Below are 55,295 nucleotides of genomic sequence, written 5' to 3'. Positions count from 1 at the left end.
CCACCTGTCCGTCCCCCGCCCGACCACCTGTCCGTCCCTTAGGGGACGCGCCCTCCTCCCTGGGGGGACGGGGTCCGTCCGGAGGTGTACGGAGGCGGTGCCCGGCCCGGCACTCCAGGCCGATGCGGTCTTTATGTCCGTGAATCCATCATGGAGATATGAGCGCAGCAACCATTCACTCAGCTCCAGTGGGCCCCCGTGGAGCGACCGCACTCCAGGGGAGCCACCGTCATCGACTCGGCGAAGCCCTGCGTGCGGTCAGGGTGTTCGCTGGTGCGGCCTTCGATGTGATCGTCCTAGGTGAGTACGGAGAGGAAGCGGGCGTTCGCCGCAAGTGACCGCTCGCCCCTCCGGAGTCACCGTGTGACCCGCCCCCGTCGCTATCCCTCGGCGAGGATGTCGTCGGCGTCCACGATCCGGTACGCGTAGCCCTGTTCCGCCAGGAAGCGCTGGCGGTGGGCGGCGAAGTCCTGGTCGATCGTGTCGCGGGCGACGACCGAGTAGAAGTGGGCCTTGTGGCCGTCGGCCTTGGGCCGCAGCACCCGCCCCAGCCGCTGTGCCTCCTCCTGGCGTGAGCCGAAGGTGCCCGAGACCTGGACGGCGACCGTGGCCTCCGGCAGGTCGATGGAGAAGTTCGCGACCTTGGACACGACGAGGACGCTGATCTCGCCCTCCCGGAAGGCGTCGAAGAGCTTCTCGCGCTGGGCGTTGGAGGTCTCGCCCTTGATCACGGGGGCGTTCAGATGCTCGCCCAGTTCGTCGAGCTGGTCGATGTACTGGCCGATGACCAGGATCTGCTGCCCGGCGAACTTGCGGACGATGGCCTCCGTGACCTTCCGCTTGGTGTCGGTCGTCGCGCAGAAGCGGTACTTCTCCTCCTGCTCGGCGGTGGCGTACGCGAGCCGCTCGGCGTCGGTGAGATTGACGCGGACCTCGACGCAGTCGGCGGGCGCGATGTACCCCTGCGCCTCGATCTCCTTCCAGGGAGCGTCGAACCGCTTCGGGCCGATGAGGGAGAAGACGTCCGACTCACGCCCGTCCTCCCGCACGAGCGTCGCCGTCAGCCCCAGCCGCCGCCGGGCCTGGAGATCGGCCGTGAACTTGAAGACCGGCGCCGGCAGCAGGTGCACCTCGTCGTAGACGATCAGGCCCCAGTCGCGGGAGTCGAAGAGCTCCAGGTGCGGGTATACGCCCTTCCGCCTGGTCGTCAGCACCTGGTACGTGGCGATGGTGACGGGGCGGATCTCCTTGCGCGTCCCGCTGTACTCGCCGATCTCGTCCTCGGTGAGCGACGTCCGCTTCACCAGCTCGTGCTTCCACTGGCGGGCCGAGACGGTGTTCGTGACGAGGATCAGGGTGGTCGACTTCGCCTGGGCCATGGCCCCGGCGCCGACCAGCGTCTTGCCGGCACCGCAGGGCAGCACGACGACTCCGCTGCCGCCGTGCCAGAAGTTCTCCACGGCCTGCTTCTGGTACGGCCGAAGCGCCCAGCCGTCCTCGGCCAGCTCGATCGGGTGCGCCTCGCCGTCGACGTACCCGGCGAGGTCCTCGGCCGGCCAGCCCAGCTTCAGCAGCGTCTGCTTGATCTGCCCGCGCTCGGAGGGGTGCACGGCGACGGTGTCCGGGTCGATGCGGTTGCCGACGAGCGGTGCGATCCGCTTCGAGCGCAGCACCTCCTCCAGCACCGGCCGGTCGGTGGTGGTGAGGACGAGCCCGTGCGCGGGGTCCTTGGAGAGCGTGAGGCGGCCGTACCGGTCCATCGTGTCGGCGATGTCGACCAGCAGGGCGTGCGGCACGGGGTAGCGGCTGTACGTCACCAGGGCGTCCACGACCTGCTCGGCGTCGTGCCCGGCCGCGCGCGCGTTCCACAGCCCGAGCGGCGTCACCCGGTAGGTGTGGATGTGCTCGGGCGCCCGCTCCAGCTCGGCGAACGCCGCGATCGCCCGACGGCACTCGTCGGCCCGCTCATGATCCACTTCCAGGAGCAGGGTCTTGTCCGACTGGACGATCAGTGGTCCGTTCACGTGCGTACGTCCTTCCGCTCGACCACCCGGCCAAACGTCCAGTGTGCCTGATCCTCCCCGGAGTCCTACAGGATGTCTTTTCATTCGTGTGAGTGGCGTGGTTTCACCTGTACGGCGGCGGCTGCGAAGAATGCCCAGCGTGCAGGCCATCGATCGTGATCCGTCCCCGCCGACCACCACCCTCGGGTACGCGTTGTTCGCCACCCGCTGGTTGCAGGCGCCGCTCTACTTCGGCCTCGTGGCCGCCCAGGGGGTGTACGTCTACAAGTTCTTCAACGAGCTCTGGGCCTTAATTCTCCGCTGTGTGACCGGGCAGGCCACCGAGACCTACGTCATGCTCGCCGTGCTCAAACTCGTCGACGTCGTCATGATCGCGAACCTGCTGATCATGGTGATCGTCGGCGGCTACGAGACCTTCGTCTCCCGCATCGGTCTCCAGGGCCACCGTGACCAGCCCGAATGGCTCTCGCACGTGAACTCCAACGTGCTGAAGGTCAAGCTCGCCACCGCCATCGTGGGCATCTCGTCCGTGCATCTGCTGCAGATGTTCGTGGACGTCCACCGCACCTCGCACCACTCGCTGCTGTGGGGCACGGTGATCCACATGGCGTTCATCGCCTCGGCGGCGATCCTGGCGTACATGTCGGGCCCGATGGCCGCGCAGGCCGAGCGGGCCCATCAGCAGGCGCACCCCGAGCACGCCCCCGCCGAGCCCGCCGCGAAGGTCTTCGTCCCGGCGCAGGCCGCCTCGCGCGAGGACGAGCCCAGCGCCGAGGAGCGGCTGCGTGCCGCCGGTTTCCCCGCCCGCAAGCTGCTGGAGGACTTCGACTCCGAGCACCCCCGCTCCTTCGACCGGGAAACCGTGGCCCGGCTCGGCAAGCTGGACTTCGTCACCGCCGGACGGAACGTGGTCTTCGTCGGGCCGCCCGGCACCGGCAAGACGCATCTCGCCGTCGGGCTGGGGGTGCGGGCCTGCCAGGCCGGGCACTCGGTGCTGTTCGCGAGCGCCGCCCAGTGGGCCGCCCGGCTGGCGGGAGCCCGGGACGCCGGGCGGCTCGCGCAGGAGCTGGCCGCGCTCGACGCACACCCCCTGCTGATCATCGACGAGGTCGGCTACACGCCCTTCGAACCGGAGGCCGCCGCGCTCTTCTACCAACTGGTCGCGCACCGCTACGAGCGGGCCTCGCTGATCGTGACCAGCGACCGTCCGCTCGGCCGCTGGGACGAGATCTTCGGCGGCCCCTCGGCCCTGGCGATGGCGGACCGGCTGGCCCACCACGCCGAGCTCGTGCGGATCGAGGGCGAGAGCTACCGGATGCGGCGGGCTACCTCAGCGTGGGCAGACTGACGTTGTTGATCAGCGGTCCCTCGATGGTGAGCCCCTCGGTGACCAGGGACTCCGAACCGGCCGCCGGGAGGGGCAGCGGCAGCGCGGAGGGGGCCGCCGCGGCGGCCGGCGCCAGGGCGGTGCCCAGGGCGACGGCGGAGGCGAGTGCGGCGACGCGGACGGCGATACGGGTGCGGGCGGAAGTCTTGGCAGGCATCGGGACTCAGGGCCTTTCACGGACGGGAGCGGGGGCCGGGAGGGCGGGCCGGCCTTGGTCGCCGGGCCGGCCCGATCGGTTGCGCTGCGGTCGCGTCAGATCTGCGGCGTCTCGATGACCAGCCCGGCCACGTCGACGCCGATCGCCGCGGCCTGGGTGGTGAGGGCACCACCGAGCATCAGGGCCGCGGCGGCCAGGACGGTGGCAAGGCGACGAGCAGTACGCATGGGACAACTACCTCTCTGTTGCGCTCACTTGAGCCGGTGAGCGTGATCAGGACAGAGGGTGGCTGCCCGGGGCCTCGCGGCGGAATGCGGAAAGATCCGGAAGGTCCCTCAAGAGTTGGAAAAGCCCGGCGTGGCGTGCATGGACCGCCGCGTACGCCCGAACGAGTGAGCCGCCGGGTCCGGTCTCAGAGCTGGTCGTCCGCGAGCTCGGCCACGCCGGTGATCCGGTGCAGCGGATACGTCCGCACCTCGTCCGCGGTGTGGTCGTACGCCGTCACGAACCCGCCCTCGACCCGCACCGGCGCGATCACCCGCTGACTCGCGGCGCCCTCGGCGTTGACGTACCCGATCCACAGCGCCCCGCCGGTCAGGACGGCGGCCTGCATGGTGGCGAGGGTCTCGGCGGAGGTCGTGCGGGGCAGGTCGCCGCCGGTCACGGGGGCCGTGTCCGCGCTCGGCTTGCGCGGGGTCGTGGAGGCGAGGTCGCCCGCCCGGATGGCGCGGATCGCGGCGGCCAGCAGTGTGGCGTCCGGCGTCGGCGGGCCGTCCGGGACCGGCTCGGGGGCCGTGCGCGGCGGGGTGCGGTGGGCGTCGGCGCGGGTGATCAGGACGTCGCCCTGCGCCGACTCGGCGGCCGGCGCGAAGCCCATCGCGCGCAGGCCCTCCAGCAGCGCGGCCGGGTCCGCCTGCGCGGCCAGCACGGTCGGCGCCAGGCGGCGCAGCCGCAGACCGGCGGCCCGCTTGTCGGCGAGGATCTCGTTCAGCACCGCGTCGTCGTCACAGCGGACGTACGCCGACGCCGCGCCCACCCGCAGATGGCCGTGCCTGCGGGCCACGTCGTCGATCAGATACGCCAGCGGCTGCGGCACCGGCGTACGCGAGTGCTCGGCGAGGAAGGCGTGCAGGTCGGAGGCGCTGCGCCCGGCGTCCAGCGCGCGGCGCACCGAGCCGGGCGTGAACCGGTACACCGTCGCCCCGCCCTTCGACTCGACGTCCGCGAGCACATCCAGCGTGTCGGCGAGCGGTCGCTGCAACGGCCCCGGCGCCACGGCCGTGAGGTCGGCCTGGAGCAGCACGTGGTCGAGCGGCTCGGGCAGCAGCGGGGCGAGGAGCCGGGCGGCGGCCGCGGAGGCGACGGCCTGCTCGGCGGCGGAGAGGGGCTCGGGGTGCGGGGTGTGACGGTGATGCACGGGGAGCTTGTCGCCGGGGCCGACCGGCTCCTCGGGGACGGGCTTGGGCCGTGGGGCGCCCAGCAGGGCCCGCCCGTGCGCCGACAGCGCACCCCGCCCCGTCACCCCCAGCAGCTCCGCCTCGTTCAGCGTCCACTGGGCGAGGCGGCTGCGCAGGTCGTCGTCGCGCTGGGGACCCCGCAGCGGGCGCTCCCAGCGCAGCCGTGCCAGGACCGACTCGGCCGACGGGGACGCGCCCTCCGGCAGCCCGGCGAGCAGGGTCAGCACCCGGTGCCGTACCTCCGGCGCGGCGGAGCGGTCCAGGCCCGGGCCCAGCGCCGACAGCGTTCGGTCCTTCGTGTCCCGTCCGCCGACCACGCCCGCCGTCCGCGTCGCCGTCAGCCACGCCTGGGCCAGCCGGGCCCAGCGCTGGGCGACGGGCTGCTCCAGCCACTCGTCGTGGGCGGGCGTCGCCGCGAACCGCTCGTCGGCCTCGCCGTCGGAGGCAAGCAGGCCCGCGGCGTAGGCGAGTTCGACCCAGAAGACGGCCACCGGCTCGGGCACGTCGAGGGCGACGGCGGTGCGCTTGAGGTCGCGCACGCTCAGACCGCCCGCGCGCAGCACCGACGGACCGCCCTCGTCCCAGTCCTTCAGCAGCTCCTCGACGGTCGCCAGCGCCGTGTACGCCTGCCCGGCCGCCGTCGTGTCCACAATCTGTGGACGGTGCGTCGCGGCCGGCTCGACGGGCGGCGCCAGCGGCTCGGTGGCGCGGTGCGCGCGGCCGGCCCGCAGGTGCAGGGCCACCTCGCGGGGCAGTACGACCGTGCCGGGCGCCGTAGGCAGCAGCAGGCCGCGGTCCAGGAGCCAGCGCAGGCGGGCCGCGGGGTCGGCGGTGACCTGGCCGTACGGCGGCCCCCACACCAGGCGCGCCAGGACCTCCAGGGACTCCTCCGGCGCGTCGGCGAGCAGGGCCGTCATCCGCGCACGGTCGGTGAACAGCGCGGTGAGCGCCGACACGGCGGACACCGCGTCGTGGGTCGAGGGCAGCCCGGCCGCCGTGACGATCTCCTGGATACGGCCCGGAGACATCCCGGCCGTCGCCTCCTGCACCGTCGGCCCCAGCCCCGTCGGCGACGGGTGCTGCTGCGAGGGAGCGAGGAGCTCGCGCGCCGTGCGCACGAGGCGCAGCCGGTCGTCGGCGCCCCACACCAGGGCCTGCTCGCGCAGGGTGCCGAGAGCGTGCGGCAGCGCGCCGGTCACCGCCGGGTCGCCCTCGTCGCCGGCCATCAGGGCGAGCAGCTCGCCGTACGTCGCCGGATCCGCCGCCACGGCCAGCGCCTCCGCCGTCTGTAGCGCGAACCGGTCCAGCCGCTCCAGGGCGCGCACGACGGAGGCCCGCGTACCGGCGCGGGTCGCCAGCTGCGTGAGGTCGGTCGGGACGGGGGTGATGAGATCGGGCCGGCTGCGCAGGAGCACGGTCAGCGCGGCGTCGTCCCGCACGCGAAGGTCCTCCGCGAGGGAACGGGGTGTGGCCGGGTCGCTCATCCTGCTCACGTTAGCGGGTTGCCTGCGGCCGTTGGGCCGACGAGGCCAGGCCCCCGACCCGCCCGGTCCGGTCCTCACGGGCAAACGGAACGTGTCACAGATGGCCCCCGGATGAACATCATCCGGAGGATTCCGGTGCCCCTGGCAACACCTCGTACCCACTGGTCACTCTGGGCTCTCGGTCAACTACTTCACAGCTCAAGGGAATTGGGGGTCCCAGCGGTGAGTGATCAGGTCGAGCAGTGGATCGCGATCCTGAGTCTCGCGTTTCCCGTCGCGGCGTTCCTCTGGGAGTTCGCCATCATCGGCCGCAAGCGGCTCGGCCACCGGGTGCAGATGGACACCCTGGCCGCGGACGCGGCCGGCAAGCCGTACGCAGGCGTACTGAGCGACATGCAGCACGACGGCCACCAGCTCAAGGACCCCTCGTTCGTCCTGCTGCGCATCGAGAACGCCGGATCGGCCAAGATCGTGTCCGAGGACTATCTGGCCGATCCCACCGATCCCTACGGCATCAAGGTCACCTTCCGGGCCCGCCAGGTCGCGGCGGTGGTGCTCACCGATCCGAGCCAGGGCGTGCTGCGCGACTTCTTCTTCAGGAGCGAGCGCTATCTGGCGGACGACGGCACCGAACGCACCCGCACCGTCGCCAAGGACGGCTTCAGCCGCGACAACATCCCGGAAGAGCGCACGGGCATCATCCGGCTGCCGAAGGTGACGCTGCTGCGCGGAGCCGAGTACAAGGTGCTCGTCGTGCTGGAGCGCTGGCCCGAGGACACCACCAAGGACCCCTTCCCCGATCCGGTCGTCGAGGGCGCCGAGGGGCCGAGCCGCTGGTACGACCCGCTGGTGCGGCTCCTGCGGCTGAAGGCGACCAGGACCGAGAGCCATGTCTTCGCCTCCCGGCCCGCCTGGTGGGTCATCTGGACCTTGATCGTCGCCGTCGCCGTCCAGGCCGGCTTCACGCTGCTCGTCAGCGACGAGCGCCGGCCCCCGATGGACTGCGTCGGCGGGACCCTGCACCTCAGCGGCTCCACGGCCTTCGGACCGGCGGTGCGAGCCGCCGCCGAGGACTACCTCAAGCGGTGCGAGGGCGCGGACGATCTGTCCATTCCGCTCGATGACAACCCCTTCAAGGGCAGCACCGACGGTGTCACCGATCTGGACCAGGCCGGCAAGGACGCCGCAACCCCGGTCGGCGACGGCCTGGGTGACCACATCACCTTCACCGACGGCGTCGCTTCCGACGGCCACCCCCGGCTGGTCCCCAAGCCCGTCGCCTTCTCCGTGTTCACCCTCGTCGTCAACAAGGACGCGGGCGTGGAGAACCTGAGCATGGCCCAGATCCGCGACGTCTTCGCCGGCCGGGTGAAGAACTGGACCGAGCTCGGCGGCAACAACGTCCCCGTCCACCTGATCAACCGCGACCCCGGCTCGGGCACCCGCAAAACCCTCGTCGCCAAGGTCCTGGCCGACCGGGAACCGCCCCAGTTCACCGTGACCGACTGCGCGGCCCTCAAGGCGAAGCAGTACGGCCGCTGCCAGGTCACCAGCACGGACACCATGCTGAACACGACCGCCACGACCCCCGGCGCCATCGGCTACAGCGAGGCCGCCGGAGTCGACGACCACAAGGCCGCCGACCAGCTCGTCAAGCTGAGGATCGACGGCCGGCAACCCACCGCCGAGGGCGTCGAGGACACCAACTACCCCTACTGGCAGACCGAGTACGCCTACACCTACGGCGAGGCCCCGGCCGACTCCGTCGCCGCGGCCTTCCTGAACTTCCTCACCCAGCAGATCGTCCGCGCCCTCGCACCGCTTGAGGTAGTCCTCGGCGGGGCTGCTGATCGGCGCGGGGATCGTCGCCATCGGCTGGCTGACCACCGTCAAGGGCCTGATCAGCTCGGCCCGGCACGGCGGCCACACGCACCCACGGGTGGCCTGACGGCCCCGGCCGCCCGGGTGACCTACGGCACGCCGCCCCCCACGTAGTCGGACCGTCACACGCGCCCGATAGCCTTCGCCCATGAACGAGCTGCGCGGCGAGATCGACCGGCGGCGCGCCAAGGCCCCGGTCGACAGCCCCGCCACGGTCCGCCGCATCATCGCCCGCCTCGGCACCCCGGACGAAGTCGTCGCGGCCGCCGGCGGCAGCGCCCCGGCCGCCCCGCAGGCGCCGGTCACCTCCGTGCCCGCACAGCCGGCGGGCCGGGACGCCGAGGCCGGCGAGAAGCGCCCCAAGGGCCTGCGCCGGATCGTGCCGCGCCCGCGCCCCGCCGAGCCCGCTCCGCGCGACGACGCACCCCCGCCGCCCCACCTCGCCAGTACCGCGGACCTCGGCGACAGCGCGACCCAGCCCGACTGGTGGCGGGTGGACAGCAGCTCCTTCGGCCCAGGCGAGGACGTCCCCGGCTTCGTCGGCGGCATCGAGATCCCGGAGATGCTCAGGCGCCCGCCGAAGAAGGAGGAGACCCCGCTCCGCAAGAAGGAGCCCGCGCCGGAACCGGACGACGAGGCCACCGAGGAAGAGGAGCCGGAAGCCCCCCGACGCCGTCGCCTGACCCTCCCCTCCGGCCGCTGGAGCAACCCCTTCCTCCTGCTCGCCGCCGCCCTCCTGGTCGTCGGCGCGATCCTCGGCAACCTCCTGCCCCTCCTCCTCGGCTGGCTCATCGCCTGGGGCTCGCGCCGCCTGACCGACGCCGAAACCAAGTGGGCGGTCGTGATCCTCCCCGCCCTCTCCCTCACGGCCGGAGTCACCTGGCTCTGGGGCCGAACCAACGGCCGCTGGGGAGCCCCCATCGCGCAGGGCCAGACGAACGCCGCAATCTCCGAGACCTGGCCGTGGGTGCTGCGCGGCGCGGCACTGGCATCGGCCCTCTTCATCGTCTGGCGCTCACAAAGACGCCCCTGAAGGGGCGCGGGGCCGGGCGGGCACAATGACCTATATGGCACTCACCGTCGGCTTCGACCTCGACATGACCCTCATCGACTCCCGCCCCGGCATCCACGCCTGCTACACGGCACTGGCCGAGCGGACCGGGACATACATCGACGCCGACCTGGCGATCACCCGCCTCGGGCCACCCCTGGAGGAGGAGCTGATCAACTGGTTCCCGGCGGAGCAACTCGCCGAGATCGCCGACCTGTACCGCGAGATGTACCCCACGATCGCCATCGCCGCGACCCCCGCCCTGCCCGGCGCCCGAGAGGCGATAACCGCCGTACGTCAGGCGGGCGGACGCGCGATCGTCGTGACCGCCAAGTACGAGCCGAACGCCAAGCTGCACCTGAAGCACCTCGGCATCGCCCCGGACGCCGTCATCGGCAACCTCTGGGCCGAACAGAAGGCCGAGGCCCTGCGCGAGTACGCGGCCGGCGTCTACGTCGGCGACCACCAGGGCGACATCCGCGCCGCCCGTGCCGCCGACGCCCTGTCGGTCACCGTGGCGACCGGGCCGTTCGGCGCCGACGAACTCGCCGCGCTCGGCGCGGACGTGGTCCTCGCGGACCTGACGCGGTTCCCGGACTGGCTCGCCGGCTACCTCGAAGCGCCGCGCGCCTGACGCCTTCCGGCCGCGATCGATCGGAGCACCCCCGCGCCGGCGACGAGGAATCCGACGCCCATCAACATGCTCAATCCGAACATGTACGTCGGAAATGGCGTCGTACCGAGCAGGAACGGGGCCACCGTGACCAAAGTGGCCACGGCACCGATGAAGAACAGGACCGCACCGGCACGGATCAGTCGGTCACCGGGAGCGCCGGAATTCGTTTGGGTTTTGTCACGCACCGGACCAGGGTAGTTCCCTGCGCGAGGGAACAACCGGGGGACGTCTTGTCACCCGCCCGAAGAGCATTAGCCTTGGTACCGGCGGGTCGAGGACGACCCGCCCAAGTGCTATCAAGAGCCGTTTTCCGAAGCAGTTTTCCGACGAGTACGAGGACGAGGACAGACGTGCCTACCGGCAAGGTCAAGTGGTTCAACAGCGAGAAGGGCTTCGGCTTTCTCTCCCGCGACGACGGCGGTGACGTCTTCGTCCATTCCTCGGTCCTCCCCGCCGGAGTAGACACACTCAAGCCGGGACAGCGGGTGGAGTTCGGCGTCGTCGCCGGTCAGCGCGGTGACCAGGCACTGTCGGTCGTCATTCTCGACCCGACCCCGTCCGTCGCGGCCGCCCAGCGCAAGAAGCCGGACGAGCTGGCCTCCATCGTCCAGGACCTGACGACCCTCCTGGAGAACATCACCCCGATGCTGGAGCGGGGCCGCTATCCCGAGAAGGCAGCCGGCGCGAAGATCGCCGGCCTGCTCCGCGCGGTCGCCGACCAGCTCGACGTATAGACCCTGAAGAACCTGGCGGATCCTCGGTATTCCTAGAGGAAATCCAGTGCACCCGGGCCGAGGGGCGGCACCAGCCCCTCGGCCGCCGCGCGGGTGAGCAGCCCGCGTACGGCCGCGTAGCCGTCCTCGCCCAGGTCGGCCGTGAACTCGTTGACGTACAGGCCGATGTGCTGGTCGGCGACGGCCGGGTCCATCTCCTGGGCGTGCTCCATGACGTAGGGGCGGGAGGCCTCGGGGTCGTCCCAGGCGGCGCGGACGGACCTGCGGATGGAGTCCGCGAGCCCGGTCAGCGTCCGCGCTCCCAGCGACCGCTTGGCGATGATCGCGCCCAGCGGGATCGGCAGCCCGGTGGTGTTCTCCCAGTGCTCGCCCATGTCGGCGAGCTTGTGCAGGCCGTAGTTCCGGTACGTGAAACGCGCCTCGTGGATGACGAGTCCCGCGTCGACCTTCCCGTCCCGTACGGCGGGCATGATCTCGTGGAACGGCATCACGACGATCTCGCCGACCCCGCCGGGCACTGTGTCGGCGGCCCACAGGCGGAACAGCAGATACGCCGTCGACCTCTCGCTCGGCACCGCGACCGTGCGGCCGGTGAGGTCCACGCCCTCCTCCCGCGTCAGCACCAGCGGCCCGCAGCCCCGGCCGAGCGCACCCCCGCACGGCAGCAGCGCGTACTCGTCGAGGACGTACGGCAGCACGGCGTACGACACCTTCAGCACGTCGAACTCGCCGCGCTCGGCCATGCCGTTGGTGATGTCGATGTCCGCGAACGTGACGTCGAGCGCGGGGGCGCCGGGGACCCGGCCGTGCGCGAGGGCGTCGAAGACGAAGGTGTCGTTCGGGCAGGGGGAGTACGCGATCTTCAGCGGCTCACCGGTCATGGGAGTCATGCGGGTCATGTGGGTTCCAACTCTCCAGTACGGGCGCGAGCTTCCCGAACCCCTCCGTCAGGGCGGCCAGCGCGTCGCCGATGCGCCAGGCGGCGCGGTCGCGGGGGCCCACCGGGTTGGAGATCGCGCGTAGCTCCAGCACCGGCGTGCGGTGCGCGGCCGCGGCCTCGGCGACGCCGAAGCCCTCCATGGCCTCGGCGAGGGCGGTGGGGTGGGACTCGCGCAGCCGCTCGGCTCGCACGGCGGTGCCGGTCACGGTGGAGACGGTGAGGACGGCGCCGGGCCGTGCGCCGGTGGCGGCCGCGACCTCTCGTACGAGTGCTTCCGGCGGACGGTGGGTGACGGTGCCGAAGCCCAGCTCGGTGACCGGCAGGAAGCCGTCGGGGGTCTCGGCGCCGAGGTCGGCGGCCGTGATCTCGTCGGCGACGACGAGGGAGGCGACGGGGGCGTGCGGGGCGAAGCCGCCCGCGATGCCGGCCGAGACGACCAGGTCGTAGGGGGCGCCTTCGAGGCGGGCCGTGGTGAGGGCCGTGGCCGTGGAGGCGGCGGCGAGCGCGGGTCCGACGCCGGCGGCGATCACGTCGACGCCGGGCAGCCCGTCCAGCGCCCGGACCACCGCGTCCCGCTCGGCGGGGACGGCGGTGGCCACGAGAACGCGTACCACGGACGTGGTCAGCTGTCCTTTTCCAGCTTGAAGGACCACAGGCCCGTCACGTTCTGCTCGCCCTCCTTGATGGACACCAGCGTGGAGTCACCGCTGGCGCCGTACTGGGCGTTGAAGAACACGCTGCCCGGGATGGTGCGGTAGGTCTTGGTGCTGGAGTCGGTGAGCGGCTGGCCGTTCATGAGGACGGTCCAGCCCTCGTCGGCGATGTCCGGGTCGACGCCGAAGCGCACGGTGTCGTCCGGGTCCACCTTGATGGACTTGATGTCCTTGTCCTTGATGCACGTCGCCAGGTCCTCGGTGTTCAGGGCATCGCCCTCGCCACCGCAGGTGGCCTCCGAGTGGACCGAGGCGGTGCCGACGGTGACCGTGGCCAGCGGCGTCGGCTTGTCGCAGGCCGACAGGACGAGCAGTCCGGCGGAAACGGCGCCGGCGGCGGCGAGCGCGCGGCGGCGTCGCACAACGGATTGCAGCGTGGTCATGGGCGAAGGCTATCGGGCGCGTGTGACGGTCCGACTACGTGGGGGGCGGCGTGCCGTAGGTCACCCGGGCGGCCGGGGCCGTCAGGCCACCCGTGGGTGCGTGTGGCCGCCGTGCCGGGCCGAGCTGATCAGGCCCTTGACGGTGGTCAGCCAGCCGATGGCGACGATCCCCGCGCCGATCAGCAGCCCCAGCGAGCCCTTCAGCGGCAGCACGATGCCGATCGCGCCGCCGAGCACCCACGACACCTGGAGCAGCGTCTCGGAGCGCGCGAACGCCGACGTACGGACCGTCTCCGGCACGTCCCGCTGGATCAGAGCGTCCAGCGACAGCTTGGCCAGCGCCTGCGCGAACCCGGCGACCGCCGCCAGGAAGGCCACCATGACGGCGCCGAAGAAGGCGGCGGCGGTCAGCGACACGGCCAGCACGAAGCCCACGACGGTCACGATGATGATCTCCGGCGCCCGGGATCTGAGCCACGCCCCGACGGCCGTCCCGAGCGCGTTGCCCGTGCCGGCCGCGACCGCGACTATGCCCAGGGACACGGCGGCGCTCTGGCCGGACATCGGGTGCTCGCGCAGCAGGAACGCGAGGAAGAAGATCAGGAAGCCGGACAGACAGCGCAGGGCGGCGTTGGCGCCGAGGGCGTGGGTGACGGCGATGCCGACCGTGCGCAGGCCGGGCCGCTTGACCGGCTGGCGGTGCGGCCCGTGCAGATGCTGTTCGTCGGCCGCCAGCAGCGCGCGGTCCTCGCCCTTGGCCGAGTCGACCTTGTGCGGGAGGGAGAAGGACAGGAACATGCCGGCGATGAAGATCACGAAGGCGCCGTAGAGCGGCCAGCGCGGTCCGATCGCCTGGAGCCCGGCGCCGATGGGCGCCGCGATGCCGGTGGCGAGGAGACCGCCGAGGGTGACCCGGGAGTTCGCCTTCACCAGGGAGAAGCGGGGTGGCAGCAGGCGGGGCACGACGGCGCTTCTGACGACGCCGTACGCCTTGGAGGCGACCAGCACCCCGAGAGCGGCCGGGTAGAGCTGCAGATCGCCGCTGACGACCGCGCTGGACAGGACCAGGGCGAGCAGCGCCCGGGCGAGCATCGCGCCCGCCATGGCCGCGCGGCGGCCGTGCGGGAGGCGGTCGAGGAGCGGGCCGATCACCGGGGCGAGGAGGGTGAAGGGCGCCATGGTGATGCCGAGGTAGAGCGCGACGCGCCCGCGGGCCTCGTCGGTCGGCACGGAGAAGAAGACGGTGGAGGCGAGGGCGACGGTGATCATCATGTCTCCGGCGCCGTTGACCCCGTGCAGTTCGATCAGCTTGCCGAGGCCGGACTCGCCGGCGCCCTGCGCGTGCGTGGCCTTGCGGATGCCGCGCGCGGGGCCGGTGAGCGGGAAGTGCAGGGCACGGCCGAGCGCACGGAAGGAGCCGCCGATCCGGCTCGTTCCGCCACCTCGACCCCGGCCGCCCTTGGACCCACCGACGCCGGTGGCACCTTGGGGCGGCCTCGCGGTTGCCACGACGCAATAGTGCCCCGAGATGGGGGTGGGTAGTGCGGTTACGGCGCGTATGGGGGGCAAGCTCTCGGACTCGGCGGGCGCCGCGGAGCGCCGAGAAGCAACGTCGGTGTAGGCCCAGCGCCCGCGAACAGGTAGCGTGCGTATCTCAGCCATCCCGCACAATGGATGACGTAGGTGCGCCCGAGCGCGATTCGGATGCGGACGTCGACGCGGCCCACAGGTCCGCTCCGTTCGCTCCGCCGCCTTTAGGCAACCGCACCCGAGAGACGGCGTAGGAGAGAAGCGATACCTGTGAGCGCAGCGACAACGCGAAGCCGCACCCCCGACCGTCTGTGCGCCGAGGCCCTCGACCTCGCCCGCAGCGCCGCCGAGGAGGCCGCCGCGCCCGGCGTCGTGGGCGAGCACGCGGGGCTGTCCTCAGAGGGCGACCGTGTCGTCACGCACTTCTTCGAGTGCAAGGAACTCGGTTACCGCGGCTGGCGCTGGGCGGTGACGGTGGCGCGGGCCTCACGCGCGAAGGTCGTCACGCTCGACGAAGTGGTCCTCCTGCCCGGCCCGGACGCGCTGTTGGCTCCCGAGTGGGTGCCCTGGAGCGAGCGCCTGCGCCCCGGCGACATGGGCCCGGGCGACCTGCTGCCCACCGACGCCGAGGACCTGCGCCTGGAGCCCGGCTACTCCGGCGAGGACGAGCCGGGGCCGAACTCACCCGTCTCGCACGAGATGGCGGAGCTGGTGGAGGCGGAGGACGCGGAGGTCACCTCCGGCGCCCCGGCGAGCCTGCCCGTCGCCCCCTCCCGGGGCTCGATCGCCTCGGTCGCCGAGGAACTGGGCATGCGCCGCGCCCGCGTCCTGTCCCGCTACGGCCTGCATGTCGCCGCGGACCGCTGGGAGGATTCGTTCGGCGCGAAGACCCCCATGGCCCAGGCGGCCCCCGCGACCTGCGTCTCCTGCGGCTTCCTGACCCCGATCGGCGGCTCCCTGGGCCAGGCCTTCGGTGTCTGCGCCAACGAGTTCTCCCCGGCGGACGGCCGGGTCGTCTCCCTGACCTACGGCTGCGGCGGCCACTCCGAGGCCGCGGTCATGCCCAAGCCCCCGCGCCCGGCTCCCCCGGTGATCGACGAGACCCGCGTGGACCCGTTCCCGCTGCGCCCGGCGCCGGACTCGGGCTCGGTGCCGGTGGGGGCGGACGAGGACTCGGCGGAGCTGGGTCACTCGTAGCGAGCTCTCTTCGGACACGGCGACCGGCGGCGCCCCACTTCGGGGCGCCGCCGGTCGCCTGCGTTTTTATCTCCTCACCTGAGCGTTGCCGGGGCCTCGTCCGGAGTGACGTGTTCGGGCCGGCTGATCTCGGCCCACACCGCGTCGAGGGAGAGGCCGAGGACGTCGGCGATCGCCGCGATGGTCGGGAAGGCGGGGGTGGCCACGCGGCCCGACTCGATCTTGCGGAGGGTCTCCGGCGAGACGCGGGCGAGGAGCGCGGTTTCGAGCATCGAGCGCTCTCCTCTGGCGCGACGCAGGAGGGCGCCGAGGCGCTGTCCACGTTCGATCTCCGCGGGAGTGAGCGGGAATCTGACCATGGCTCCGATTCTAATACCGGTATAGTTTGGCCGGTATAGTTATTGGTTCCGTGAGAGGGGCGCCGCATGATCGAGATCCTGAACCCCACCCTGCTGGCCCGAGCGAAGGACACGGGCGCCCTGGTCGCCGACATTCTGCAGACGCTGAAGAGTCGTAGCGCGATCGGCACGAACCTTCTCGACATCGACCGGTGGACCAAGGCCATGATCGCCGACGCGGGAGCGCAGTCCTGTTACGTCGACTACGCCCCCTCCTTCGGGCGCGGCCCCTTCGGCCACTACGTCTGCACGGCCGTCAATGACGCCGTGCTCCACGGGCGGCCGTACGACTACACGCTGGCCGACGGCGATCTGCTGACACTCGACCTCGCCGTCTCCAGGGGCGGAGTCGCCGCGGACGCCGCCATCAGCTTCATCGTGGGCGACGCGAAGCCCCCGGAGAGCGTCGCGATGATCGGTGCGACCGAGCGTGCGCTGGCCGCGGGGATCGCCGCCGCCGGGCCCGGGGCCCGCATCGGCGACATCTCCCATGCCATCGGCACCGTCCTCGGTGAGGCGGGATACCGGATCAACACCGAGTTCGGAGGTCATGGCATCGGGTCGACGATGCACCAGGACCCGCACGTCGCGAACACCGGACGGCCCGGCCGTGGATACAAACTGCGCCCCGGGCTGCTGCTTGCACTGGAGCCGTGGGTCATGGCGGACACGGCCCAACTCGTCACCGATGCCGACGGCTGGACGCTCCGCAGCGCGACGGGCTGCCGGACGGCGCACAGTGAGCACACGATCGCCATCACCGAGGACGGAGCCGAAATCCTCACCCTGCCGAAGTAGTTGGTGATGTTCACCCGGGTGAGTGAGATTGCGTCGCGACTTCGGCCCACACGGTCTTGCGCGGGGCGGGGCCGTCCGAGACTCCCCAGCGGTCGGCGAGCGCGTCCACGATGAGCAGGCCCCGGCCCGATTCGGCATCGGGAGTGGGGTGTTGGGGGTCGGGCAGCCGGTCACCGCATGTTCGTGACCTCGATACGGAGGGTTGCGCCGACCACGTAGAGGAGCAGCAGGAAGTCCCGGCCGGGGATCCGTCCGTGCGTGACGGCGTTGGCCCCCAGCTCGGCAACGAGGTGCGCCGCCGGGTCCAACGGCAGGCCCCAACTGCGGAGTTGTTCGGTAGCCAGGAGGCGGGCGAGGCGGGCGAGGCGGGCGAGGCGGGCGCCGCGGGGTGTCGGGGACAGCTGCACGCTGAAGTTGCGGACGGGGCCGTCGAGTTGGGCGAGTGGGGTCGCGGGGGAGGCGGTTTCCTGATTCACGTCACTCAGCGTGGTCGGGCATGCCTACCGTGACCAGTGACTCAGCGGGTGCGTACGGTGACTGTCCGGTCGTGTCCGGGCTGTCGGAGCGTTGAGTTCGGGTAGGGCGCTGCTGGTACCGCAACCACGTGTCGTCCGCGACGTGTTCGGTGAGCGGCACTGCGGGTGTGGTCGCGATCAGCGAGGAGCGACGCATGAGGGGGTGACGGGGGCGCGCCGTAAACCGGCCAAGTGGAGGCTCAAGCGCGCCGGGCGCGGCGGATCAGCCAGGACGCCGTGAGATACAGCGTGGTGACTGCCGCCCAGGCCGCCAAGAACTGGATCGCGAGCCGCTTGTCGCCCCCGCTCCAGACGATGGCGGTCACCCCGGGACCGCCGATCCACCAGACGAACACGACGATCGCCAGGAGGCCCCAGACCAGTTCGCCGAGTGTCTCCTTGGCCAGGTTCAGCATTGTTCGGCCCTCCCGGGTAGGCAAGATCGCCGCGTGATCAACTGATCAAGCGCAGCTCAGGCTCTCACGCCCGACAGCCCCCGATCACGGCCGTGATCGTGATCGTGATCGGGGGCCGGTTCGCGGGGTTCTAGCGGCTGAGTTCCTCCAGGCCCGGGATCGGGCTGCCGGACGGTGACTTCGTGGGGTGCCGCAGCAGTTCCACGATGCGGCGTTCCACGGCCTCGCTCATCACGTGCTCCCAGCGGCACGCCTCGGCGGGGACGTGTTCCCGGGCCAGGCCGATCAGGTCGACCAGGAGGCACTGGGCGAGCCGGTGCTTGCGTAGCACGCGGGTCGCCAACCGGCGGCCGTCCTCCGTCAGTTCCAGGTGACGGTCGTCGGCGACATGCAGCAGATCGCGGCGCTCCATGCGGGCGACGGTCTGGCTGACCGTGGGCCCGCTCTGGTTCAGGCGCTCGGCGATGCGGGCGCGCAGCGGGACCACGCCTTCCTCTTCGAGCTCCAGGATCGTGCGGAGATACATCTGCGTGGTGTCGATGAGGTGGGACATGCCGTCGGTCAGGCGGAGGCTTCGGCGGGGGTTTCGGCCGTGGCGGTCAGGACCGCGCGGCCCAGGATGTGGCCGGCCATCGTGAAGCCGAGGACGGCCGGGGTGGCGTCGGCCGCGACGCCGATGGACTCGACGTCGAGGGCGTGGACCACGACGAAGTAGCGGTGCGGGCCGTGCCCGGCCGGCGGCGCGGCGCCGATGAAACGGGCGGCACGTGCGTCGTTGGGTATCTGGAAGGCACCCTCCGGCAGGCCCGAGCCGGTGTCGTCGCCGGCGCCCTCGGGCAACTCGGTGACCGTGGCGGGGATGTCGGCGACCGCCCAGTGCCAGAACCCGGACCCGGTGGGGGCGTCGGGGTCGTAGACGGTGACGGCGTAGCTCCTGGTGCCCTCCGGGGCGCCGCTCCAGGACAGCTGCGGGGAGAGGTCCTTCCCGCCGGGGACGCCGAAGATGCCGGAGTACTGCTCGGGCGCCCAGGCGGCGCCGTCGCTGACGGCGGTGCTGGTGACGGTGAAGGAAGCCGCCTCGGGAAGGCGGGCGAAGGGGTCGTTGGCGGTCGTCATGACGTTCCTTTCGGGCCGTACTGCTGAACCGATGAATCGACCATAGCAGAGATAATCGATTATTCGAGGGATCGTCGACTGGGTCCTCTAGGGTGGAGGCATGACACAGACGGTTCGTCCCGAGCCCTCGTCGGGGAAGCAGATGCTCTCCGAGCAGGTCTACGGCCAGCTGCGCGACGCGATCATGCGGGGGGAGTTCGCCCCGGGTGACGCCCTCAAGCCGCAGGACCTCGCCAAGGCGCAGGGCGTGAGCCTTGCCGTCGTACGCGAGGCGCTCGTGCGGCTGGTCGGCGAGGGGCTCGCCGACCGGCTGCCCAACCGCGGCTTCGCCGTGCCGGTCTTCACCGACCGCCGCTGGCAGGAGATCGCGGAGGCCCGCCAGGCCGTCGAACCGGTCATGCTGCGCATGTCCATCGAGCGCGGCGACGTCGACTGGGAGGCCCGCGTACGGGCCGCCCACCACCGGCTGGCCCGGACCCCGGCGTATCTGCCGCAGGAGGGCGAGTACTACAGCGGCGCGTGGGCCGAAGCTCACCGGGCCTTCCACCGCACCCTGCTGGAGGGATGCGGCAACTCCGTCCTGCTGGCCGCCTTCGACCGGCTGTGGACCGCGAGCGAGCTGGCCCGCCGCTGGTCGGCGCACCGCAACCCCGACCGGGACGGCCTCGACGAGCACCGCCGGCTGGAGGAGGCGGTCCTCGCCCGCGACGCCGACACCGCGGCCGGGGTACTGGTGGAGCACCTCACCCTGACCGCGGCCGGACTGACCGATGGATGACCCGGCTCAGCTCTCGTTGCCCGCGCGCAGCCACGCGATGTAGTCGGCGGCGGCCCGCTCGGTGTCGTACTCGGGCCGGTAGCCGGTGTCCTCCTTCAGGCGGCCGATGTCGAGGACCAGGTGCGGTCCGTCGCCTCCGGCGGGCAGGTCGACCGCCGCGTCGGGGACCGCCATCCTGATCGCTTCGATCACCTGGGCGTTGGTCGTGAGGCGGCCGGAACCGACGTTGTACGTACGGTGGTTCAGCTTGTCCGCGAGCTGGAGCAGGGCGATCGCCCGTCCGGTGTCCTTCACGTAGTTGAGGTCGAGCCCGTCCTCGGTGCGGGCCGGACTCATGAGGCCAGAGAGGTCCGGGGCGGTGCCGCGGGCGGCGGCGTGGATGAGGGCGGGTGCGGCGAAGAACGGGTCGGCATGGCCGTGCGGGCCCCAGGTGCCGGAGATGCGGTAGTTGACGATGTCCAGGCCCGTCGTGTCGGCGAGGAACCCGCCGAGCATCTCGCCGACCTTCTTGAAGGTGGGGATCGAGACGGATGCGTTCAGCGCCAGCGGGGCATCCTCGCGCAGCGGTCCGTCGTTCGCGGCGCCGAAGTAGACACCGATCGTGCTGGCGACGCCGAGGCGCCGTACGCCCCACTCCTGTGCCGCCTGCGCGATGTTGAGCAGTCCGCCGAGCGCCTGCCGGGTCGCCTCGACCGGCGCCTCGGGGACGGGCGGCCAGGGGTAGGACCCCGCCAGGTGCGCGATGCCCGTGATGTCGTGGCGGCGGCCGATCGCGAGCAGGGCGTCGCGATCGGCGATGTCCGCCCGCTCCACCGTCACGCGCGCCCCGGCCAGTACGGCCGGGAGTTCACGGGCGGCGCTGCGCTGGACCGCGACGACGTCCTCGCCCTGGTCGAGCAGCGCCCGCACGGTGTGGGTTCCGATGAAGCCGAGACCTCCGGTGACGAGGATCATCGTCCGTCCTTTCCGTGGCAGTCCTGGTCGTTACTTGCTCTGCAGCGTTCCGAGCGGGTCGGGGGCGTCCTCCAGAGCGGTGACCGCCGCCTTCCATCCGGCGTCCTCGCCGCCCAGGGCGCTGTGCAGGAACGCCGTGCTGAGCTGCTGGATCAGGGCGACGCGCGCGGGGTTCTCGTCGGTCGTCTCGGCGACCTCGTGGCCGGACACGCCGCCGAGCGAGTGCTCCGCCCCGAAGAGCGTGAGCAGGCTCTTGGCGCCCGGGCTGTGGGTGTAGGGGTCGGTGAACCAGTCCGGGCCGCGCGTGGAGAGGTGGGATTGGTCGTTGTCGCCCGCGACGATGAGGGCCGGCGGGGTCATGGTGTCGAACGACGGCTTCATGAAGGGGAAGTGCTCGGCGGCGAACGGGGTCAGGCTGTCGCCGAGGCCGGTCAGGGCGAGCAGCACGCCCGCCTTGACGCGGGGGTCGGACATGTCCTCGCCGGGGGTGCCGTCGCCGTCGAGGACACGCGCGCCCAGCAGCGTGCTCACCGTCTGCGCTCCCCAGGAGTGGCCGGCCACGGCGACACGGTCGCGGTCGACCCGCCCGGCGAGACCCGGTACGGCCGCTTCCAGGACGCCGAGTCCGTCCAGCACGCGCGTGATGTCCTCGATACGGAAGCGCCAGATCCGCGGCGTGCGGGGGTCCTCGGCGGGGACGGCGAGCGTCCGGGAGTCGAGGTGGGTCGGCTGGACGACCACGAAGCCGCCCGCGGCCCAGTGGTCCGCCAGCGGGGCGTAGCCGTTCATCGACGAGCCGTAGCCGTGCGAGAGGACGATGACGGGCAGATCGCGGCCGGTCGCGGGCGCGCTGACGCGGACCTGGAGGTCCTCGCCGCGGCCCGGGGCGGGCAGGACGACCGGCTTCGCGGAGATCACCGCGGTGGGCGCGGTCGTGGTGTTCGAGTCGGACATGGGAGTGCCTTCCGCTCAGCTGCTGGGCTCTGCCATCATGGGTGAACCGGAACGTCGCTCCGGTTAATGGGAACGATACGGAACGCTGTTCCGCTTTGCAAGGGAAGGAGTGCCCGGTGAACGACAGTGGGCAGGGGGCGGGAAGCGCGGCCGGGTCCAGACGCAAGGACGCCCGGCGCAATCAGCAGGCCCTCCTGGACGCGGCGGCCCGGGTCTTCGTCACCTCGGGCGTGGACGCGCCGGTCCGCACGATCGCCGCCGAGGCGGGCGTCGGGATGGGCACGATCTACCGCCACTTCCCGACCCGGGCGGACCTGGTCGTCGCGGTCTACCGCCATCAGGTCGAGGCCTGCGCCGAGGCCGGCCCGGCCCTGCTGGCCGCCGAGCCCTCACCGCACACCGCGCTCGCCCGGTGGATCGACCGGTTCGTCGACTTCCTGGTCACCAAGCACGGCCTCGCCGCCGCGATGCAGAGCGACAGCGCCGGCTTCGAGACACTGCACTCCTACTTCCTCGACCGCCTCGTGCCGGTGTGCACCGAGCTCCTCGACGCCGCCGTCGCCGCCGGCGAGATCCGCTCCGGTCTCACCGCCTACCAGCTCATGCGCGGCGTCGGAAACCTCTGCGTCGGCGCCGAGAGCGACCCTCGCTACGACGCACGCGAACTGGTCGCACTCCTCGTCGCCGGACTGCGTCAACCGCGCTGAACGGGCACCCGGGCGCCGCGGTCCGGGTCCGGCGCGGGCGCGCGGCGCAGCCATGCCCCATCGGCGGTACCTTCATCATCACGCCGATGAGGAGAGTCAACGTGAGCAGCAAGTTCGTGCGGCCGGCACCCGAAGGCGCCGACCCCTTCGGTACGGCCCGTCTGCGTCGCGGAGTGCTGGATGCCTGGGCCACCAGCCCCGCCCGGTTCCGGGAGGACGCCAACGCCGAGGAGGACCTCGTCCTCGGCGGGTACCGGGACCGGCTCGTCGTCGAGATCGCTCAGAACGCCGCCGACGCCGCCGCGAGGGCCGGCGTGCCCGGCAAGCTGCGACTCACCCTTCGTGAAGGCGTCCTCGTCGCCGCCAACACCGGTGCCCCGCTGGACGCGGCCGGTGTCGAGTCGCTGTCCACCCTGCGCGCCTCCGCCAAGCGGGACAGCGCCGCCGTCGGCCGATTCGGCGTCGGCTTCGCCGCCGTCCTCGCCGTCACCGACGAGCCCGCCGTCGTCGGGCGGCACGGCGGCGTGCGGTGGGCCCTCGCCGAGGCCCGGGAGCTGGCCCAGGAGACCGCGCGGCACAGCCCCGGCCTCGGGGACGAGATCCGGCGCCGGGACGGGCATGTGCCGCTGCTGCGGCTGCCCTTCGCCGCCGAGGGCACCGCCCCGGACCTGTACGACACGGTCGTCATCCTCCCGCTGCGCGACACCGCGGCCGCCGACCTCGCCGAGCGGCTGCTGAACGCCGTGGACGACGCGCTGCTGCTCGCCCTCCCCGGTCTGGAGGAGGTCGTCATCGAGGCCGGCGACGCCGAGCCGCGCACGCTGCGCCGCCGCGTCGACGGCCCCTTCACCGTCGTCGAGGACTCGGGGGCCGGCGTCACCCACTGGCGTACGGCCGCCGCCCACGGCGCGCTCACGCCCGAGCTCCTCGTCGGCCGCCCCGTGGAGGAGCGGCTGCGCCCCCACTGGTCGCTCACCTGGGCCGTGCCCGTCAACGCCGCCGACAGCACGCCCGACCGGCCCCGCACCGCCCCCGTCGTGCATGCGCCCACCCCCAGCGACGAACCCCTCGGCGTCCCGGCCCTCCTCATCGCCTCCTTCCCCCTCGACACCACCCGCCGGCACGCCGCCCCCGGCCCGCTGACCGACTTCCTCGTGCAGCGCGCGGCGGACGCCTACGCCGAACTGCTGGCCGACTGGCGCCCGGTGAGCGAGGGCCTCATCGGCCTCGTACCCGGCCCGCTCGGCAAGGGCGAACTGGACGGCGCCCTGCGCCAGGCGATCCTGGAGCGGCTGCCGCGCACCTCCTTCCTGCCGCCCGCCGTCGAGCCGCGCGAGCAGGACGCGGAATTTCCCGAGTCGCTGCGGCCGCGCGACGCCGAGGTCGTCGAGGGCGCCGGCGCCGACACCGTGCAGGTCCTCGCCGAGGTGCTGCCCACCCTGCTCCCCGCCGGGCTCGAACGGCGCGTGGAGCTGCGGACGTTGGGTGTCGCCCGCGTCCCGCTCACCGACGCGATCGACCGGCTCGCCGGGCTGGAGAAGGAGCCCGGCTGGTGGCGGCGGCTCTACGACAGCCTCGCCGGGGTCGACCCGGACCGCCTGTCCGGCCTGCCCGTGCCGCTGGCCGACGGCCGCACCACCATCGGCCCCCGGCAGATCCTGCTGCCCACCCCCGACGCCGTCCGTATCGACCCGGAGATCCTGGCCCGCCTTGGCCTCAAGGTCGCCCACCCGGAAGCCGCGCACCCGTTGCTGGAGAAGCTCGGCGCCCTCCCGGCCACGCCCCGCGCGGTCCTCACCACGCCCCAGGTGCGTGCCGCCGTCGCCGCCTCCCTCGACGAGGACGGCGGGCTGAGCTGGGAGGAGGAGGCCCCCGACGCCGAGGAACTGGCCGACACTGTCCTCGCCCTCGTGCGGGACGCGGGACTGGACCCCGGTGACGAGCCATGGCTCGGCGCGCTGGCCCTGCCCGACGAGGAGGGGGAGCTGGCGCCGGCCGGTGAACTGGTCCTCCCCGGCAGCCCCTTCGCCCAGGTCATGCGCGAGGACGAACTCGCCACCGTGGACGCGGAGTTGGCGCAGAAGTGGGGCGAGCAGCCGCTCGCGGCGTGTGGTGTCCTCGCCAACTTCGCGCTCGTCCGCGCCACGGACGTCGTCCTCGACCCGGACGAACTGGAGCCCCGCGAGGGCGACTTCGCCGAGCCCGACGACGCCGGCCTGCTGGACGCCGTCGACGTCTGGTGCGAGGACATCCTCGACCGGTTCCCGGACACGCCCGTACCGCCGGTCGCCACCGAGCTGATCGCCGTACGGGATCTGGACCTCGTCGACGACGACAAGTGGCCCCAGGCCCTCGCCCTGCTCGCCCAGCCGCCCCTGCGGGACGCGCTGACCCAGCAGGTGCGGATCCTGCTGCCCGACGGCACGCACGAGGTCGTACGGCCGTACACGGCCTGGTGGCTGCGCGGCAACCCGGTCCTCGACGGCCGCCGCCCCGCCGGTCTGCTCGCCTCCGGCGGCGACCCGCTGCTGCGCGGCCTGTACGACGAGGCCGACGCGACCGGCTTCGACGACGAGCAGGTGCTGCGGGCGCTGGGCGTACGGACGTCGGTGGCCGCGCTGCTCGACGAGCCGGGCGGCGCCGCCGAGCTGCTGGACCGCCTCGCCGACCCGGAGCGTCCGGTCACCTCCGCCCAGTTGCACGCCCTCTACGGCGCCCTGGCCGACCTGGACCCCGAGCAGGTGACCCTGCCGGACGACCTGCGGGCCGTGGTCGACGGGCGGGTCGAGGTCGTGGACGCGGCGGACGCCGTGGTCGTGGACTCGCCCGACCTGCTGCCGTTCACGCAGGGCGTGGCGCTGCTTCCCGTACGGCCCTCGCGCGCCGCCGAGCTGGCCGAACTGTTCCAGGTGCGGCGCCTGAGCGAGTCCGTGACGGCTTCGGTGGAATCCGAGGGGGCCGAGCACGACGTACCGGAGTCGGTGCGGGTGCTGCTCGGGGCGCGCACTCCGCAGTCGTACGTCGAGCACGAGGAGCTCGTCGTGGACGGCGTCGAGATCGACTGGCGCCTCACCGACGACGGCGTCCTGCACGCCGCGACCCTGGAGGGCGTCGCCGCGGGCCTGGCCTGGGCGGCCCGGCAGTGGCCCCGGCGGTTCGAGGTGGCGGCGCTGCTGGAGGATCCGTCGCGGACGGCGGAGCTGGCGCGGGACCGGTGGTTCGACTGATCTTGAAATTTCCCGCACACATCTCTCACCGGACGTACAACCATTCGGATGTGTCGTGAATCTGATCACCTGAGCCAAGAGGCTCCTTGATCACTTCACGTGGGGAAAACACATGCGCATGCGTGCCACCCTCGGCATCGTCACCGGTGCCCTGGCCCTTTCCGCTCTCGCCGTGCCGGCCGCGCAGGCCGACGAGGTCGTGGGCGACACGGCGATCTCGAACGTCGTGGTGAACGGTGGCAAGGCGGTGGTCGTCGGCTCGACCGCGAAGAAGACCATCACGGTCTCCTTCACCGTCAAGGACGGCTCGGGCGTCGACTGGGCCCAGGCGATCCTGTACCACGGTGCGAGCATCGAGAGCTCCGACTCCGGCGCCGTGGCCAACAGCAGCGACGGCCGCGCCACCTGCACCGTCGCCAGCGCCACGACGTCGAACTGCAAGTCCACCTTCGACCTCGAGCCGGGCGTCAACCTGTTCAACAGCGTGGCCGGCTCCTGGAAGGTCTGGGCGATCGCCGCGGGCAACGACGCCGACTACGTCCAGAAGGACAACGCCAAGAGCTTCAACGTCCAGCGCGCCTCGAAGCTGACGGTCAACGCCTCGCCGGAGCCGGTGGCGAAGGGCAAGACCATCACGGTCACCGGCAAGCTGACCCGCGCCAACTGGGACCGCGGCACGTACAACGGCTACGTCACGCAGCCGGTGAAGCTCCAGTTCCGCAAGAACGGCAGCAACACGTACACCACGGTGAAGACCGTCAAGACGAACTCGACGGGCGACCTCAAGACGACCGTCACCGCCTCCACCGACGGCTACTTCCGCTACAGCTTCGCGGGCACCACGACCACCCCGGCGGTCAACGCCACGGGTGACTTCGTCGACGTGCGATAGCAGCACCTTCGCAAGTGCGGCATTCGTCACGAACTTCCCGTCAGGCACGGGGAGTTCGTGACGAAGCTCACGCAAATTCCACGACGACCGCACAACCGGTCACGCCCGTCCCGTATCTGATCTCTTGAGTCATCAGACTCCACGATCACCCGGGCCCCGACGTGACCAGCGGGGCCCCTTTCCGTATCAGGGGAATGCATGCGCATCAGAGCCACCGTGGCCGCCGTCTCCGCTCTCTCCGGCGCTCTGGCCCTCTCCGCCCTCGCCGCTCCGGCCGCGCAGGCCGACGACTCCGGCGCCTCCTACCGCGCGGACGTCGCGAAGGTCCGCAAGGCCGCGCAGGCCGCGTCCGTCAGGGCCCCGGGACAGCCCTACGCCCTGAACGTCAGCTTCTCCAACGTCAAGATCGCCAAGGCGATCAAGGTCGGTACGACCAACCACGTCGCCACGACGGTGACGTACACGCTGACCCACGGCGCGGACGTCGACATCAAGGCCGACGACTTCGTCACCGACGCCCTGATCTACCGGGGTTCCGCCACCACGCCGGACAACATGCTCTACGGCAACAAGCCGGCCAAGTGCACCGCGACCTCCGCGACCACCGCCAACTGCAAGGGCACCATCGACGTCTACCCGGGCGACCACGAGCTCCGCAACACGGACGCCGGCACCTGGCGGGCCGCGGCGGAGGCCACCGCCTTCAACGGGCAGGACCCGGCCGGCGAGACCTTCGACATCACCAAGGTCGGCTACAAGGGCCAGAGCGGTCTCGGCACCACGCTGATGCAGCGCCAGTCGAAGCTGACGGTGGACGCTTCGCCGGAGCCGGTGGCGAAGGGCAAGACCATCACGGTCACCGGCAAGCTGTCCCGCGCCAACTGGGACCGCGGCACGTACAACGGCTACGTCGAGCAGCCCGTGAACCTTCAGTTCCGCAAGAACGGCAGCAACACCTACACCACGGTCAAGACCGTGAAGACCAACGCGACCGGCAACCTCAAGACCACGCTCACCGCCACCCAGGACGGCTACTTCCGCTTCACCTTCGCCGGCACCACGACGACTCCGGCGGCCACCGCGACGGGCGACTTCGTCGACGTCCGGTAGAGCAACCCCCTAAGGGGCGCGGGGAACTGCGCGGCCGGCCACAACGGACCCGCAGCGACCCACGGCGCTTCACCGGCCTTGGCCCAGCGCAGCGGGCCGGCGGTCGACCCACCTCCAAGCAACCTCCAGGGCGACCGCCGCCCCCGCCGAGATCCCCACCGCGATCCACGGCATCGTCACCCCGACCAGCTTCAGCGCGAAGAACTCCTGGAGCCACGGCACCACCAGCACCAGCAGGAACCCGAGCCCCATCGCGGCCACCAGGGCGACCCGCCACCAGGTGTAGGGCCGGGCGACGATGACCAGCACCCACATCGAGATCAGGAAGAGCGTCAGCGTGGCGACGCTCGTCTCGGCGTCCAGTGAGCCCTCGCCCGTGTAGTAGTGACGGGCGATCAGATACGTCCCGAAGGTCGCCACCCCGGCCACCACCCCGCCCGGGATCGAGTACCGCATCACCCGCCGCACGAAATGGGGCCGCGCGCGTTCCTTGTTGGGCGCGAGGGCCAGGAAGAAGGCCGGGACGCCGATGGTGAGGGTGGAGAGCAGGGTGAGGTGGCGGGGCAGGAACGGGTACTCCACCTGCCAGAACACCACCATCAGGGCCAGCAGCACCGAGTAGACCGTCTTGACCAGGAACAGCGTCGCCACGCGCGTGATGTTGCCGATGACCCGACGCCCCTCGGCCACCACCGACGGCAGCGTCGCGAAGCTGTTGTTCAGCAGCACGATCTGCGCCACGGCCCGGGTCGCCTCCGACCCCGAGCCCATCGCCACGCCGATGTCGGCGTCCTTCAGGGCGAGGACGTCGTTCACGCCGTCGCCGGTCATGGCGACGGTGTGCCCGTGGGACTGCAGCGCGCCCACCATGTCCCGCTTCTGCTGCGGGGTGACCCGGCCGAAGACGGTGGCCTCATCGAGGGCCGTCGCCATCGCGTCCTTGTCGCCGGGGAGCGTGCGGGCGTCGACCGTCGTGCCGGACAGGCCGAGCTTGGTCGCCACCGCGCCCACCGACACCGCGTTGTCCCCGGAGATCACCTTGGCCCCCACGTTCTGGTCCGCGAAGTAGCGCAGGGTGTCGGCGGCGTCGGGCCGCAGCCGCTGTTCCAGTACGACGAGGGCGGCGGGCCCCGCGCCCTCGGCCACGTCGGGATCGCCGAGCTCGCGGCCGGCGCGGGCGAGCAGCAGCACCCGCAGCCCCTGCTCGTTGAGGCGATCGGTTTCGGCCAGGGCCGGATCGTCGGCGGGGAGCAGGACATCGGGGGCGCCCAGCAGCCACGTGCTGGCCTCGCCGTCGCCCTCGCTGAAGGAGGCGCCGCTGTACTTGCGGGCGGAGGAGAACGGCAGGGACTCGGTGCAGCGCCAGTCCTCGGCGTCGGGGTAGGCGTCGATGATGGCCTGTAGGGAGGCGTTCGGGCGGGGGTCGGACTCGCCGAGGGCGCCGAGCACCTTGCCTACGTAGCCCTCGTCATTGCCGCCCAGGGTCCGCAGCTCGGTGACGTCCATGCCGCCCTCGGTGAGGGTGCCGGTCTTGTCGAGGCAGACGGTGTCGACGCGGGCGAGGCCCTCGATCGCGGGCAGCTCCTGGACGAGGCACTGCTGTCGGCCGAGGCGGATGACGCCGATCGCGAAGGCGACCGAGGTGAGCAGGACCAGGCCCTCGGGGACCATCGGCACGATGCCGCCGACGGTGCGTGCGATCGAGTCGTCGAGGTCCTTGTTCTTCACGAAGAGCTGGGTGACGATCAGGCCGATCGCGGCCGGGACCATCATCCAGGTCACGTACTTGAGGATGGTGGAGATACCGGAGCGCAGCTCGGACTGGACGAGGGTGAAGCGGGAAGCCTCCTCGGCGAGCTGGGCGGCGTAGGCCTCGCGGCCGACCTTGGTGGCCTGGAAGGCGCCGCCGCCGGCGACGACGAAGCTGCCGGACAGGACCCGATCCCCGGGCCGTTTGACGACGGGGTCGGCCTCGCCGGTGAGCAGCGACTCGTCGATCTCAAGACCGTCGGCCTCGACGCACACCCCGTCCACGACGGCCTTGTCGCCCGGCCCGATCTCGATCAGGTCGTCCAGCACGATCTCCGAGGTGCCGACCTCGGCGGCGACGCCGTCGCGACGCACCGTGGGCCGTGCCTCACCGATCACCGCGAGCGAGTCGAGGGTCTTCTTCGCCCGCCACTCCTGGATGATCCCGATGCCGGTGTTGGCGAGGATCACGAAGCCGAACAGGCTGTCCTGGATCGGCGCGACGAACAGCATGATCAGCCAGAGCACGCCGATGATCGCGTTGAACCGGGTGAAGACGTTGGCCCGGACGATCTCGGCCATGGACCGGCTGCTGCGCACCGGTATGTCGTTGACCTGCCCGCGCGCCACGCGCTCGGCCACCTCGGCGGCGCTCAGCCCACCCGTCGCGACCGGGACGGCGGCGGGGTGCACAGGGTTGTCCACTTCGGTGCCCGCGTCGGCATGCGTCATGCATTCGACGGTACGTGCGGATTTACGCCTTCACCCGCCGAGTGGGCGGAAGTTCCGACCTGGGGAGGACGGGGTGTCGTGCCCTGGTTGTAGGGCGCGGTGCCTCAGGACGACTGGGGTTCGCCGGTGGTTTCCCGGGGCGTGGCGAGGGCGGCCGCGCGCTTGATCGCCGCGTCGCGCTTGCGGACGTACCAGATGCCGATCAGGCCGAGGCCCCCGCCGGCCAGGCAGGTCCACACCCACCAGGTGTGGCCGTGGTCCTCGAACCAGCCGTAGAAGGGGAGCTGGACGACGAACAGGACGAACCAGATGATCGTGCCGCCCACGATGGTGGGGACCACGGGCCCCTCCAGGGGCTCCGGCGCCTCGTGCTTGATGGGTCCCGTGAAAAATCCGGCCATGGGGGACAGCTTACGAGGTGATCAGGTCTACGCGCGGAGATGGCCGTTCGGGGCTTTATATGTTCATACTGAAACGGTTTGTGTCTGACCACTTCTCTTCGTAGGAAACGCCAAAAGAATGTCCACTTCGGCTCCTGCCAAGGCCCCCACCCCTGAACAGCCGGGAGCCGGGCCCTCCTACGGCGCACTCGACCGCTTCTTCAAGATCTCCGAACGCGGCAGCTCGCTGCCCCGCGAAATCCGTGGCGGTCTCGCCACCTTCTTCGCGATGGCGTACATCATCGTGCTGAACCCGATCATCCTCGGCAGCGCGAAGGACATGTACGGCCATCAGCTGGACAACGGACAGCTGGTCACCGCGACGGCCCTGACGGCGGCGTTCACGACGCTGCTGATGGGCGTCATCGGCAACGTGCCGATCGCGCTCGCCGCCGGTCTCGGCGTGAACTCCGTCGTCGCGCTCCAGCTCGCACCCCGTATGTCCTGGCCGGACGCCATGGGCATGGTGGTCCTGGCCGGTTTCGTGGTCATGGTGCTCGTCGCCACCGGGCTGCGCGAGCGCGTCATGAACGCCGTGCCCTACAGCCTGCGCAAGGCCATCTCCATCGGTATCGGCCTGTTCATCATGCTGATCGGCCTCGTGGACTCCGGCTTCGTCTCGCGCAMCCCGGACGCCGCCCAGACCACGGTCCCGCTCCAGCTCGGCGGTGACGGTCACCTCAACGGCTGGCCGGTCCTCGTCTTCATCCTCGGCGTGCTGCTCACGCTCGCGCTGATCGTGCGCAAGGTCCCCGGCGCGATCCTGATCTCGATCGTCACGATGACCGTGCTCGCCGTGATCATCGAGGCCGTCGCGAACGTGCCGTCCTGGGGGCTGACGACCCCGAAGTGGCCGGGCAACCCCTTCGAGAGCCCCGACTTCGGCCTGATCGGCGAGGTCAGCCTGTTCGGCGGCTTCGACAAGGTCGGCGCGCTGACCGGCGTCCTCTTCGTCTTCACCGTCCTGCTGTCCTGCTTCTTCGACGCCATGGGCACGATCATGGGCGTCAGTGACGAGGCGAAGCTGACCGACGCCCAGGGGCAGATGCCGGGCATCAACAAGGTCCTGTTCGTCGACGGCCTCTCGGTCGCCGCGGGCGGCGCCAGCTCCTCCTCGGCCACCACGGCCTTCGTGGAGTCCACGGCCGGCGTCGGTGAGGGCGCCCGTACCGGCTTCGCGAACGTCGTCACCGGCGCCCTCTTCGCGGTGGCGCTGTTCCTGACGCCGGTCGCCACCATGGTCCCGTCCCAGGCGGCCACCCCGGCCCTGCTCGCGGTCGGGTTCCTGATCCTGGCGAACTCCGTCAAGGAGATCGACTGGGCCGACTACACGGTCTCGATCCCGGCCTTCGTGACGATGGTGATGATGCCGTTCACCTACTCGATCACCAACGGCATCGGCATGGGCTTCATCACCTTCTCGGTGCTGCGCCTGGCCGCCGGGCGGGGCCGGGAGGTGCCGGTGGCGATGTACGTCGTGTCCGCCGTCTTCGCCTTCTACTACCTGATGCCGGCGCTGGGTCTGACGTAGGCGGGCTCATGTGAGGCCGTAGAACTTCTCGGTCTCCTCGACGGCGGCCTGGAACCGTTCGTCGAAGTCATCGCGGATGAGCGTCCGGACGACATAGTCCTGGACGCTCATTCCTCTTCTCGCGGCGTGGTGTCGGAGCCGTTCGAGCAGCTCATGGTCTATTCGCAGGCTGAGCACGCTGGTCCCCATGAACACGAGGGTCGCGGCACTGTTCGGTGCGGTGTGTCACGTTCCGCCGCCACATCACCCAGATGAGTGATGTGGCGGTTCCGTGGCGGGTGTCACGGGCATCCCTGCGTGTCCGCGGTGGTCTTTAGCGAGAGTAATGAGTTACTCTAAAGAGATGTCGGACCTTACCCACGGCGACGACGCTGCCGCCGTGAACTCTCTGCGCTCCGCCCTGATGCGGCTGTCGCGTCGGCTCAAGCACCAGCGGGTCGACGAGTCGCTGAGCCCCACCGAGATGTCGGTGCTGGGCACCCTCTCCCTCTGCGGCAAGGCCACCCCCGGTGAGCTGGCCCGCAAGGAGCACGTCCAGCCGCCGTCGATGACCCGCATCGTCGCCCTGCTGGAGTCCAAGGGACTGGTCCGCCTGGAGCCGCACCCGGAGGACCGGCGCCAGAAGGTCGTCACGAAGACCGAGCAGGCCGAGGCAATGCTCGAGGAGAGCCGCCGCAAGCGCAACGCCTTCCTGGCCACCCTGGTCGAGGCCCTGGACGAGGACGAGTGGGCGAAACTGCGCGCCGCCGCCCCCGTGCTGGAGAAGCTCGCACACCTGTAAGCAGTCACCTCAAGGAGGCGAACACGTTTGAGTTCGGGACCCGGAGCAGCTTCCGCACCCGCACCGACCACCCCTTCTACCTCTGGCCCCCGCAAGTCCTCGATGTTCAGCTCGCTGAGCGTCAGGAACTACCGCCTGTTCTTCCTGGGCCAGGTCGTCTCCAACACCGGTACCTGGATGCAGCGCATCGCGCAGGACTGGCTGGTGCTCGGCCTCACCGGTTCCGCCACCGCCGTCGGCATCACGACGGCCCTGCAGTTCCTGCCGATGCTGCTCTTCGGCCTCTACGGCGGTGTCCTCGTCGACCGGCTGCCCAAGCGCCGCACGCTGCTCGTCACACAGACGTCGATGGCTCTCACCGGCATCGCGCTCGCCGTCCTCACCCTCACCGGACACGTCCAGGTCTGGCACGTCTACCTGGCCGCCTTCGTCGTCGGCCTCGCGACCGTCGTCGACAACCCGGCCCGGCAGTCCTTCGTCTCCGAGATGGTCGGCCCGGACCAGCTCCAGAACGCGGTGAGCCTGAACTCGGCGAACTTCCAGTCGGCCCGCCTGGTCGGCCCGGCGGTGGCCGGCCTGCTGATCACGGGTGTCGGCACGGGCTGGGCGTTCCTCGCCAACGGTCTGTCCTTCGTCGCCCCCATCACCGGCCTGCTGCTGATGCGGGCGCGTGAGCTGTACCCGGTGCAGCGGGCGCCGCGCGGCAAGGGGCAGCTGCGGGAGGGCCTGCGGTATGTCGCCGGGCGCCCGGATCTGATCTGGCCGATCGTGCTCGCCGGGTTCGTCAGCACCTTCGGTTTCAACTTCCCCGTCTATCTGTCGGCCTTCGCCAACGACGTCTTCCACGCGGGCGCGGGCTCCTACAGCCTCTTCAACACGCTGATGGCGGTCGGCTCCCTGGCGGGCGCGCTGCTCGCGGCCCGGCGCGGTACGGCCCGGATGCGGGTGCTGATCGCGGGGGCGGTGGCCTTCGGCACGATGGAGATCGTGGCCGCGTTCGCCCCGTCCCTGTGGCTGTTCGCCCTGCTCATGGCTCCCATAGGCATGTTCGGCATGACGGTGAACGTCACCGCCAACAGCAGCATCCAGATGGCCACTGACCCGAGCATGCGGGGCCGTGTGATGGCCCTGTACATGATGGTGTTCATGGGCGGAGCGCCACTGGGCGCGCCGATCGCCGGCTGGATCACGGACGCGTACGGCGTCCGGGCGGGCCTTGCGGTGGGCGGCGCGATCACGGCCGCCGCCGCCGTCACGATCGCCCTGGCCCTGGCCCGCGTGGGCGGCCTGCGGCTGTCGGTGGGCTGGAACCGCGGGCACCCGCAGGTGCGGTTCGTGCCACGGGAGCAGCGGGACGAGGAGCTGGCGACGGTGGCGTAGGGGTGTCAGTCGCGGGGGAACTCGTCGGTTTTGAGGACGAGGCCGAGGAGGGTGGTGGTCATGTCGACGTCCCCGCCGAAGGCGACCGTCGTCTCCGTGATGTAGTCGCCTTCCTTGGGCTGGGTGAACAGGTGGCACTTGCCCTGGTAGGGGTCGGCGATGAGGTAGACGGGGACTTCGGCGAGGGCGTAGGCGCCCTTCTTCGGGCCGTAGTCGTTCTGGGCTGTGCCCTTTGAGATGACCTCGGCCACGAACTCGACGTCCTGACAGCGCCAGACGCCCTTCTCGTTCTTCTCGGCTCCCTCGGCCACGAGGCACACGTCGGAGGCGAAGCCGTTGAGTTGCCCCGGGTAGTCGACTCGAACGTCCGACTTCAGGCGCTTGCGTGGGTACTTCGTGCGCAGTTGCTCGAAGATATCGGCGATGATCTCCCAGTGCGTGTCCCGCTGCGGCGACATGAAGATGGCCCCCTCGACGATCTCGACCTTGTATCCCTCGGGGGTGATCCGCTCAAGCGACTCGAACAGCCCGTCCAGAGTCAGCTCGTCGTCTTCCTTGGCCATCTCGATCCTGTCGTCAAGGACGGTCATCGTGGCGCTCCTCCCCGGCTGCCCACGGACGAGTGCAGCCGCGCGGTACAACGATACGCACGGTGACCATGTCACGTGTGGCGATGGTCACCCTCGCGGCCCCGCGGAGGCTAGACCCTCCGCGCCAGCACCTGTCCCGGCCAGCCGTCCTTGCCCACGTAGGTCTCGGTGCGGACGAAGCCCTGGCTCTCGTAGTAGCCGACCAGCTTGCCGTCGTCGCCCGCGTAGCAGTCCACCCGCAGCAGCGAGACGCCCGCCTGCCGGGTCACGTCGGCGGCATGCGCGAGCAGAGCGCTGCCCGCGCCGTGGCCCTTGAAGCGGCGGTCGGAGGCGAGCCAGTGGATGTAGCGCTCGGGCTCGCCGGGCGGCGGGAGGTGGGAGAGGGAGGCGCCGGGGGAGTCGGTCAGGGTGAGGCCGGCGGCCGGTACGCCGTCGATCTCGGCGATGAAGACGCTGCCCTCGTTCATGTGCCGGGTCACCGACTCCACCGTCCCCGGGCGCTCCGACAGGGGTTTCGTCCCCCACTGTCCCGTGCGCCCCTGCGCGACCAGCCACTCCACGCCGCTGTCGAGCATGCCGAGTATCACGGGGATGTCGGCGGGCCCGCCGTCCCTGATGGTGATCGTCATCCCCTCATGGTGCCAGGCTGGAGCCATGAGACTCTTCGCCGCCGTGCTGCCACCGGAGGACGTCACGCGTGAACTGGCCGCAGAAGTGGCCGAGTTGAGGAAGCTGCCCGGCGCGGACGCGCTGCGCTGGACCGGCCGCCCCGGCTGGCACTTCACCCTCGCCTTCTACGGCGAGGTCGACGACGACCTCGTATCCGATCTGTCGGCCCGCCTGGAGCGCGCCGCGCACCGTACGTCGCCGTTCCCGCTGGCGCTGCGCGGCGGCGGCCAGTTCGGGCACGGGCGGGCCCGCCGACATCCCCGTGATACTCGGCATGCTCGACAGCGGCGTGGAGTGGCTGGTCGCGCAGGGGAGCCGGGGCGGCCGGTCCAGCGCAGCGCGTCCGCGCCGGGCAGCTTCCTCAACTCGGCCACTTCTGCGGCCAGTTCACGCGTGACGTCCTCCGGTGGCAGCACGGCGGCGAAGAGTCTCATGGCTCCAGCCTGGCACCATGAGGGGATGACGATCACCATCAGGGACGGCGGGCCCTGTGGGCGGGGGCGGAGGGGGACCTGGAGACCCTGCGGCTGCTGGCGGACCGCAGTGAGGCGGCCGCGCGCAAGGCCGGGGTGCCGATGGGGGAGCACCGGCGCTACAAGCCGCACCTCACGGTGGCGAGGAGCCGGTCCGGGGTGGACGCACGGCCGTATGTCGCGGCCCTCGACGGGTTCACCAGCCGGACGTGGACCGTGGAGGAGGTGGCGCTGGTGCGGAGCAGTTTGCCGACGTCCGGGGTCGCGGGCGAGCAGCCCCGTTACGAGGCGGTCGCCCGATGGGCGCTCGGAGTGGCCGGTTAGGCTCGATGGCGTGGACCCGAAAACCCGGAACCGGATCATGGCCGGTGCGCTCGTGTTGATGTTCGTGCTGGTGGCGCTGGCGGCGGCGCTCGGCAGGTAGCGCCGGGCAGCGCCCCTGACGGGGCGCTGCCCTCACCCGGTCACCAGGCGAACGCCTCCGGCGAGGGTCCCGGACCCGGGAACACCTCGTCCAGTCCCGCCAGCAGGTCCTCGCTCAGCTCCAGCTCGGCCGCCCGCAGCGCGGACTCCAGCTGCCCGGCGGTGCGCGGGCCGACGATCGGGCCGGTCACGCCCGGGCGGGTGAGCAGCCAGGCCAGAGCGACCTCGCCGGGCTCCAGGCCGTGCTTGTCGAGCAGGTCCTCGTAGGCCTGGATCTTCGCGCGTACGGCCGGGTCGGCGAGGGTGTCGGCGGCCCGCCCGGAGCTGCGCCGGCCGCCCTCGATCTCCTTCTTGAGCACACCGCCGAGCAGTCCGCCGTGCAGCGGCGACCACGGGATGACGCCGAGGCCGTAGTCCTGCGCTGCCGGGATGACCTCCATCTCGGCGCGGCGCTCGAAGAGGTTGTACAGGCACTGCTCGCTCACCAGGCCGATGGTGCCGCCGCGGCGCGCGGCGAGCTCGTTGGCCTGGGCGATCTTGTAGCCGGGGAAGTTGGACGAGCCGACGTACAGGATCTTGCCCTGCTGGACCAGGGCGTCGACGGCCTGCCAGATCTCCTCGAAAGGCGTGGCGCGGTCGATGTGGTGGAACTGGTAGACGTCGATGTAGTCGGTCTGCAGCCGCTTGAGCGACGCGTCCACCGCCCGCCGGATGTTCAGCGCCGACAGCTTGTCGTGGTTGGGCCACGCGGGGCCGTCGCCCGCCATGTTCCCGTGGACCTTGGTGGCGAGCACGACCTTGTCGCGCCGCTCGCCGCCCTTGGCGAACCAGTTGCCGATGATCGATTCGGTACGGCCCTTGTTCTCGCCCCAGCCGTACACGTTGGCGGTGTCGAAGAAGTTGATGCCCGCGTCCAGCGCCGCGTCCATGATCGCGTGACTGTCGGCTTCGTCGGTCTGCGGGCCGAAGTTCATGGTGCCGAGCACCAGTCGGCTGACCTTGAGTCCCGTGCGTCCGAGCTGCGTGTACTCCATGAAGTGCACGCTAGCCATGTGGAGTGCGCTCTAGGCAAGTGATCCCGAGGTGTTGCGTGACGTGCCGGAACGCCTCACCCCCGGCCACGGAACCGGGCCCGGTACTCGCTCGGCGTCACGGCGAGGCGGCGGTGGAATGCCCGTATGAGGGTGTCGACGGTGCCGAACCCGCAGACGGAGGTGATCCGTTCCAGCGTGTGGTCGGTGGTCTCCAGCAGGTTGCCGGCCATTTCGACGCGCGCGGACTCGATGTAGGCGTGCGGCGTCGTGCCCAGCTCGGTCTTGAAGATCCGGGTCAGCTGCCGGTCGCTGACATGCGCGTACGCGGCCAGGTCGGCGACGGTGAGGCGCTCGGCGATGTGGTTCAGGATGTGCAGCCGCAGGTCCTCGATGCGCCGCGTCGTGGACACCGGCTCCAGCGGGACGCTGAACTGCGACTGGCCGCCGGGCCGCTTCAGGTACATCACGAGCTGACGGGCGACCCGCAGCGCGATCTGCTCGCCGAAGTCCTCGGCGACCAGGGCCAGGGACAGGTCGAGGCAGGCGCTGATCCCCGCGCCGGTCCACACCTCGCCGTCCTCGCGGATGAAGATCGGATCCGGGTCGACCCGCACCGCCGGATGGTCGGCGGCGAGCCGCGGCGCGGTCGACCAGTGCGTGGTCGCGCGCTTGCCGTCGAGGAGGCCCGCGGCGGCGAGGATGTGCGCGCCGACGCACACCGAGGCCACCCGTCTGGAGCGGGTGGCCAGCGCCTTCACCCAGGCCACCGTGCCGGGCTCGGTGATGGGGTGGATCCGGCGCTCGTCGTCCACCTCGACGGAGCCCGGCACCAGCAGCGTGTCGATCGCGCGCTCGCCGACCTCCTGGAGCGTGGCGTCGGGCAGGATCCGCACGCCGGCCGCCGTCCGCACCGGGTCCCTCGTCTCGGCCGCCAGGACGACCTCGTATCCGACGCGCCCGGTGGTCTCGCGCGGGACGAGGGAGAACACCTCCGGCGGTCCGGTGACGTCGAGGAGGTCGACGCCTTCGAACAGCACGATCACGATCAACCGGTTCATGGTCCCCACCCGATAACCCCCTGTTCCGCTCGCAGACATGAGCGTCGGTTTCTGCACATAGCGCGTCATTGCCGACGCACCGGTTCCGGCCATAGCGTCGCATGTGTCTTCAACGAAATGTTGAACGACTGCTCAAGTCCCTGAAGTACCCCGAACCTTGGAGGAGTCCTGTGGCAAGCAAGACGCTGCGCGAACTCGGCGGGGCCGACACCACTCCCGCGGCCCTCGCGTCCTCGACGCTCGTCCTCGTCGACTACCAGAACACCTACACCCGCGGTGTGATGGAGCTCGACGGCTGGCAGCCCGCCCTCGAAGCGGCGTCCGACCTGCTGGCCCGGGCCCGTGTGGCCGGAGCCAAGGTCATCCACGTCCAGCACGACGGCGGTGAGGGCTCCCCCTACGACATCGGCGCGGAGATCGGCCGGATCCACCCCTCCGTGGCGCCGGTCGACGGCGAGCCCGTGGTCGTCAAGCAGGCTCCGGACGCCTTCCACGGCACCGACCTCGGCCAACTCGTGGACGAGGCGGGCCATGAGACCGTGATCGTCGCCGGGTTCATGACCCACATGTGCATCGCCTACACGTCGGCGTCCGCGGCCCTGCGCGGCAACAAGCCCACCGTTCCGGCAGACGCCTGCGCCACCCGCTCGATCGTGGACGTGTCCGCCGACGAACTGCACCGCAGTGGGCTGGCGGCCATCGCAGACGCGTACGGCGTCGTCGTCGCCTCCGCCAAGGAGCTGGACTGACGTGGCCGAGCAGCGCAGCAGTCTGTCCCGGCGCGGGGTGCTGAAGGCGGGCGGTGCGGCCGTCGTCGGCGGCGGCGTGGTGTTCGGCGCCACCCGGCTGGGGGACACCCCCGCACAGGCGCAGGCGCAGGCGGCGGACGCCGACACGTCGGGCACGACGACGCTGCGCAAACTCAACGGCCTTGCCGAACAGCCGGCTTCACTCGCCTCCGCCACCCTGATCCTGGTCGACTACCAGAACACCTACACCGAAGGTGTGATGGAGCTGACCGGCTGGCGCCACGCCCTGGACGCGGCGGCCGAGCTGCTGGGCGCGGCCCGTGAGGCGGGCGGGAAGGTCATCCACATCGTCAACGACGGCGGGAAGGACACGCCTTACGACATCCGGCGGCCCATCGGCCGGATCCACGACGCGGTCAAGCCCGTTCAGGGCGAGTCGACCGTGGTGAAGAAGGCCCCCAACGCCTTCGTGAACACCGAGCTGGGCAAGCTCGTCGACAAGGCCGGGAACGAGAACCTCGTCATCGCCGGGTTCATGACGCACATGTGCGTGACGTTCACCGCCGAGGGCGCGTTCCTGCGCGGCAACAAGCCCACTGTGGTGGCCGACGCGTGCGCCACCCGGCCGCTCCCGTCGGTCGGCGGCGGGCTGTCCGCCGACCAGATCCACCAGGCCGCGCTGGCGACGATCGCCGACCTGTACGGCGTCGTCGTCCCCTCCCACACCGCGCTGCGCTAGCGCCCGCAGCCTCCCTCTCCGGCCTCCCTCCAGCCCCACGCCGGAGAGGGAACACCCCCTCGCATTGCTCCCCGCGTCCCGGCCCTTCGTGGCTCCCGGCGGGTCAAGTTCCCCCCACGCCACCGCTTCCCCCACGGCGGGAACACCTGACGACCGATTCGTTACGGAGAGCAAGTCATGGCAACACGCCGGACATTCATCGGCGGCGCGAGTGGGATCGGCGCCGCCACGTTCCTGGGTCAGACGATCACCGGGCCGACCACGGCCTCCGCCGTCGACGCGGCGCCCGCCGCGGAGGTGGCGAGCGCCCAGACCGTCGCCCGGGACTCCATCCGCGCGGTGAACGCGGCGATGCGCGCCAACTACGCCGCGCTCAAAGCCGACCTGATCAAGAACCTGGGGCCGGTCGTCGTCGTGCAGAACGACGCGAAGGGCGGCACCTTCACCCTCATCCACGAGGGCAAGCGGTACGTCGAGCACCCGGTGGCCGAGGAGTTCGAGCTGGCGAAGTCCATCGCCCATGTGCCGCTGGGGATCTACTCCACGATCGCGGAGTTCCTCTCGGACAAGGTCCCCAACGTCCCCAACGCCGACCGGATCGACGCCCACGACCTCGACATGGTGGCGATGCAGGGCCCCGGCACCGACGCCTGGACCACGCCGCTGCAGGCGTTCGCGGACAAGCTGGCCACCGCGAAGACGAACCTTCCCGCGGCGAAGCTGCCGCAGAACCTTCAGAACTCCTGCGCGAAGATCCTCGACGAGGGTCTGACCTTCATCGCCGACTCCATCCGCGCCCGCGCCTTCGACATCGCCTCGTTCCAGAGCTTCGCGGCCCGCGTCTACCCGGCGATCCGGGTCAACATGACGTACGCCGCCGACGCGCAGATCTCCGGTGTGCAGGGGCTGTGCAAGAAGTGGCGGGCGCAGATCGGCGAGGCCGCCTGGGCCGACCTGTACACGGTGGTGCTGTCGATCTGGACGACGTCGGTGCTGAACCAGGCGGAGATCATCATCAAGCCGATGATGAACCAGAAGAAGGTCGACACCCACCTGATCGACATCCCCACGGCACAGCTGCCGTCGGACCCGATCGGGGTGGCCCTGGACAACCTGGCGCGGATCGTTCAGGACAACATCGCCGCGGAGCTGGTGTTCGTCTCCGACGCCAAGGTCGCCGACGCCCTGAAGGGCAAGGAGGACCTGCTGTCCGACGAGATCCTCAAGCAGCTCGGCACGCCCGCCACCGCCGGGGCCACCGGCGTCGCGTTCCGCACCGCGGGCCGGGCGAAGTGCCCGGTCAACCACAGCGTGAGCATCTGACCGCAACGCAAGGCAACCCACCGCACCACACCGCACCGCACCCCGAAGGCCCGGCGGCCCGCTCCTGGACGGAGGAGGGGGCCGCCGTCACGGCCACGGGGGAACAACGGGGGAACACACGTGACCACCAGGCTGTGGTTTGTCGTCGGCCTGACTCTGCTCGCCATCAATCTCCGCGCGGCCATCACCGGGATGCCGCCACTCATGGGCGACGTCCAGCGGGCGCTCGCCCTGTCCGCCACCCAGGTCGGCGTGCTGGCGACGTTACCCGTGCTGTGCCTGGGCGCCTTCGCCTGGCTCGCACCCCGCCTGTCCCGCCGGCTCGGCAGGCCGGCCGCCGTACACGTCGCCGTCGTGCTCCTCGCGCTCGGCGCCGCCCTGCGCGCCGTGCCCTGGCCGGTGGCGCTCTTCGCCGGAACGGTGCTGTCCGGGGCCGGTATCGCCGTCGGGAACGTACTGATGCCCGCGGTCATCAAGGACCACTTCGGCCGTCGGATCGGCGTGTACACGGGCCTCACCATGACGCTCATGGCCGTCTCCGGCGCGCTCGCCGCCGGAGTGGCGGTGCCGCTGAGCGCCGCGGCGGGATGGCAGTTCGCGCTCGCGGTGTGGGCGGTCCCCGCCGTACTGGCCGCGGCGGTGTGGGGACTGCTGGCCGCGCCGGGAGCGCGTGGCCGCCATCGCGGGACGCCGCCCGAGCCGCCGAGGGCGAAGGGCGGATCACTGCTGCGCAGCCCGCTCGCCTGGTGGGTGTCGGCGTTCCTCGGCCTGGTGTCGCTGATGTTCTACGTACTGGTGGCATGGCTGCCGCAGATCATGCAGGCGAACGGCTACCCGCCCGCCCAAGCCGGGCTGATGATGTCGGTGATGCTGACCATCGGCATCCCGCCGGCCTTCGCCGTCCCCCTTCTCGCCGCCCGCATGCACGACCAGCGCCTCCTGGTCCTGGCCGTCGTCGTGGCGAAGGCCATCTCCCTCGCGGGCCTGCTGCTGGCCCCCGCTCTCGGCTGGGTGTGGGTGTGTCTGCTCGGCGCGGCGACCGGCAGCGCCTTCCCGCTGGCCATCACGCTGCTCGGCCTGCGCACGGACGGCCCGGGGACCGCCGCCGACCTCTCGGGGATGGCACAGACGACGGGCTACCTGCTGGCCGGCCTGGGCCCGCTGGCCATGGGAGTGCTCCACGACGCCACCGGCGGCTGGTCCGTGCCCCTCGTCGTCCTGATCGCCCTGCTGGTGCCGGAAGCGACGGCCGGCCTCCTCGCCGCCCGCCCCGGCCACGTAACCCCGCGCGCCCGCCCCGGCCACGTAACCTCGCGCGCCCTCAGCGGCCCTCGTACGGCTTGCCCAGGTCCCACGCCTGATACATCGCCTCCGCATACGCCTCAGCGATCTTGTGCTCACCGCTCGCGTTCGGATGAGTGCCGTCGTACGTGTCCCGATGGATGTCGTACGACGCAGGCGGGGACGCCAGCAGCAGGGGCGAGCGGGGCTCGTCCAGGTCCGCGACCGCCTTCGCCAGCAGTTCGTTGAAGCGGGCGACCTCGGCGGCGAAGGGTGCGTCCGACTCGGCGCGCACGTTCGGGATCACCGGCAGGACCACCATCCGCACCCGCGGGTTCGCCGAGCGGGCGGCGGCCACGAAGCCACGCGCGTTGTCCGCCGTCTGTTCCGCGTTCGTGTAGAAGCCCAGGTCGATCAGGCCCAGCGAGACCAGCAGCACATTCGCCCGGCACGCCCGCACCGCCTCGCCGATCAGCGGCTCCATGTGCAGCCAGCCCTCGCCCCAGCCGGCCAGATGCGCCCGGGGGAAGGCCGGGTCGGGGTCGGCGTACTCGTACGACGTGGGGGAGTCCGACGCCTTGTCGTACAGCGCCTCGCGCGGGCCGACGAGGGCGAAGGGGCCGCCGTAGGTGTCACGCAGGTGCTGCCACATGCGGTAGCGCCACGTGTGTTCGCCGGCGCTGCCGATGGTCATGGAGTCGCCGACGGGCATGAACCGGAGCATCCGCTCATGATGAACGATCGCTACCGATCGGTAGGGTCGGGCGGGGTGTGAAGCCTGCCACGCCGCCCGAACGGTCGGAGCGGATGGCAGGCTTGGGGCATGCGCCGACCGCTCGCCATACTCGCCGGGGTCCTGCTCACCGGTGCCTTCACGCTGCCCGCCTCCGCCGCCGACGGGAACGAGGACTTCACGATCAAGGACCCGCGCATCACGGAGTCCAGCGGCCTCGCCGCCTCGCGCCAGCACCCGGGCATCTACTGGACGCACAACGACCAGGACACGGGCGCCTACCTCTACGCCGTCGACAGCAGCACCGGCGAGACGGTCGCGACGATCACCATGACGGGCGTGGGCACGCCGCGCGACGTGGAGGCGATCTCCATCGGCCCGGACAACGAACTCTGGGTCGGCGACATCGGCGACAACGACGGCGTGCAGTGGCCGTACGTCTGGCTCTACCGCCTCCCCGAGCCGGGGACCCTCAAGGACCAGACGATCCGCGCCACGCAGTACGTCGTGAAGTACTCCGACGGAACCCGTGACGCCGAGTCGCTCGCCGTCCACCCCAAGACCGGCCGCGTCTACATCATCGACAAGCAGGAGGACGGCGGGCACCTGTACGAGGGACCGGCCGAACTCTCCCCGTCCGGCACGAACGTCTTCAAGCCCACGACCCCCGTCGACCTGTGGGCCACGGACGCCGCTTTCTCCCCTGACGGCAAGACGCTGGCCGTCCGCGGATACCTCGGCGGCATCGCGTACGACTGGAACGGCGGCAAGCTCAAGCGCCTGGAGCGCATCAGCGTGCCGCTGGGCCAGGGCGAGTCCGCCAGCTACTCGCCCGACGGCACCAAGCTCATGCTCGGCATGGAGGGCGCGGGCAGCGCGGTGGTGGCCGAGGACGCCCCCGGCTCCTCCGACTCCCCCTCCGGCAGCGGGAGTTCGGCGGCTTCGGGCGAGGAGGGGGGCGGCGGCCCGAGCAGCGACCTCAAGGTCGGTGCGGTGGCCGTGATCGCGGCGTGCGTCGTGCTGTTCGGGTTGCGGCGGTTGCTGCGGCGGCGGTGAGGCGCGGGCAGGCGGCCCTGATAGCGTCACCGGACCCAGCCCGCCGATCTTGCCCGAAGGACCCCCCGCTCCCGATGGACAGCCCGCCTACGGCCCCCGACATAACGCGAGTGCTCCAGCACAACCGCACGCAGCTCTACCGGCACATGGCTACACGACTGGCGTCCGGCGCCGGTGCCCCGGCCTTCGGCGGCGGCATGATCGGGCTGGGCGTATGAAGCGTGTGCTCGGGTGGGTGTGCGGTGTCGTCCTCGCATTGGTCGCCGGCTTCTGGTGCGTCACCGCGACGGCCGACCTCGCGCTGTCCGCCGGTGTGTACGGCACCCCGGGCACCTACAAGGTGGGCACCTGCTACGACACCGACTCCAGCCGCAAGAACTCCGACTACGACTGCTACGGGGACTTCACGCCGGACGGCGGTACCCCCGCCGACGCCGTCTACGTGCACCTCACGGACACCGGGAACGACTACCCGGACGGCAGTGAGTTCGACGCGCGCCAGGGAATCGAGCCGCGGACGATTCAACGGGCCGGGTTCTGGGGCGTCGTGGGCGAGCTCTGGCAGGTCGCGATCTGCGTGGTGATCCTCGCGGCCCTCGCGTACCAGGCGATCAAGCCGCGGCACGAGTCCCCCCACAACCGGGAGCCCTCGCGCCGCCAGAAGGCGGCCGACCGGGTGGGCTACGCCGTTCTGGTCGCCGTTCCCGTGGGCCTGTTGAGCCTGATCGCCCAGGCCGCGCAGCCCACTCCCTAGTCCGCCGCCCGCTCGGCGACGAGGACTTCGAGGCCGTCCAGGATGCGCTGCAGGCCGAACTCGAAGTGGTCGAAGTCGGGGCCCCAGGTGTGCTCGTCGAGGGCGGCGAGGAGGGGATAGCGGCCGGACGTCATCACCTTCTCCAGCATGGGTGCCTGGGCCTGCCAGAACTCCGTGTCCGTCAGGCCCGTCCGGCGCTCCGCCTCGCGGGCGTACAGCTGGGTGCGCGCGGCGCCGACGACGTAGCCGTCGATCATGACGATCGCGGAGACCAGTTCCGGGTCCGTCAGGCCCATCGGCTTGATGCGGTCGAGGACCTTCTCCATGCCGTCGAGGGCGCTCGGGCCGAGGATCGGGCGGGACTGGTTGACCTGGAGCAGCCAGGGGTGGCGGCGGTAGAGGTCGAGGGTGGCGCGGCCGAGGGCCTCCAGGGCCGCGCGCCAGCCGCCGTCGCCGAGTTCGGCCGGGTTCTCGGAGGGGCGCTGGACGCGGTCCAGCATCAGGTCGAGCAGCTCGGCCTTGCCGGGGAGATAGCGGTACAGCGACATCGTGCCGGTGCCCAGCTCGGTGGCGACCCGGCGCATGGACACCGACTCCAGCCCCTCGGCATCCGCGACCCGGACGGCCGCTTCCACGATCTGGTCCAGGGTCAGCGTCGGCTTGGGCCCGCGGCTCGGGCGCCGGCCGGTGTCCCACAGCAGCTCCATCGTGCGGGCGATGTCGCCGCTGCCGCTGGTCTCCGTACCGCTGGTGCCGCCCTTGCCGCTCGTCATGGACTTCAGCTTAGGTGCTCCCGAAATAATTGGGTACGGTGTACGCGCTATCGGGTACGGTGTACTCAGTTTAGTGATGCTCGGCTATCGAGAGGGGGACCCATGGGGGACGGAAGCGACGGATACGCCGTACGGGCCGAGGGGCTGGAGAAGCGCTACGGCGACAAACGCGCCCTCGACGGCTTCGACCTGGCCGTCCGCGAAGGCACGGTGCACGGCCTGCTCGGCCCGAACGGCGCCGGCAAGACCACCGCCGTACGCATCCTGTCCACGCTGATCAGGCTGGACGGCGGCCGGGCGAGCGTGGCGGGGCTGGACGTGGCCCGGCAGCCGCGCGAGGTACGGGCGCGCATCGGACTCACCGGGCAGTACGCGGCCCTGGATCAGGTGCTCACCGGCCGGCAGAACCTGGAGATGTTCGGCCGTCTCTTCCATCTCGGCGGCAAGCGGGCCAAGGCGCGTGCCACCGAGCTGCTGGAGCAGTTCGACCTGACCGACGCCGCCGACAAGGGCGTCGACGACTACAGCGGCGGCATGCGGCGCCGCCTCGACCTCGCCGCGTCGATGATCCTCGCGCCCGCCGTCCTCTTCCTGGACGAGCCGACGACCGGGCTCGACCCCCGCAGCCGGGGCGAGGTCTGGGAGTCCGTACGGGCGTTGGTGGCGAGCGGCACCACCGTCCTGCTGACCACCCAGTATCTGGAGGAGGCCGACAAGCTGGCCTCGCACATCACCGTCATCGACCAGGGACGGGCCATCGCCGACGACACCCCGGACGGGCTGAAGGACCTCGTCGGCGGCGACCGTGTCGAGGTCGTGGTCGCGGAGCGGTCCGACATCCCGAGGGTGGCGAAGGTCGTGGCCCGGGTCTCGGACGGCGAACCCGAGACGGAGGAGGGCGAGTTGCGGGTGCACGCGCCCGTGCTCGACCGGGTGTCCGCGCTGACGGAGGTCGCGCGCACGCTTCAGGACGAGGGCGTCCAGGTCGAGGACATCGGCCTGCGCAGGCCGAGCCTCGACGACGTGTTCCTGCGCCTGACCGGACACCGTGCCGAGAAGGCCGCGAAGGGCGAGAAGGCCGAGAAGGCCGCGAAGAAGGAGGAGGTCGTCGCATGACCGCCGTCGAACTGACCGCCCCGGCCGACCGCGGCCGCCTGTACTGGGCTCTCGCCGACGTCTGGAACATCGTCCGCCGAGGCCTGACCCACTACCAGCGCCAACCGGTCAACATCGCCTGGCAGTTGGGCTTCCCGATCCTGTCCGTCCTCCTCTACGGCTATGTCTTCGGCAGCGCGATGAAGGTGCCGGGCGGCGGGGACTACAAGGACTTCCTGATGCCGGGCATGTTCGTGATGACGATGGCGTTCGGCTTCATCAACACCGCCACGGTCGTCGTCTACGACTCGACGAGGGGCGTCATCGACCGCTTCCGCTCCATGCCGATGGCCTCGTCCGCGGTGGTCGCCGGACGCGGGGTGACCGATCTGATCATCGCCTGCGCGGAGTTGGCGATCATGATGCTGACCGCCTTCGCGATGGGCTGGCGCCCGGACGGCGGGTTCGGCTTCCTCGGCGCGTTCGGGCTGCTGCTGTGGCTGCGGTTCGCGCTGATCTGGATCGGCGTGTGGCTGGGCCTCCTGGTCCCCAACCCGGAGGCCGCGGGCGGCCTGTTCGCCGTCGCCTTCCCCCTGACGATGATCTCCAGCATCTTCGTCGCACCGCAGCTGATGCCCGACTGGCTGGGCTGGGTGGCGGCCTGGAACCCCATCTCGTCCACCGCGGCGGCCACCCGCGAACTGTTCGGCACACCGGTCGGGGGCGGGGACTCCTGGGTCGAACAGCACGCGCTGCTGATGGCCGGGGTGTGGCCGGTGATCCTTACGGCGATCTTCCTGCCGTTGGCGGTGCGCAGGTTCCAGAAGCTGGGGCGGTGACGGTTGCCGTAGCTGGCTGAGCAGGACGTGCGAAGGGCGCCCCGCGGTGGTCCGCCGGGCGCCCTTCGGGTGTTGCGGGAGAAGCGGTTACAGCTTCTCGATCACGTAGTCCACGCACTTCGTCAGCGCCTCGACGTCCGCCGGGTCGATCGCCGGGAACATCGCGACGCGCAGCTGGTTGCGGCCGAGCTTGCGGTAGGGCTCGGTGTCGACGATGCCGTTGGCGCGCAGGACCTTGGCGACCGCCGCGGCGTCGATCTCGTCCGTGAAGTCGATCGTGCCGATGACCGCCGAGCGCTTGGCCGGGTCGGTGACGAACGGGTTGGCGTACTTGATGTCCTCGGCCCAGCCGTACAGCGTGCGGGCGGAGGTGGCCGTGCGGCGGACCGCCCAGTCGAGGCCGCCCTGGCCGTTGATCCACTCCAGCTGCTGGTTCAGCAGGAAGAGGGTGGCCAGCGCCGGGGTGTTGTACGTCTGGTTCTTGCGGGAGTTGTCGATCGCCGTGGGGAGGCTGAAGAACTCCGGGACGTGGCGGCCGGACGCGTGGATGCGCTCGGCGCGCTCGATCGCGGCCGGGGAGAAGACGCCGATCCACAGGCCGCCGTCGGAGGCGAAGGACTTCTGCGGGGCGAAGTAGTAGACGTCCGTCTCCGACACGTCGACCGGGAGGCCGCCGGCGCCCGAGGTGGCGTCGACCAGGACCAGCGCGCCCTCGTCGGCGCCCGCCACCCGCTTGATCGGCATGGCGACACCGGTGGAGGTCTCGTTGTGCGTGAAGGCGTAGACGTCGACGCCCGCCTCGGCGACCGCCTCCGGGTGCGTGCCCGGGTCGGCGGAGATGACGTCGGGCTCGGCGAGCCACGGGGCGAGCTTGGCGGCCTTGGCGAACTTGGAGCTGAACTCGCCGAAGGTGAGGTGCTGCGACCTGTTCTCGATCAGGCCGTGCGTCGCGACGTCCCAGAACGCGGTGGAGCCGCCGTTGCCGAGGACGACCTCGTAGCCGTCGGGCAGCTGGAACAACTCGCGGATGCCCTCGCGCACCTGACCGACCAGGTTCTTGACCGGGGCCTGGCGGTGGGAGGTGCCCATGAGGGAGGTACCGGTCGCGGCCAGCGCGTCCAGCGCTTCCGTCCGCACCTTGGAGGGGCCCGCGCCGAAACGTCCGTCGGCGGGCTTGATGTCAGCGGGAATCTGGATCTCAGCCACGGGGGGAGCGTAGCCGTTTCGGGAAACCTGGGCGAAACCTCGTCCGTCGGATGAGACGGCGGCTCGGCGGGCGTCGGACCTGGGGGCTGCCGCCCCCAGACCCCGGCTTGGGCCCTGAAGGGCCTTGTCCTCAAACTCCCCCAAGCTCTTCGAGCAGGGGGGACCCCCAGACGAGCTGATTGAGTGGACGTATGTCGGAACTTGAGGCGGAGCTGCGCAGGGTCGTCCGGGGCGAGGTCGGGTTCGATGTCACCTCTCGGGCGTTGACCACCATGGACGCGTCCAACTACCGGCGCGTCCCCCTGGGTGTGGTCGCACCACATGACGCCGACGACGTCGCCGCCGTACTGGAGGTGTGTCGGGACCACATGGTGCCGGTGGTGGCGCGTGGGGGCGGTACCTCCATCGCCGGGCAGGCCACCGGCACCGGCGTCGTCCTGGACTTCACCCGCCACATGAACCGGCTCGTGTCCCTGGACCCGGACACCCGCACCGCCGTCGTCCAGCCCGGCCTCGTCCTGGACCGGCTCCAGGACGCCGCCGCCCCGCACGGGCTCCGCTTCGGGCCCGACCCCTCCACCCACAGCCGCTGCACACTCGGCGGAATGATCGGCAACAACTCCTGCGGCTCGCACTCGGTGGCCTGGGGGACGACCGCCGACAGTGTGTGCGAACTGGACGTGGTCACGGCACGCGGGGAGCGGCTGCGGCTCGGGCAGGGGTGGGCCGGCGCGCCGCAGGGGCTGCGGGAGCTGGTGGAGGGGGAGTTGGCCCGGCTGCGGACCGGCTATCCCGAACTGCCCCGCCGCATCTCCGGGTACGCGCTCGACGCGCTGCTGCCGGAGAAGGGCGCCGACGTCGCCCGGTCCTTCTGCGGCAGCGAGGGCACCCTCGGCATCCTCACCGAGGCGGTCGTACGCCTCGTCGAGGCGCCACGCGCGCGTGCGCTCGCCGTGCTGGCGTACGCCGACGAGAGCGCGGCCGCGGAGGCGGCGGCCGGGCTGCTCCCGCATGGGCCGCTGACCGTGGAGGGCATGGCGGCGGACCTGGTGCCGCAGTCGGCGTCGGCCGTGCTGCCGAGCGGCGGGGCCTGGCTGTTCGTGGAGACGGGCGGGGAGTCGCAGGGCGAGGCACGCGCGCGTGCGGAGGCGATCGTGCGGGCCGCCGATGTCGTCGGCTCGCTGGTCGTCACCGATCCGGGCGGGCAGCGGGCCCTGTGGCGCATCCGGGAGGACGCCAGCGGTACGGCGACCCGGATGCCGGACGGCTCCGAGGCCTGGCCCGGCTGGGAGGACTGCGCGGTGCCGCCGCGGCGGCTCGGGGCATACCTGCGCGACTTCCGGGCGCTGCTGGTCGCGCACGGGTTGCGCGGGACGCCGTACGGGCACTTCGGGGACGGCTGCATCCACGTCCGGATCGACTTCGACCTGCTGACGGAGGCGGGCGTCGGCCGCTTCCGGCGCTTCTCGGAGGAGCTCGCCGAGGTCGTCGTGGCGCACGGGGGCTCGCTGTCCGGGGAGCACGGGGACGGGCAGGCACGGGCCGAACTGCTGCCGAAGATGTACGGCGCCCCCATGGTGGCCCTGTTCGAGCGGGCCAAGGGAGTGTGGGACCCCGACGACCTGCTCAACCCGGGGATGCTGGTGCGCCCGGCCCCGCTCGACTCCAACCTCCGCTTCTCCGTGCTGCCCAGGAAGCCGGTCGACGTGGCCTTCGGCTACCCGGCCGACGGCGGCGACTTCTCGGCGGCCGTACGGCGCTGCGTCGGGGTCGCCAAGTGCCGTACGACATCGGTGGCGGGCTCGGCCGTCATGTGCCCGTCCTTCCGGGCGACCGGTGCGGAGGAGCACTCCACGCGCGGGCGTGCCCGGCTGCTGCACGAGATGCTCGCCGGGGAACTGGTCACCGAAGGGTGGCGGTCGGCCGAGGTGCGCGACGCACTGGACCTGTGCCTGGCCTGCAAGGGGTGCCGCTCCGACTGTCCGGTCGAGGTCGACATGGCCACGTACAAGGCGGAGTTCCTGCACCACCACTACGCGGGCCGCAGGCGCCCGGCCGCGCACCACAGTATGGGCCGGCTGCCGCAGTGGCTGCGCCTGGTGGCACGCACGCGTACCGCGTCGGTCGTCAACGCCCTTGCCGCCGTACGGCCCTTGGCTTGGATGGCGAAACGGCTCGGCGGGATCGCGCCGGAGCGGGAGATCCCGCGGCTGGCGGCGCGGACGTTCAGCCGGTGGTGGGAGCGGCGGGACAAGACCCCCGTCGCTCCGGACGCCGACCTGGTCATCCTGTGGCCGGACACCTTCACCGAGCACCTCTCGCCGTCCGTGGGGCAGGCCGCCGTACGCGTGCTGGAGGCGGCCGGGCTGCGGGTGGCGCTGCCGCCGACGCTGCGTCTGCGGACGCCTTCGGGGAGCGAGGGGGTGACCGTCGCGCTGGATCCGGTGTCCCTGCTCCGGGGCCGGGAGCGCGTCTGCTGCGGGCTGACGTACGTCTCGACGGGGCAGCTCGACCGTGCCCGCGCGGTGCTGCTGCGCACGCTCGACCTGATGGAGCCGGTGCTGGAGACGGCCGCCCCGGTCGTCGTCCTGGAGCCGAGCTGTGCCGCCGCCCTGCGCTCGGACCTGCCGGAGCTGATGCACGACGATCCGCGGGCCCGCCGGCTGGCCGACCGGGTCCTGACCTTCGCCGAGGCGCTGGAGCGGCACGCCCCCGACTGGACGCCGCCGCGCGTCGGGCGTCCGGCGGTCGGGCAGACGCACTGCCATCAGCACGCGGTACTCGGCGACGCGTCCGACCGGCGGCTGCGCGAGGCCGGGGGGCTGTCCGGGGAGCTGAGCGGCGGCTGCTGCGGTCTCGCGGGCAACTTCGGGTTCGAGAAGGGGCACTTCGAGGTGTCGGTGGCGTGCGCGCAGGAGCAACTGCTGCCGGCGGTGCGGGGAGCGCAGGAGGGGGCCGTGGTGCTGGCGGACGGGTTCTCCTGCCGGACGCAGCTGGAACAGCTGGCGGGGGTGCGGGGGCGGCATCTGGCGGAGGTGCTGGCGGAACGGTTGGAGGAGCAGCGGTGACGTGCGGTGGCGGGTGCTCCGACGGGGGCGGCTGCTCTCGGTGGGCTGCCGTCCTGGGCTGAAAGCGGGAGCGCGGCCGCAGACGGGCGCCCCCGCCCGCGCTTCGTACGCCCGGGGCACAGGACGCTGCATACGCTGGCCGGACACAGCCGTCCACAAGGAGCCCCGCACATGGCCCTCCGCGTCCAGTCCATCTCCCGCGACGAACATCTCGCGTTCGTCGCGGCCCGCCCGTCCGCCAGCCATATGCAGGTCCCGTCCTGGGGAGATGCGAAGCCGGACTGGCGGGCGGAGAGCCTGGGGTGGTTCGACGAGGAGGGGCGGCCGGTGGGGGCCGGGCTCGTGCTCTACCGCCCGCTTCCGAAGCTGAAGAAGTACCTCGCCTACCTCCCCGAGGGCCCGCTCGTCGACTGGCACGCCCCCGACCTGTGCGAACGCTGGCTCGAACCGCTGCTCGCCCACCTCAAGCGGCAGGGCGCCTTCTCGGTCAAGATGGGCCCGCCCGTCGCCGTACGCCGCTGGAGTCCCGACGCGGTGAAGGCGGCCATCGCCGACCCGGCCGCCCGGCGGCTGCGGGACACGGAGCCGACGTCGTACGAAGCGGGCGCCCAGGACATCGCCGAGCGGCTGCGCCGGTCCGGCTGGCGGCAGACCGAGCCGGGCGGCGAGGACGGCTTCGCCGCCGGTCAGCCGCGCTACGTCTGTCAGGTGCCGTTCGCCGGGCGGACGCTGGAGGACATCAACAGCGGCCTCAACCAGCAGTGGCGGCGCAACATCAAGAAGGCCGAGAAGGCCGGCGTGAAGGTCGTGCAGGGCGGCTACGACGACCTGCCCGTCTTCTACGACCTCTACGCCGAGACCGCCGAGCGCGACCGTTTCATCCCGCGCCCGCTGCCCTACTTCCAGCGCATGTGGACCGCCCTCACCGCCGAGCACCCCGACCGCATGCGTCTCTACCTCGCCCACCACGACGGTGACACCCTCGCCGCCGCCACGATGCTGACCGTCGGCGACCACGTCTGGTACTCCTACGGCGCCTCCACCAGCCGCAAGCGCGAGGTCCAGCCCAACAACGCCATGCAGTGGCGGATGATGGCCGACGCCCATGAACTCGGCGCCGCCGTCTACGACTTCCGCGGCATCACCGACACCCTGGAGGAGTCCAACCACCTGCTGGGCCTGCTCCGCTTCAAGGTGGGCGCCGGCGGCGAGGCGGTCGAGTACCTGGGGGAGTGGGACTTCCCGCTCAACCGGATGCTGCACAAGGCACTGGATCTGTACATGGCACGGCGTTAGGCACCCGGGCCGCCACTCACCGCGCCCGTCCGTCCACACTCTGGGACAGTGGCATAACAGGTTCACACACCTGACGAGGTCCACTACCCTGGACTCGGAAGTGCAGTGCGATGAACAAACCCGAGCCGAGCCCCTGGAACGCCCGTGAGCACCCCTGACGCCGCCACCACGCCCTCACCGACCCGCGCCCGGGCCGTCCCCGCGCCGACGACCGGTGCCCCGGGCCGCTGGGGCTCGCTCGGTCCCGTGGGTCTGGTGCTGGCCGGCGGGATCTCGGTGCAGTTCGGCGGTGCCCTCGCGGTGAGCCTGATGCCGCGGGCCGGTGCGCTCGGAGTGGTGGCGCTGCGGCTGCTGGTGGCGGCGATCGTCCTGCTCGTCGTCTGCCGCCCCCGGCTGCGCGGACACTCCCGCACCGACTGGGGCACGGTCGTCGCCTTCGGCATCACCATGGCCGCGATGAACGGCCTGTTCTACCAGTCGGTCGCCCGCATCCCCCTGGGCCCCGCGGTCACCCTGGAAGTCCTCGGCCCCCTCGCCCTCTCCGTCCTGACGTCGCGCCGTGCCGTCAACTTCGTCTGGGCCGGACTCGCTCTCGTCGGCGTCTTCCTCCTCGGCGGCGGAGGCTTCGACAGTCTCGACCCCGTAGGTGTCGCCTTTGCCCTGGCGGCCGGCGCCATGTGGGCGGCCTACATAGTCTTCAGCGCCCGTACGGGCCGCCGCTTCCCCCAGGCCGACGGGCTCGCCCTCGCGATGGCGGTGGGGGCCGTGCTGTTCCTGCCCCTGGGCATCGCCGAATCAGGCGCGAAGCTCACCGACCCGGTGACCATCGGGCTGGGCGCGGCCGTGGCGATCCTCTCCTCGGTCCTGCCCTACACCCTCGAACTCCTCGCCCTGCGCCGCCTGCCCGCGCCGACCTTCGCCATCCTGATGAGCCTGGAACCGGCCGTCGCGGCCACGGCCGGCTTCCTCGTCCTCGACCAGGCCCTGTCCGCCCCACAGGCCCTGGCCATCGCCCTGGTCATCGGAGCGAGCATGGGCGCGGTGCGGACACAGGTGGGGCGGGGGCGGACGAAGGCCGCCCAGCCCGGGAACGGCTAGGGCCTGTCGTTTGGATCAGGCCGGCTGAGAGAGGCTGCGCCTTTCAGCCGACCCGAGCGGTGCCAGGCCCCGCGACGCCGGCATGATCCGCCGGACAGGCCCTGGGCGTCTTCCCGGGCCGTCATGCCGGAGTTGGCGGCGACTTCCGGATCACGCCGACGGTGCGGGCCCCGGCGTCCCCTCGCGCATAAGCAGATCCCGGACGGCCAGGCCGTGCCGCGAGCGCAGCCGGCTCAGTTCCCACAGTCCCACCGCGGTCACCGAGACAGGGGCGCCGAGCATCAACAGGATCCGGACCGGGGCCGGCACGCCCGCGTAGGCGCCCGTGAACAGGTCGACCAGGGCCATCTCCCACACCAGCGTCATGGCCAGCAGCGGCGGCATCGTCTCGTGGATGTCGGCGGTGCGGAAGACGTGGACGAGCGCCAGGCCGACGCCCCAGACGATGAAGGGCACCACCCATACGAAGATGACCACGCAGACGATGACCGTCACGGCGGTCATCGCCGGGTTGGTCGCGAAGCGGCCCTCGACGAAGCCGGTGAGCACGACCACCGGGAACACGAACACCGCGCCGATCAGCGCCACGATCGCGCCGAAAGGCTTGGCGGCTCGGCGCAGCAACTCCCGGCGGGCCGTGGCCGGCACCAGGGTGAGCAGGACGCCCACGGCGACCGGGAACGTGACGGACAGCATCAGGACACTGATCCAGGACTGGTCGGTGCGGTTTTGGGCGACGTCCCCGATGGAGTCCGAGATCTTGTAAGTGAGTGACATCCAGACCACCGCGGCCAGACCCACCCAGGTGCGGGTCCTCTGCATGCGGGCCACCACGGGGTCCTCGACGATGCCCGGCCTGGACGGCTTGAACACCCTGCGCGCGACGGGGATGGGGCCGAACCTCTGCCACAGCCGCGCGAACAACCCGGGCGCCGGCGGCGGGCCC

General features: G+C 71.3%; 51 protein-coding genes and 7 pseudogenes. 30 read left to right on the top strand and 28 right to left on the bottom strand.

The genetic code is table 11. The features are described from left to right. Window positions 1–158 precede the first annotated feature (158 nt). The gene (locus tag EAO75_RS47910; protein WP_147999981.1) at window positions 159–338 is read left to right on the top strand and encodes a hypothetical protein; all 180 of its coding nucleotides are present in this window, start codon (window positions 159–161) and stop codon (window positions 336–338) included. Between the two features lie 42 nt (window positions 339–380). Here EAO75_RS47910 and EAO75_RS40180 read toward each other — a convergent pair whose 3' ends face one another. Next, window positions 381–2,024: a DNA repair helicase XPB gene (locus EAO75_RS40180; RefSeq protein ID WP_147999980.1), complete on the bottom strand. Its 1,644-nt coding sequence runs from the start codon at window positions 2,022–2,024 to the stop codon at window positions 381–383. A 130-nt stretch (window positions 2,025–2,154) separates the two neighbouring features. Here EAO75_RS40180 and istB point away from each other — a divergent pair, with 130 nt between their 5' ends. Continuing rightward, window positions 2,155–3,372: an IS21-like element helper ATPase IstB gene (istB, locus tag EAO75_RS40175; protein ID WP_147999979.1), complete on the top strand. Its 1,218-nt coding sequence runs from the start codon at window positions 2,155–2,157 to the stop codon at window positions 3,370–3,372. Here the strand turns inward: istB and EAO75_RS40170 are convergent. From EAO75_RS40170 to EAO75_RS40165, 3 genes are all read right to left on the bottom strand, one after another. Continuing rightward, the gene (locus EAO75_RS40170; RefSeq protein WP_147999978.1) at window positions 3,350–3,568 is read right to left on the bottom strand and encodes a hypothetical protein; all 219 of its coding nucleotides are present in this window, start codon (window positions 3,566–3,568) and stop codon (window positions 3,350–3,352) included. The two genes, istB and EAO75_RS40170, sit on opposite strands and share 23 nt — an antisense overlap. Before the next feature lie 95 nt (window positions 3,569–3,663). Then, complete coding sequence (locus EAO75_RS47905) at window positions 3,664–3,795, bottom strand: hypothetical protein (protein WP_261989614.1); 132 nt, start codon at window positions 3,793–3,795, stop codon at window positions 3,664–3,666. 185 nt (window positions 3,796–3,980) lie between these two features. Beyond that, a complete protein-coding gene (locus EAO75_RS40165) occupies window positions 3,981–6,509 on the bottom strand; it encodes a helicase-associated domain-containing protein (RefSeq protein WP_147999977.1) in 2,529 nt (842 codons plus the stop codon). Between the two features lie 111 nt (window positions 6,510–6,620). Between EAO75_RS40165 and EAO75_RS48380 the strand changes: the two are divergent. The 3 genes and pseudogenes from EAO75_RS48380 to EAO75_RS40150 all read left to right on the top strand — a co-directional run. Beyond that, window positions 6,621–8,291, top strand: a pseudogene (locus tag EAO75_RS48380) (substrate-binding domain-containing protein); the annotation flags it as partial. 247 nt (window positions 8,292–8,538) lie between these two features. Then, window positions 8,539–9,423 carry a hypothetical protein gene (locus EAO75_RS40155; RefSeq protein ID WP_261989613.1) on the top strand — a complete coding sequence of 295 codons (885 nt, stop codon included), beginning with the start codon at window positions 8,539–8,541 and terminating at the stop codon, window positions 9,421–9,423. Window positions 9,424–9,457: 34 nt separating this feature from the next. After that, complete coding sequence (locus EAO75_RS40150) at window positions 9,458–10,075, top strand: HAD family hydrolase (RefSeq protein WP_410092727.1); 618 nt, start codon at window positions 9,458–9,460, stop codon at window positions 10,073–10,075. Here EAO75_RS40150 and EAO75_RS40145 read toward each other — a convergent pair. Continuing rightward, entirely contained in the window at window positions 10,051–10,302 is a 252-nt protein-coding gene (locus EAO75_RS40145) for a hypothetical protein (RefSeq protein ID WP_147999974.1), read from the bottom strand. The two genes, EAO75_RS40150 and EAO75_RS40145, sit on opposite strands and share 25 nt — an antisense overlap. A 165-nt stretch (window positions 10,303–10,467) precedes the next feature. On the opposite strand from EAO75_RS40145, the gene EAO75_RS48375 reads away from it, so the two are divergent. Further along, on the top strand, window positions 10,468–10,851 hold the full coding sequence (locus EAO75_RS48375; protein WP_147999973.1) for a cold-shock protein: 384 nt from the start codon (window positions 10,468–10,470) through the stop codon (window positions 10,849–10,851). A gap of 32 nt (window positions 10,852–10,883) precedes the next feature. Here EAO75_RS48375 and EAO75_RS40135 read toward each other — a convergent pair whose 3' ends face one another. The 4 genes from EAO75_RS40135 to EAO75_RS40120 all read right to left on the bottom strand — a co-directional run bounded on the left by EAO75_RS40135 (window position 10,884) and on the right by EAO75_RS40120 (window position 14,396). After that, window positions 10,884–11,732, bottom strand: coding sequence for a 1,4-dihydroxy-6-naphthoate synthase (locus EAO75_RS40135; RefSeq protein ID WP_148000566.1), 849 nt, complete (start codon window positions 11,730–11,732; stop codon window positions 10,884–10,886). Continuing rightward, window positions 11,722–12,444 (bottom strand): futalosine hydrolase, encoded by a 723-nt coding sequence (locus EAO75_RS40130; RefSeq protein ID WP_187284767.1) that lies wholly within the window; start codon window positions 12,442–12,444, stop codon window positions 11,722–11,724. Before EAO75_RS40130 ends, EAO75_RS40135 begins: the two co-directional genes overlap by 11 nt. Continuing rightward, window positions 12,414–12,887, bottom strand: coding sequence for a DUF2771 domain-containing protein (locus EAO75_RS40125; protein WP_187284766.1), 474 nt, complete (start codon window positions 12,885–12,887; stop codon window positions 12,414–12,416). Before EAO75_RS40125 ends, EAO75_RS40130 begins: the two co-directional genes overlap by 31 nt. 81 nt (window positions 12,888–12,968) lie before the next feature. Continuing rightward, complete coding sequence (locus EAO75_RS40120; RefSeq protein ID WP_147999971.1) at window positions 12,969–14,396, bottom strand: MFS transporter; 1,428 nt, start codon at window positions 14,394–14,396, stop codon at window positions 12,969–12,971. 291 nt (window positions 14,397–14,687) lie between these two features. Between EAO75_RS40120 and EAO75_RS40115 the strand changes: the two genes are divergently transcribed. Continuing rightward, entirely contained in the window at window positions 14,688–15,614 is a 927-nt protein-coding gene (locus EAO75_RS40115) for a DUF3027 domain-containing protein (protein WP_147999970.1), read from the top strand. Between the two features lie 74 nt (window positions 15,615–15,688). On the opposite strand, the gene EAO75_RS40110 is transcribed toward EAO75_RS40115, so the two are convergent. Further along, window positions 15,689–15,973, bottom strand: coding sequence for a helix-turn-helix domain-containing protein (locus tag EAO75_RS40110; protein WP_147999969.1), 285 nt, complete (start codon window positions 15,971–15,973; stop codon window positions 15,689–15,691). A gap of 66 nt (window positions 15,974–16,039) precedes the next feature. Between EAO75_RS40110 and map the strand changes: the two genes are divergently transcribed. Next, on the top strand, window positions 16,040–16,810 hold the full coding sequence (gene map / locus EAO75_RS40105) for a type I methionyl aminopeptidase (RefSeq protein WP_147999968.1): 771 nt from the start codon (window positions 16,040–16,042) through the stop codon (window positions 16,808–16,810). A 10-nt stretch (window positions 16,811–16,820) separates the two neighbouring features. Here the strand turns inward: map and EAO75_RS40100 are convergent. The 4 genes and pseudogenes from EAO75_RS40100 to EAO75_RS40085 form a co-directional block, all read right to left on the bottom strand. After that, window positions 16,821–17,217, bottom strand: a pseudogene (locus EAO75_RS40100) (ATP-binding protein). Between the two features lie 308 nt (window positions 17,218–17,525). After that, entirely contained in the window at window positions 17,526–17,741 is a 216-nt protein-coding gene (locus EAO75_RS40095) for a hypothetical protein (protein ID WP_147999967.1), read from the bottom strand. A 139-nt stretch (window positions 17,742–17,880) separates the two neighbouring features. Continuing rightward, window positions 17,881–18,294: pseudogene (locus EAO75_RS40090) on the bottom strand (metal-dependent transcriptional regulator); the annotation flags it as partial. An 8-nt stretch (window positions 18,295–18,302) separates the two neighbouring features. Next, on the bottom strand, window positions 18,303–18,857 hold the full coding sequence (locus tag EAO75_RS40085) for a YbhB/YbcL family Raf kinase inhibitor-like protein (protein ID WP_147999966.1): 555 nt from the start codon (window positions 18,855–18,857) through the stop codon (window positions 18,303–18,305). A 100-nt stretch (window positions 18,858–18,957) separates the two neighbouring features. On the opposite strand from EAO75_RS40085, the gene EAO75_RS40080 reads away from it, so the two are divergent. Then, window positions 18,958–19,635 (top strand): GntR family transcriptional regulator, encoded by a 678-nt coding sequence (locus tag EAO75_RS40080; RefSeq protein WP_147999965.1) that lies wholly within the window; start codon window positions 18,958–18,960, stop codon window positions 19,633–19,635. Between the two features lie 6 nt (window positions 19,636–19,641). Here EAO75_RS40080 and EAO75_RS40075 read toward each other — a convergent pair whose 3' ends face one another. Both EAO75_RS40075 and EAO75_RS40070 read right to left on the bottom strand, forming a co-directional pair. Then, a complete protein-coding gene (locus EAO75_RS40075) occupies window positions 19,642–20,589 on the bottom strand; it encodes an NAD-dependent epimerase/dehydratase family protein (protein ID WP_147999964.1) in 948 nt (315 codons plus the stop codon). Between the two features lie 30 nt (window positions 20,590–20,619). Next, window positions 20,620–21,543: an alpha/beta hydrolase family protein gene (locus tag EAO75_RS40070; RefSeq protein ID WP_147999963.1), complete on the bottom strand. Its 924-nt coding sequence runs from the start codon at window positions 21,541–21,543 to the stop codon at window positions 20,620–20,622. 116 nt (window positions 21,544–21,659) lie between these two features. Between EAO75_RS40070 and EAO75_RS40065 the strand changes: the two genes are divergently transcribed. The 4 genes from EAO75_RS40065 to EAO75_RS40050 all read left to right on the top strand — a co-directional run bounded on the left by EAO75_RS40065 (window position 21,660) and on the right by EAO75_RS40050 (window position 27,479). Further along, window positions 21,660–22,250: a TetR/AcrR family transcriptional regulator gene (locus tag EAO75_RS40065; protein WP_147999962.1), complete on the top strand. Its 591-nt coding sequence runs from the start codon at window positions 21,660–21,662 to the stop codon at window positions 22,248–22,250. 86 nt (window positions 22,251–22,336) lie between these two features. Next, complete coding sequence (locus EAO75_RS40060) at window positions 22,337–25,477, top strand: sacsin N-terminal ATP-binding-like domain-containing protein (RefSeq protein WP_147999961.1); 3,141 nt, start codon at window positions 22,337–22,339, stop codon at window positions 25,475–25,477. 112 nt (window positions 25,478–25,589) lie between these two features. Then, window positions 25,590–26,369 (top strand): calcium-binding protein, encoded by a 780-nt coding sequence (locus tag EAO75_RS40055; protein WP_147999960.1) that lies wholly within the window; start codon window positions 25,590–25,592, stop codon window positions 26,367–26,369. A gap of 198 nt (window positions 26,370–26,567) precedes the next feature. Further along, on the top strand, window positions 26,568–27,479 hold the full coding sequence (locus EAO75_RS40050) for a hypothetical protein (protein ID WP_147999959.1): 912 nt from the start codon (window positions 26,568–26,570) through the stop codon (window positions 27,477–27,479). Window positions 27,480–27,548: 69 nt separating this feature from the next. Here the strand turns inward: EAO75_RS40050 and EAO75_RS40045 are convergent, their stop codons facing one another. Both EAO75_RS40045 and EAO75_RS40040 read right to left on the bottom strand, forming a co-directional pair. Beyond that, window positions 27,549–29,960: a cation-translocating P-type ATPase gene (locus tag EAO75_RS40045; RefSeq protein WP_147999958.1), complete on the bottom strand. Its 2,412-nt coding sequence runs from the start codon at window positions 29,958–29,960 to the stop codon at window positions 27,549–27,551. A gap of 104 nt (window positions 29,961–30,064) precedes the next feature. Then, window positions 30,065–30,361, bottom strand: a complete 297-nt coding sequence (locus EAO75_RS40040; RefSeq protein WP_147999957.1) for a DUF2530 domain-containing protein — start codon at window positions 30,359–30,361, stop codon at window positions 30,065–30,067. Window positions 30,362–30,479: 118 nt separating this feature from the next. On the opposite strand from EAO75_RS40040, the gene EAO75_RS40035 reads away from it, so the two are divergent. Continuing rightward, window positions 30,480–31,931, top strand: a complete 1,452-nt coding sequence (locus EAO75_RS40035; protein WP_147999956.1) for an NCS2 family permease — start codon at window positions 30,480–30,482, stop codon at window positions 31,929–31,931. 6 nt (window positions 31,932–31,937) lie between these two features. Here EAO75_RS40035 and EAO75_RS40030 read toward each other — a convergent pair whose 3' ends face one another. After that, window positions 31,938–32,120: a ribbon-helix-helix protein, CopG family gene (locus tag EAO75_RS40030; RefSeq protein WP_147999955.1), complete on the bottom strand. Its 183-nt coding sequence runs from the start codon at window positions 32,118–32,120 to the stop codon at window positions 31,938–31,940. 154 nt (window positions 32,121–32,274) lie between these two features. Between EAO75_RS40030 and EAO75_RS40025 the strand changes: the two genes are divergently transcribed. Together EAO75_RS40025 and EAO75_RS40020 are read left to right on the top strand one after the other, a co-directional pair. Continuing rightward, window positions 32,275–32,712, top strand: coding sequence for a MarR family winged helix-turn-helix transcriptional regulator (locus tag EAO75_RS40025; protein WP_147999954.1), 438 nt, complete (start codon window positions 32,275–32,277; stop codon window positions 32,710–32,712). A gap of 102 nt (window positions 32,713–32,814) precedes the next feature. Then, the gene (locus EAO75_RS40020) at window positions 32,815–34,092 is read left to right on the top strand and encodes an MFS transporter (protein ID WP_187284765.1); all 1,278 of its coding nucleotides are present in this window, start codon (window positions 32,815–32,817) and stop codon (window positions 34,090–34,092) included. 5 nt (window positions 34,093–34,097) lie between these two features. Here the strand turns inward: EAO75_RS40020 and EAO75_RS40015 are convergent, their stop codons facing one another. Then, complete coding sequence (locus EAO75_RS40015) at window positions 34,098–34,682, bottom strand: Uma2 family endonuclease (RefSeq protein WP_147999952.1); 585 nt, start codon at window positions 34,680–34,682, stop codon at window positions 34,098–34,100. A gap of 110 nt (window positions 34,683–34,792) precedes the next feature. Next, on the bottom strand, window positions 34,793–35,311 hold the full coding sequence (locus EAO75_RS40010) for a GNAT family N-acetyltransferase (RefSeq protein WP_147999951.1): 519 nt from the start codon (window positions 35,309–35,311) through the stop codon (window positions 34,793–34,795). A 25-nt stretch (window positions 35,312–35,336) separates the two neighbouring features. Between EAO75_RS40010 and EAO75_RS40005 the strand changes: the two are divergent. Continuing rightward, a pseudogene (locus EAO75_RS40005) lies at window positions 35,337–35,594 on the top strand (2'-5' RNA ligase family protein); the annotation flags it as partial. 71 nt (window positions 35,595–35,665) lie between these two features. Here the strand turns inward: EAO75_RS40005 and EAO75_RS47890 are convergent. Continuing rightward, window positions 35,666–35,785 (bottom strand): annotated as a pseudogene (locus tag EAO75_RS47890) (RNA 2',3'-cyclic phosphodiesterase); the annotation flags it as partial. Between the two features lie 48 nt (window positions 35,786–35,833). Between EAO75_RS47890 and EAO75_RS39995 the strand changes: the two are divergent. Continuing rightward, window positions 35,834–36,148, top strand: a pseudogene (locus EAO75_RS39995) (2'-5' RNA ligase family protein); the annotation flags it as partial. A gap of 140 nt (window positions 36,149–36,288) precedes the next feature. Here the strand turns inward: EAO75_RS39995 and EAO75_RS39990 are convergent. Continuing rightward, window positions 36,289–37,281: an aldo/keto reductase gene (locus tag EAO75_RS39990; protein ID WP_147999950.1), complete on the bottom strand. Its 993-nt coding sequence runs from the start codon at window positions 37,279–37,281 to the stop codon at window positions 36,289–36,291. Between the two features lie 74 nt (window positions 37,282–37,355). After that, a complete protein-coding gene (locus tag EAO75_RS39985) occupies window positions 37,356–38,348 on the bottom strand; it encodes a GlxA family transcriptional regulator (RefSeq protein ID WP_147999949.1) in 993 nt (330 codons plus the stop codon). A gap of 161 nt (window positions 38,349–38,509) precedes the next feature. Between EAO75_RS39985 and EAO75_RS39980 the strand changes: the two genes are divergently transcribed. From EAO75_RS39980 to EAO75_RS39965, 4 genes and pseudogenes are all read left to right on the top strand, one after another. Further along, window positions 38,510–39,088, top strand: coding sequence for a cysteine hydrolase family protein (locus tag EAO75_RS39980; RefSeq protein ID WP_147999948.1), 579 nt, complete (start codon window positions 38,510–38,512; stop codon window positions 39,086–39,088). 97 nt (window positions 39,089–39,185) lie between these two features. Beyond that, window positions 39,186–39,827, top strand: coding sequence for a cysteine hydrolase family protein (locus EAO75_RS39975; protein WP_148000564.1), 642 nt, complete (start codon window positions 39,186–39,188; stop codon window positions 39,825–39,827). Between the two features lie 177 nt (window positions 39,828–40,004). Then, window positions 40,005–41,150, top strand: coding sequence for a hypothetical protein (locus tag EAO75_RS39970; protein ID WP_187284764.1), 1,146 nt, complete (start codon window positions 40,005–40,007; stop codon window positions 41,148–41,150). Window positions 41,151–41,342: 192 nt separating this feature from the next. Beyond that, a pseudogene (locus EAO75_RS39965) lies at window positions 41,343–42,251 on the top strand (MFS transporter); the annotation flags it as partial. Window positions 42,252–42,471: 220 nt separating this feature from the next. Here the strand turns inward: EAO75_RS39965 and EAO75_RS39960 are convergent. After that, window positions 42,472–43,155: an SGNH/GDSL hydrolase family protein gene (locus EAO75_RS39960; protein ID WP_147999947.1), complete on the bottom strand. Its 684-nt coding sequence runs from the start codon at window positions 43,153–43,155 to the stop codon at window positions 42,472–42,474. A gap of 99 nt (window positions 43,156–43,254) precedes the next feature. Here EAO75_RS39960 and EAO75_RS39955 point away from each other — a divergent pair, with 99 nt between their 5' ends. From EAO75_RS39955 to EAO75_RS39950, 3 genes are all read left to right on the top strand, one after another. Then, window positions 43,255–44,220, top strand: a complete 966-nt coding sequence (locus EAO75_RS39955) for a WD40 repeat domain-containing protein (RefSeq protein ID WP_147999946.1) — start codon at window positions 43,255–43,257, stop codon at window positions 44,218–44,220. A 74-nt stretch (window positions 44,221–44,294) separates the two neighbouring features. Beyond that, window positions 44,295–44,438, top strand: a complete 144-nt coding sequence (locus EAO75_RS46270) for a hypothetical protein (protein WP_187284763.1) — start codon at window positions 44,295–44,297, stop codon at window positions 44,436–44,438. Beyond that, window positions 44,435–44,974, top strand: coding sequence for a hypothetical protein (locus tag EAO75_RS39950; protein ID WP_147999945.1), 540 nt, complete (start codon window positions 44,435–44,437; stop codon window positions 44,972–44,974). The genes EAO75_RS46270 and EAO75_RS39950 overlap by 4 nt, the downstream gene beginning before the upstream one ends. Here EAO75_RS39950 and EAO75_RS39945 read toward each other — a convergent pair. Continuing rightward, window positions 44,971–45,747 (bottom strand): TetR/AcrR family transcriptional regulator, encoded by a 777-nt coding sequence (locus tag EAO75_RS39945; RefSeq protein WP_147999944.1) that lies wholly within the window; start codon window positions 45,745–45,747, stop codon window positions 44,971–44,973. The two genes, EAO75_RS39950 and EAO75_RS39945, sit on opposite strands and share 4 nt — an antisense overlap. Window positions 45,748–45,849: 102 nt before the next feature. Here EAO75_RS39945 and EAO75_RS39940 point away from each other — a divergent pair, with 102 nt between their 5' ends. Further along, the gene (locus EAO75_RS39940; RefSeq protein WP_147999943.1) at window positions 45,850–46,863 is read left to right on the top strand and encodes an ATP-binding cassette domain-containing protein; all 1,014 of its coding nucleotides are present in this window, start codon (window positions 45,850–45,852) and stop codon (window positions 46,861–46,863) included. Next, entirely contained in the window at window positions 46,860–47,681 is an 822-nt protein-coding gene (locus EAO75_RS39935) for an ABC transporter permease (RefSeq protein WP_147999942.1), read from the top strand. Before EAO75_RS39940 ends, EAO75_RS39935 begins: the two co-directional genes overlap by 4 nt. An 87-nt stretch (window positions 47,682–47,768) precedes the next feature. On the opposite strand, the gene serC is transcribed toward EAO75_RS39935, so the two are convergent. Beyond that, entirely contained in the window at window positions 47,769–48,887 is a 1,119-nt protein-coding gene (serC, locus tag EAO75_RS39930; protein WP_147999941.1) for a phosphoserine transaminase, read from the bottom strand. A gap of 191 nt (window positions 48,888–49,078) precedes the next feature. Between serC and EAO75_RS39925 the strand changes: the two genes are divergently transcribed. The 3 genes from EAO75_RS39925 (at window position 49,079) to EAO75_RS39915 (ending at window position 54,349) form a co-directional block, all read left to right on the top strand. Further along, entirely contained in the window at window positions 49,079–51,955 is a 2,877-nt protein-coding gene (locus EAO75_RS39925) for an FAD-binding and (Fe-S)-binding domain-containing protein (RefSeq protein WP_147999940.1), read from the top strand. A 171-nt stretch (window positions 51,956–52,126) separates the two neighbouring features. Then, window positions 52,127–53,251, top strand: a complete 1,125-nt coding sequence (locus EAO75_RS39920) for a lipid II:glycine glycyltransferase FemX (RefSeq protein ID WP_147999939.1) — start codon at window positions 52,127–52,129, stop codon at window positions 53,249–53,251. Window positions 53,252–53,395: 144 nt separating this feature from the next. Next, a complete protein-coding gene (locus tag EAO75_RS39915) occupies window positions 53,396–54,349 on the top strand; it encodes an EamA family transporter (RefSeq protein ID WP_147999938.1) in 954 nt (317 codons plus the stop codon). Between the two features lie 150 nt (window positions 54,350–54,499). Here the strand turns inward: EAO75_RS39915 and EAO75_RS39910 are convergent. Beyond that, window positions 54,500–55,295 (bottom strand): hypothetical protein (locus EAO75_RS39910; RefSeq protein WP_261989612.1); only part of this gene is annotated, 796 nt, incomplete at its 5' end.

The organism is Streptomyces sp. UW30, from assembly GCF_008042075.1.
Lineage (GTDB): Bacteria > Actinomycetota > Actinomycetes > Streptomycetales > Streptomycetaceae > Streptomyces.
Note: the sequence above shows the minus strand (reverse complement) of the source record. Positions and strands in the feature narration are given on the sequence as shown.

Excerpts from the sequence above, each read along its gene's own strand:
- EAO75_RS46270 (WP_187284763.1), top strand. The coding sequence starts at position 44,295 with ATGGACAGCCCGCCTACGGCCCCCGACATAACGCGAGTGCTCCAGCAC.
- EAO75_RS39955 (WP_147999946.1), top strand. The coding sequence starts at position 43,255 with ATGCGCCGACCGCTCGCCATACTCGCCGGGGTCCTGCTCACCGGTGCC.
- EAO75_RS40075 (WP_147999964.1), bottom strand. The coding sequence starts at position 20,589 with ATGATCCTCGTCACCGGAGGTCTCGGCTTCATCGGAACCCACACCGTG.
- EAO75_RS39925 (WP_147999940.1), top strand. The coding sequence starts at position 49,079 with ATGTCGGAACTTGAGGCGGAGCTGCGCAGGGTCGTCCGGGGCGAGGTC.
- EAO75_RS40060 (WP_147999961.1), top strand. The coding sequence starts at position 22,337 with ATGAGGAGAGTCAACGTGAGCAGCAAGTTCGTGCGGCCGGCACCCGAA.
- EAO75_RS40150 (WP_410092727.1), top strand. The coding sequence starts at position 9,458 with ATGGCACTCACCGTCGGCTTCGACCTCGACATGACCCTCATCGACTCC.
- EAO75_RS47910 (WP_147999981.1), top strand. The coding sequence starts at position 159 with ATGAGCGCAGCAACCATTCACTCAGCTCCAGTGGGCCCCCGTGGAGCG.
- map (WP_147999968.1), top strand. The coding sequence starts at position 16,040 with ATGATCGAGATCCTGAACCCCACCCTGCTGGCCCGAGCGAAGGACACG.
- EAO75_RS40155 (WP_261989613.1), top strand. The coding sequence starts at position 8,539 with ATGAACGAGCTGCGCGGCGAGATCGACCGGCGGCGCGCCAAGGCCCCG.
- EAO75_RS40110 (WP_147999969.1), bottom strand. The coding sequence starts at position 15,973 with ATGGTCAGATTCCCGCTCACTCCCGCGGAGATCGAACGTGGACAGCGC.
- EAO75_RS40025 (WP_147999954.1), top strand. The coding sequence starts at position 32,275 with ATGTCGGACCTTACCCACGGCGACGACGCTGCCGCCGTGAACTCTCTG.
- EAO75_RS47905 (WP_261989614.1), bottom strand. The coding sequence starts at position 3,795 with ATGCGTACTGCTCGTCGCCTTGCCACCGTCCTGGCCGCCGCGGCCCTG.
- EAO75_RS39935 (WP_147999942.1), top strand. The coding sequence starts at position 46,860 with ATGACCGCCGTCGAACTGACCGCCCCGGCCGACCGCGGCCGCCTGTAC.
- EAO75_RS40020 (WP_187284765.1), top strand. The coding sequence starts at position 32,815 with ATGTTCAGCTCGCTGAGCGTCAGGAACTACCGCCTGTTCTTCCTGGGC.
- EAO75_RS40135 (WP_148000566.1), bottom strand. The coding sequence starts at position 11,732 with ATGACCGGTGAGCCGCTGAAGATCGCGTACTCCCCCTGCCCGAACGAC.
- EAO75_RS39960 (WP_147999947.1), bottom strand. The coding sequence starts at position 43,155 with ATGCTCCGGTTCATGCCCGTCGGCGACTCCATGACCATCGGCAGCGCC.
- EAO75_RS39970 (WP_187284764.1), top strand. The coding sequence starts at position 40,005 with ATGGCAACACGCCGGACATTCATCGGCGGCGCGAGTGGGATCGGCGCC.
- EAO75_RS40040 (WP_147999957.1), bottom strand. The coding sequence starts at position 30,361 with ATGGCCGGATTTTTCACGGGACCCATCAAGCACGAGGCGCCGGAGCCC.
- EAO75_RS40095 (WP_147999967.1), bottom strand. The coding sequence starts at position 17,741 with ATGCTGAACCTGGCCAAGGAGACACTCGGCGAACTGGTCTGGGGCCTC.
- EAO75_RS40170 (WP_147999978.1), bottom strand. The coding sequence starts at position 3,568 with ATGCCTGCCAAGACTTCCGCCCGCACCCGTATCGCCGTCCGCGTCGCC.
- EAO75_RS40015 (WP_147999952.1), bottom strand. The coding sequence starts at position 34,682 with ATGACCGTCCTTGACGACAGGATCGAGATGGCCAAGGAAGACGACGAG.
- EAO75_RS39940 (WP_147999943.1), top strand. The coding sequence starts at position 45,850 with ATGGGGGACGGAAGCGACGGATACGCCGTACGGGCCGAGGGGCTGGAG.
- EAO75_RS40055 (WP_147999960.1), top strand. The coding sequence starts at position 25,590 with ATGCGCATGCGTGCCACCCTCGGCATCGTCACCGGTGCCCTGGCCCTT.
- EAO75_RS40010 (WP_147999951.1), bottom strand. The coding sequence starts at position 35,311 with ATGACGATCACCATCAGGGACGGCGGGCCCGCCGACATCCCCGTGATA.
- EAO75_RS39950 (WP_147999945.1), top strand. The coding sequence starts at position 44,435 with ATGAAGCGTGTGCTCGGGTGGGTGTGCGGTGTCGTCCTCGCATTGGTC.
- EAO75_RS40165 (WP_147999977.1), bottom strand. The coding sequence starts at position 6,509 with ATGAGCGACCCGGCCACACCCCGTTCCCTCGCGGAGGACCTTCGCGTG.
- EAO75_RS40085 (WP_147999966.1), bottom strand. The coding sequence starts at position 18,857 with ATGACGACCGCCAACGACCCCTTCGCCCGCCTTCCCGAGGCGGCTTCC.
- EAO75_RS40030 (WP_147999955.1), bottom strand. The coding sequence starts at position 32,120 with ATGGGGACCAGCGTGCTCAGCCTGCGAATAGACCATGAGCTGCTCGAA.
- EAO75_RS40045 (WP_147999958.1), bottom strand. The coding sequence starts at position 29,960 with ATGACGCATGCCGACGCGGGCACCGAAGTGGACAACCCTGTGCACCCC.
- EAO75_RS40070 (WP_147999963.1), bottom strand. The coding sequence starts at position 21,543 with ATGTCCGACTCGAACACCACGACCGCGCCCACCGCGGTGATCTCCGCG.
- istB (WP_147999979.1), top strand. The coding sequence starts at position 2,155 with ATGCCCAGCGTGCAGGCCATCGATCGTGATCCGTCCCCGCCGACCACC.
- EAO75_RS39945 (WP_147999944.1), bottom strand. The coding sequence starts at position 45,747 with ATGACGAGCGGCAAGGGCGGCACCAGCGGTACGGAGACCAGCGGCAGC.
- EAO75_RS40050 (WP_147999959.1), top strand. The coding sequence starts at position 26,568 with ATGCGCATCAGAGCCACCGTGGCCGCCGTCTCCGCTCTCTCCGGCGCT.
- EAO75_RS40080 (WP_147999965.1), top strand. The coding sequence starts at position 18,958 with ATGACACAGACGGTTCGTCCCGAGCCCTCGTCGGGGAAGCAGATGCTC.
- EAO75_RS39920 (WP_147999939.1), top strand. The coding sequence starts at position 52,127 with ATGGCCCTCCGCGTCCAGTCCATCTCCCGCGACGAACATCTCGCGTTC.
- EAO75_RS39990 (WP_147999950.1), bottom strand. The coding sequence starts at position 37,281 with ATGGAGTACACGCAGCTCGGACGCACGGGACTCAAGGTCAGCCGACTG.
- EAO75_RS40125 (WP_187284766.1), bottom strand. The coding sequence starts at position 12,887 with ATGACCACGCTGCAATCCGTTGTGCGACGCCGCCGCGCGCTCGCCGCC.